Source organism: Croceivirga sp. ABH4_376 (assembly GCF_056160685.1).
The window spans coordinates 288,357-330,054 of sequence record NZ_JBSWXQ010000004.1 but is presented as its reverse complement, the minus strand read 5'-3'; the positions used below and the strand labels follow the sequence as shown (position 1 = coordinate 330,054).

53 protein-coding genes (1 of these 53 running past the window's edge) are annotated in these 41,698 nt (G+C 36.9%); 45 read left to right on the top strand and 8 right to left on the bottom strand.

Going from position 1 to position 41,698, the window contains the following annotated elements:
• Positions 1 to 134 precede the first annotated feature (134 nt).
• Genes ACXAGS_RS11750 through ACXAGS_RS11730 form a run of 5 tightly spaced genes read left to right on the top strand, consistent with a single transcriptional unit; the run spans position 135 to position 5,000 of the window.
• The gene (locus ACXAGS_RS11750; protein WP_474906933.1) at positions 135 to 1,430 is read left to right on the top strand and encodes a polysaccharide deacetylase family protein; all 1,296 of its coding nucleotides are present in this window, start codon (positions 135 to 137) and stop codon (positions 1,428 to 1,430) included.
• On the top strand, positions 1,423 to 2,112 hold the full coding sequence (locus tag ACXAGS_RS11745; protein WP_474906931.1) for a YjjG family noncanonical pyrimidine nucleotidase: 690 nt from the start codon (positions 1,423 to 1,425) through the stop codon (positions 2,110 to 2,112). The genes ACXAGS_RS11750 and ACXAGS_RS11745 overlap by 8 nt, the downstream gene beginning before the upstream one ends.
• 60 nt (positions 2,113 to 2,172) lie before the next feature.
• Positions 2,173 to 2,709: a hypothetical protein gene (locus tag ACXAGS_RS11740; RefSeq protein ID WP_474906929.1), complete on the top strand. Its 537-nt coding sequence runs from the start codon at positions 2,173 to 2,175 to the stop codon at positions 2,707 to 2,709.
• Positions 2,706 to 4,169: a DUF5723 family protein gene (locus ACXAGS_RS11735; RefSeq protein ID WP_474906928.1), complete on the top strand. Its 1,464-nt coding sequence runs from the start codon at positions 2,706 to 2,708 to the stop codon at positions 4,167 to 4,169. The genes ACXAGS_RS11740 and ACXAGS_RS11735 overlap by 4 nt, the downstream gene beginning before the upstream one ends.
• Before the next feature lie 18 nt (positions 4,170 to 4,187).
• The gene (locus ACXAGS_RS11730) at positions 4,188 to 5,000 is read left to right on the top strand and encodes a hypothetical protein (protein ID WP_474906927.1); all 813 of its coding nucleotides are present in this window, start codon (positions 4,188 to 4,190) and stop codon (positions 4,998 to 5,000) included.
• Here the strand turns inward: ACXAGS_RS11730 and ACXAGS_RS11725 are convergent.
• On the bottom strand, positions 4,997 to 6,277 hold the full coding sequence (locus ACXAGS_RS11725) for a replication-associated recombination protein A (RefSeq protein WP_474906925.1): 1,281 nt from the start codon (positions 6,275 to 6,277) through the stop codon (positions 4,997 to 4,999). The genes ACXAGS_RS11730 and ACXAGS_RS11725 overlap by 4 nt on opposite strands.
• A gap of 81 nt (positions 6,278 to 6,358) precedes the next feature.
• On the opposite strand from ACXAGS_RS11725, the gene ACXAGS_RS11720 reads away from it, so the two are divergent.
• Entirely contained in the window at positions 6,359 to 7,090 is a 732-nt protein-coding gene (locus ACXAGS_RS11720) for a rhomboid family intramembrane serine protease (RefSeq protein ID WP_474906923.1), read from the top strand.
• On the opposite strand, the gene rlmB is transcribed toward ACXAGS_RS11720, so the two are convergent.
• From rlmB to ACXAGS_RS11705, 3 genes are all read right to left on the bottom strand, one after another.
• Complete coding sequence (rlmB, locus tag ACXAGS_RS11715; RefSeq protein ID WP_474906922.1) at positions 7,087 to 7,824, bottom strand: 23S rRNA (guanosine(2251)-2'-O)-methyltransferase RlmB; 738 nt, start codon at positions 7,822 to 7,824, stop codon at positions 7,087 to 7,089. The genes ACXAGS_RS11720 and rlmB overlap by 4 nt on opposite strands.
• An 86-nt stretch (positions 7,825 to 7,910) precedes the next feature.
• A complete protein-coding gene (locus tag ACXAGS_RS11710; protein ID WP_474906921.1) occupies positions 7,911 to 9,254 on the bottom strand; it encodes a SusD/RagB family nutrient-binding outer membrane lipoprotein in 1,344 nt (447 codons plus the stop codon).
• Between the two features lies 1 nt (position 9,255).
• On the bottom strand, positions 9,256 to 12,483 hold the full coding sequence (locus ACXAGS_RS11705; RefSeq protein ID WP_474906920.1) for a SusC/RagA family TonB-linked outer membrane protein: 3,228 nt from the start codon (positions 12,481 to 12,483) through the stop codon (positions 9,256 to 9,258).
• A gap of 458 nt (positions 12,484 to 12,941) precedes the next feature.
• Here ACXAGS_RS11705 and rpsL point away from each other — a divergent pair, with 458 nt between their 5' ends.
• From rpsL to ACXAGS_RS11525, 36 genes are all read left to right on the top strand, one after another.
• Positions 12,942 to 13,316 carry a 30S ribosomal protein S12 gene (rpsL, locus tag ACXAGS_RS11700; protein WP_010519393.1) on the top strand — a complete coding sequence of 125 codons (375 nt, stop codon included), beginning with the start codon at positions 12,942 to 12,944 and terminating at the stop codon, positions 13,314 to 13,316.
• Positions 13,317 to 13,335: 19 nt separating this feature from the next.
• Entirely contained in the window at positions 13,336 to 13,812 is a 477-nt protein-coding gene (gene rpsG, locus ACXAGS_RS11695; protein WP_010519394.1) for a 30S ribosomal protein S7, read from the top strand.
• 7 nt (positions 13,813 to 13,819) lie between these two features.
• Positions 13,820 to 15,946, top strand: coding sequence for an elongation factor G (gene fusA, locus ACXAGS_RS11690; RefSeq protein WP_474906919.1), 2,127 nt, complete (start codon positions 13,820 to 13,822; stop codon positions 15,944 to 15,946).
• Between the two features lie 11 nt (positions 15,947 to 15,957).
• Positions 15,958 to 16,263, top strand: coding sequence for a 30S ribosomal protein S10 (gene rpsJ / locus ACXAGS_RS11685; protein ID WP_010519396.1), 306 nt, complete (start codon positions 15,958 to 15,960; stop codon positions 16,261 to 16,263).
• Between the two features lie 148 nt (positions 16,264 to 16,411).
• The gene (gene rplC, locus ACXAGS_RS11680; protein WP_010519397.1) at positions 16,412 to 17,029 is read left to right on the top strand and encodes a 50S ribosomal protein L3; all 618 of its coding nucleotides are present in this window, start codon (positions 16,412 to 16,414) and stop codon (positions 17,027 to 17,029) included.
• A gap of 4 nt (positions 17,030 to 17,033) precedes the next feature.
• Entirely contained in the window at positions 17,034 to 17,663 is a 630-nt protein-coding gene (rplD, locus tag ACXAGS_RS11675) for a 50S ribosomal protein L4 (protein ID WP_474906917.1), read from the top strand.
• 7 nt (positions 17,664 to 17,670) lie between these two features.
• Positions 17,671 to 17,961 carry a 50S ribosomal protein L23 gene (rplW, locus tag ACXAGS_RS11670; protein ID WP_010519399.1) on the top strand — a complete coding sequence of 97 codons (291 nt, stop codon included), beginning with the start codon at positions 17,671 to 17,673 and terminating at the stop codon, positions 17,959 to 17,961.
• Between the two features lie 9 nt (positions 17,962 to 17,970).
• Positions 17,971 to 18,795: a 50S ribosomal protein L2 gene (gene rplB, locus ACXAGS_RS11665; protein WP_474906916.1), complete on the top strand. Its 825-nt coding sequence runs from the start codon at positions 17,971 to 17,973 to the stop codon at positions 18,793 to 18,795.
• 10 nt (positions 18,796 to 18,805) lie between these two features.
• Positions 18,806 to 19,084, top strand: a complete 279-nt coding sequence (gene rpsS, locus ACXAGS_RS11660) for a 30S ribosomal protein S19 (protein ID WP_474906915.1) — start codon at positions 18,806 to 18,808, stop codon at positions 19,082 to 19,084.
• A 6-nt stretch (positions 19,085 to 19,090) separates the two neighbouring features.
• Positions 19,091 to 19,510 carry a 50S ribosomal protein L22 gene (gene rplV, locus ACXAGS_RS11655; RefSeq protein WP_010519402.1) on the top strand — a complete coding sequence of 140 codons (420 nt, stop codon included), beginning with the start codon at positions 19,091 to 19,093 and terminating at the stop codon, positions 19,508 to 19,510.
• A gap of 4 nt (positions 19,511 to 19,514) precedes the next feature.
• The gene (gene rpsC, locus ACXAGS_RS11650) at positions 19,515 to 20,228 is read left to right on the top strand and encodes a 30S ribosomal protein S3 (protein WP_080319516.1); all 714 of its coding nucleotides are present in this window, start codon (positions 19,515 to 19,517) and stop codon (positions 20,226 to 20,228) included.
• A gap of 20 nt (positions 20,229 to 20,248) precedes the next feature.
• Complete coding sequence (gene rplP, locus ACXAGS_RS11645) at positions 20,249 to 20,668, top strand: 50S ribosomal protein L16 (protein ID WP_010519220.1); 420 nt, start codon at positions 20,249 to 20,251, stop codon at positions 20,666 to 20,668.
• 12 nt (positions 20,669 to 20,680) lie between these two features.
• On the top strand, positions 20,681 to 20,872 hold the full coding sequence (gene rpmC / locus ACXAGS_RS11640; RefSeq protein ID WP_010519221.1) for a 50S ribosomal protein L29: 192 nt from the start codon (positions 20,681 to 20,683) through the stop codon (positions 20,870 to 20,872).
• A 13-nt stretch (positions 20,873 to 20,885) separates the two neighbouring features.
• Positions 20,886 to 21,149 (top strand): 30S ribosomal protein S17, encoded by a 264-nt coding sequence (rpsQ, locus tag ACXAGS_RS11635; RefSeq protein ID WP_010519222.1) that lies wholly within the window; start codon positions 20,886 to 20,888, stop codon positions 21,147 to 21,149.
• A 2-nt stretch (positions 21,150 to 21,151) separates the two neighbouring features.
• A complete protein-coding gene (gene rplN / locus ACXAGS_RS11630) occupies positions 21,152 to 21,520 on the top strand; it encodes a 50S ribosomal protein L14 (RefSeq protein WP_010519223.1) in 369 nt (122 codons plus the stop codon).
• 12 nt (positions 21,521 to 21,532) lie between these two features.
• Positions 21,533 to 21,838, top strand: coding sequence for a 50S ribosomal protein L24 (gene rplX, locus ACXAGS_RS11625; RefSeq protein WP_474906913.1), 306 nt, complete (start codon positions 21,533 to 21,535; stop codon positions 21,836 to 21,838).
• 2 nt (positions 21,839 to 21,840) lie between these two features.
• Positions 21,841 to 22,392 carry a 50S ribosomal protein L5 gene (rplE, locus tag ACXAGS_RS11620; RefSeq protein ID WP_010519225.1) on the top strand — a complete coding sequence of 184 codons (552 nt, stop codon included), beginning with the start codon at positions 21,841 to 21,843 and terminating at the stop codon, positions 22,390 to 22,392.
• Between the two features lies 1 nt (position 22,393).
• A complete protein-coding gene (gene rpsN, locus ACXAGS_RS11615) occupies positions 22,394 to 22,663 on the top strand; it encodes a 30S ribosomal protein S14 (protein ID WP_010519226.1) in 270 nt (89 codons plus the stop codon).
• Positions 22,664 to 22,682: 19 nt separating this feature from the next.
• Positions 22,683 to 23,081: a 30S ribosomal protein S8 gene (rpsH, locus tag ACXAGS_RS11610; RefSeq protein WP_474906912.1), complete on the top strand. Its 399-nt coding sequence runs from the start codon at positions 22,683 to 22,685 to the stop codon at positions 23,079 to 23,081.
• A gap of 21 nt (positions 23,082 to 23,102) precedes the next feature.
• On the top strand, positions 23,103 to 23,645 hold the full coding sequence (gene rplF / locus ACXAGS_RS11605; RefSeq protein WP_010519228.1) for a 50S ribosomal protein L6: 543 nt from the start codon (positions 23,103 to 23,105) through the stop codon (positions 23,643 to 23,645).
• 11 nt (positions 23,646 to 23,656) lie between these two features.
• Positions 23,657 to 24,010 (top strand): 50S ribosomal protein L18, encoded by a 354-nt coding sequence (rplR, locus tag ACXAGS_RS11600; RefSeq protein ID WP_474906911.1) that lies wholly within the window; start codon positions 23,657 to 23,659, stop codon positions 24,008 to 24,010.
• 5 nt (positions 24,011 to 24,015) lie between these two features.
• On the top strand, positions 24,016 to 24,540 hold the full coding sequence (gene rpsE, locus ACXAGS_RS11595) for a 30S ribosomal protein S5 (RefSeq protein WP_010519230.1): 525 nt from the start codon (positions 24,016 to 24,018) through the stop codon (positions 24,538 to 24,540).
• 3 nt (positions 24,541 to 24,543) lie between these two features.
• The gene (gene rpmD / locus ACXAGS_RS11590; RefSeq protein WP_010519231.1) at positions 24,544 to 24,723 is read left to right on the top strand and encodes a 50S ribosomal protein L30; all 180 of its coding nucleotides are present in this window, start codon (positions 24,544 to 24,546) and stop codon (positions 24,721 to 24,723) included.
• 13 nt (positions 24,724 to 24,736) lie between these two features.
• Positions 24,737 to 25,189: a 50S ribosomal protein L15 gene (rplO, locus tag ACXAGS_RS11585; RefSeq protein ID WP_474906908.1), complete on the top strand. Its 453-nt coding sequence runs from the start codon at positions 24,737 to 24,739 to the stop codon at positions 25,187 to 25,189.
• Positions 25,190 to 25,198: 9 nt separating this feature from the next.
• Complete coding sequence (secY, locus tag ACXAGS_RS11580; RefSeq protein WP_010519233.1) at positions 25,199 to 26,542, top strand: preprotein translocase subunit SecY; 1,344 nt, start codon at positions 25,199 to 25,201, stop codon at positions 26,540 to 26,542.
• Position 26,543: 1 nt separating this feature from the next.
• Positions 26,544 to 26,759: a translation initiation factor IF-1 gene (infA, locus tag ACXAGS_RS11575; RefSeq protein ID WP_010519234.1), complete on the top strand. Its 216-nt coding sequence runs from the start codon at positions 26,544 to 26,546 to the stop codon at positions 26,757 to 26,759.
• Positions 26,760 to 26,773: 14 nt separating this feature from the next.
• Positions 26,774 to 26,890, top strand: a complete 117-nt coding sequence (gene ykgO, locus ACXAGS_RS11570) for a type B 50S ribosomal protein L36 (protein WP_010519235.1) — start codon at positions 26,774 to 26,776, stop codon at positions 26,888 to 26,890.
• Positions 26,891 to 26,892: 2 nt separating this feature from the next.
• Entirely contained in the window at positions 26,893 to 27,267 is a 375-nt protein-coding gene (gene rpsM, locus ACXAGS_RS11565) for a 30S ribosomal protein S13 (RefSeq protein WP_010519236.1), read from the top strand.
• Positions 27,268 to 27,280: 13 nt separating this feature from the next.
• Positions 27,281 to 27,673, top strand: a complete 393-nt coding sequence (rpsK, locus tag ACXAGS_RS11560) for a 30S ribosomal protein S11 (RefSeq protein WP_474906905.1) — start codon at positions 27,281 to 27,283, stop codon at positions 27,671 to 27,673.
• A 109-nt stretch (positions 27,674 to 27,782) separates the two neighbouring features.
• Positions 27,783 to 28,388 carry a 30S ribosomal protein S4 gene (rpsD, locus tag ACXAGS_RS11555; RefSeq protein ID WP_474906904.1) on the top strand — a complete coding sequence of 202 codons (606 nt, stop codon included), beginning with the start codon at positions 27,783 to 27,785 and terminating at the stop codon, positions 28,386 to 28,388.
• 19 nt (positions 28,389 to 28,407) lie between these two features.
• Positions 28,408 to 29,400, top strand: a complete 993-nt coding sequence (locus tag ACXAGS_RS11550; protein ID WP_474906903.1) for a DNA-directed RNA polymerase subunit alpha — start codon at positions 28,408 to 28,410, stop codon at positions 29,398 to 29,400.
• 68 nt (positions 29,401 to 29,468) lie between these two features.
• A complete protein-coding gene (rplQ, locus tag ACXAGS_RS11545) occupies positions 29,469 to 29,972 on the top strand; it encodes a 50S ribosomal protein L17 (RefSeq protein ID WP_474906902.1) in 504 nt (167 codons plus the stop codon).
• Between the two features lie 88 nt (positions 29,973 to 30,060).
• Positions 30,061 to 31,173, top strand: a complete 1,113-nt coding sequence (carA, locus tag ACXAGS_RS11540; RefSeq protein ID WP_474906901.1) for a glutamine-hydrolyzing carbamoyl-phosphate synthase small subunit — start codon at positions 30,061 to 30,063, stop codon at positions 31,171 to 31,173.
• A 115-nt stretch (positions 31,174 to 31,288) separates the two neighbouring features.
• The gene (gene eno / locus ACXAGS_RS11535; RefSeq protein ID WP_474906900.1) at positions 31,289 to 32,581 is read left to right on the top strand and encodes a phosphopyruvate hydratase; all 1,293 of its coding nucleotides are present in this window, start codon (positions 31,289 to 31,291) and stop codon (positions 32,579 to 32,581) included.
• A 105-nt stretch (positions 32,582 to 32,686) separates the two neighbouring features.
• Complete coding sequence (locus ACXAGS_RS11530; protein ID WP_474906899.1) at positions 32,687 to 34,225, top strand: glycogen synthase; 1,539 nt, start codon at positions 32,687 to 32,689, stop codon at positions 34,223 to 34,225.
• Between the two features lie 117 nt (positions 34,226 to 34,342).
• Positions 34,343 to 35,626: a citrate synthase gene (locus tag ACXAGS_RS11525; protein ID WP_010519244.1), complete on the top strand. Its 1,284-nt coding sequence runs from the start codon at positions 34,343 to 34,345 to the stop codon at positions 35,624 to 35,626.
• Here ACXAGS_RS11525 and ACXAGS_RS11520 read toward each other — a convergent pair.
• Positions 35,604 to 36,056 (bottom strand): hypothetical protein, encoded by a 453-nt coding sequence (locus ACXAGS_RS11520; protein WP_474906897.1) that lies wholly within the window; start codon positions 36,054 to 36,056, stop codon positions 35,604 to 35,606. The genes ACXAGS_RS11525 and ACXAGS_RS11520 overlap by 23 nt on opposite strands.
• A 121-nt stretch (positions 36,057 to 36,177) precedes the next feature.
• Here ACXAGS_RS11520 and ACXAGS_RS11515 point away from each other — a divergent pair, with 121 nt between their 5' ends.
• From ACXAGS_RS11515 to ACXAGS_RS11505, 3 genes are all read left to right on the top strand, one after another.
• Positions 36,178 to 37,095: a dimethylarginine dimethylaminohydrolase family protein gene (locus ACXAGS_RS11515; protein WP_474906941.1), complete on the top strand. Its 918-nt coding sequence runs from the start codon at positions 36,178 to 36,180 to the stop codon at positions 37,093 to 37,095.
• Between the two features lie 9 nt (positions 37,096 to 37,104).
• Positions 37,105 to 38,061, top strand: a complete 957-nt coding sequence (ctlX, locus tag ACXAGS_RS11510; RefSeq protein ID WP_474906896.1) for a citrulline utilization hydrolase CtlX — start codon at positions 37,105 to 37,107, stop codon at positions 38,059 to 38,061.
• A gap of 69 nt (positions 38,062 to 38,130) precedes the next feature.
• Positions 38,131 to 38,649: a hypothetical protein gene (locus ACXAGS_RS11505; RefSeq protein ID WP_474906894.1), complete on the top strand. Its 519-nt coding sequence runs from the start codon at positions 38,131 to 38,133 to the stop codon at positions 38,647 to 38,649.
• A 2-nt stretch (positions 38,650 to 38,651) separates the two neighbouring features.
• Here ACXAGS_RS11505 and ACXAGS_RS11500 read toward each other — a convergent pair whose 3' ends face one another.
• From ACXAGS_RS11500 to ACXAGS_RS11490, 3 genes are all read right to left on the bottom strand, one after another.
• A complete protein-coding gene (locus tag ACXAGS_RS11500) occupies positions 38,652 to 40,160 on the bottom strand; it encodes a peptidase associated/transthyretin-like domain-containing protein (RefSeq protein ID WP_474906893.1) in 1,509 nt (502 codons plus the stop codon).
• Between the two features lie 84 nt (positions 40,161 to 40,244).
• Positions 40,245 to 41,672, bottom strand: a complete 1,428-nt coding sequence (locus tag ACXAGS_RS11495) for an SDR family oxidoreductase (protein ID WP_474906892.1) — start codon at positions 41,670 to 41,672, stop codon at positions 40,245 to 40,247.
• A protein-coding gene (locus tag ACXAGS_RS11490) for a hypothetical protein (RefSeq protein WP_474906891.1) crosses the window boundary here: on the bottom strand, positions 41,669 to 41,698 show its final stretch. 396 nt of this gene lie beyond the right edge of the window; 30 of the gene's 426 nt are visible here — the last part of the coding sequence; the start codon falls outside the window, past its right edge; its stop codon occupies positions 41,669 to 41,671. The genes ACXAGS_RS11495 and ACXAGS_RS11490 overlap by 4 nt, the downstream gene beginning before the upstream one ends.

Below are 41,698 nucleotides of genomic sequence, written 5' to 3'. Positions count from 1 at the left end.
CAACCATCAACCATCAACCATCAACCATCAACCATCAACCATCAACCATCAACCATCAACCATCAACCATCAACCATCAACCATCAACCATTAATGCTTCTATCTCTACAATCTTTAGTGTACCTTAGCAATCTATGCTATTGATATATACCCATAAGATTACCAACAGATTTACCTATACCATGAACCAGGTATTGGGTAGAATTTTGGGTTTAGAGCTCGGCTTTACTACTAAAGTAGAAGACTTTATTAAGCATAACGGCCCTAAAATAACATATACCAAGCAGCCTTTGCAAAACGAATTTTTTATTCGCGCTAACGACCTTTTGTTTGAGCAGGGAATTAACGATATAGATATACGGGTTAAGCAGTGGCAAGATGTGCCCTGTTTTTTTGAAACAGATGAAAGAAGCAGCATTCCTTTTGATATTTTTTCGGCCAGTTTTTATTTATTGAGTAGATACGAAGAGTACTTGCCACATGTTAGGGACAGTTTAGGTCGTTTTCCACCGGAAACAAGTTTGGCTTTTCAACATAAGTTTTTAGAAAAACCCGTGGTAGACTTGTGGGCGCTTCAGTTTTTAAACGTTTTGTTAGCGCGTTTTCCAGAACTGGAGGTAAAAAAAGGAAGTTATGTTTTTACCCCAATTATAAATGTTACAACATCTCACATATTTGCAATGCGTGGCTTGGGGCGTACGTTGGGTGGTTTGTTCAAAGACCTATCTGGCTTTAGGTTTGCCCGTGTTCTAAAACGAATTTCGGTTTGGATAAACCCTAAAAAAGACCCCTATGATAATTTTTCTAAGCTGTTAGAAATTCATAAGAAATATGCTTTTAAAAGTATGTTTTTCTTTCAGTTTGCAGCCTATTCAGAACATGATAAGAACATTTCTATCCATAGGACCGGTTTCCGCTATTTAATAAAGTCGGTTGCAGACTATAGTATAGTTTCTTTAAGTGCAAGTATGGCTGCCGGCGACAATTTAAACGCACTTAAAGAAGAGAAAAGGCGTTTGTCTCAATTAATAAATAGGCCTATTAAATATTCTAGAATGCGGTATAATAGGGTTATGGTACCGCAAACCTATAGGAATCTTGTAGCGGCAGAATTTACCGATGATTTTTCCATGGGGTATACCCATCACCTTGGTTTTAGGGCGGGCACCTGCTCCACTTTCTATTTTTACGACATTAATCTAGAAGTACAGCAGCCCATAAAGGTGCATCCGTTCGCGGTTTGTGATTATGCGTTAAAACGCTATAAAAAACAAAGTGCCGCATTGGAAGCCATGGATAATCTTTACCACCAGATTAAACTAGTTAGGGGTAATTTTAATTTAATTTTTTCCAACGAATTGTTTGGCGAAAAACAACAAATACACTGGATAAATTTATATAAAGCGGTTTTAAAAAGATACTATGTATAGAGAGGTGGTTACCGATGTTTTTTTTGACCTGGACCATACCCTTTGGGATTTTGAAAAGAACTCTGAACTAACGTTTAAAAAAATTTTTGAAGAACACGATATTCCCGTTTCGCTTCCCGAATTTTTAGCGGCTTATGTGCCAATTAATTTTTCTTTTTGGAAGCTGTTTAGGGAAGAGAAAATTTCTAAGGAAAATTTGCGCTACCAACGTCTAAAACAAACTTTTGATGCAATTGGTTTTAAAGCTACCGATGCGCAAATAAATACACTGTCAGAAGGCTATATTGCCCATTTGTCTAGTTTTAACCATACTTTTCCTGGGGCGCATGAAATTTTAGCATATCTAAAACCAAACTATAACCTTCACATAATCACAAATGGTTTTGCCAATGTTCAAGAAAAGAAGCTTAGAAATGCCAATATCTTGGACTATTTCTCCGTGGTGGTAAATTCTGAAATGGCAGGTGTTAAAAAACCAAATCCAAAGATTTTTAATCTAGCCTTGGAAATGGCAAAGGTGCCAGCAAATAAATCAATTATGATTGGGGATAGTTTAGAGGCAGACATCTTAGGGGCCAAGGCATTAGGCTTGCATACACTACATTTTAATGCGCACAACGAACCCAAGCACAATGTTTGTGATATCATTTATGATTTAGACGAAATAAAAAACTTTTTATAGAGTTATAGTAGGGTACACATGGGTAAACATTGTTACCTATAAAACCTAGGATTACACGCTATGAAAACCTTTTTAATCTTTTGCAGTTGTTTGTTATTGATGGTATCCTGCTCGGAAGAACAAGATTTTAATCAGGTAGACGACCTTTCTCTACAGACTTCTTTAGCATCCAGTTTGTTGTATTTTGAGTCTAATGAAGATACGATGAATGCCGCTGGGCCTGGTCTGTTTTTTTCAGAGATATTTACGTTTGAGGCCTTTAAAGAAAAGTTTATTGCAGATGAGGTTGTAGAAGGCACTATTACCTATCAAATAGAGAATACGACCAGTAAAAGTTTGGCTTTGCTTATAGAATTTTTAAATGAGGCAGATGTAGTCTTGTACCAAGAACCGTTTACTATTGAACCACAACCTACGGCAGCGTTAGAGCGTCAGGTTAATTTTGGCCCAAATGGTGAGTCTTTGGAAATTCTAAGAAATACTGCAAAAATTAGAATCAGTGCTTCTAATGAAGGCGATGGAACTAGCCAATCTGCCCTTACCAATCCAAAATTGGTATTTAAGTCTAGTGCTACCGTTGTATTGAATGTAGAATGAAAAAGATAAACGTACTCTTCTTTTTAATTGGGTTGGTATTTTGTACGGCCCAGAATAAAGCTGTTTTGTATGATTTTTATGAGGTACCGCAGGCGTTGCTCTTAAACCCTGGTGTAAAAGCCCCGTACAAATGGCATGTTGGTGTTCCCTTATTATCCGGATTTTCTATGCAGGCCGGTACTAGTGGTGTAACGGTTAACGACCTTTTTGCCAATGATGGTGTAGATTTTAATACTAAAATAAGAGAGCGCGCCATCTATAGCATGTCACAACGGGATGAATTTAGCCTTAGTGGGCAATTAGAGCTATTTACCGTTGGTTTTAGGGGAAAGAACAATCCAGACAATTATTATTCTTTTGGAATGTACGGCGAGGGTTTCTTCTCTCAATTTTGGCCGCAAGATTTGGCTATTTTGGCAGTTGAGGGAAATGCTACCAATATAGGTAGACGTTTTGATTTGAGCCATCTTACCAATCAAGGTGAAGTGGTAAACGTGCTACATTTTGGAATAAATAAGCGTTTAGATGAAGACTGGACCGTTGGGGCACGAGCAAAATTATACAGTAGCGTGCTAGAGTTTAAAACCAAGGGTAATTCGGGTTATTTTGAAACTACATTGGGCGAGCAAAATATTTTAAGAAATACGGTGGTGGCAGACCTTTCTTTAGAAACTTCCGGGCTACAGGAATTTATAGATATTGTAGATGAAGACAGCAATACCACACAGGAAGATTTAATCAATAAATTTATATCCCGTTCTTTATTTGGTGGTAATCTAGGAATGGGTTTTGATATTGGATTTACACATAACCTTAGTGCCAACACCTTAATCACAGGTAGTTTATTAGATGTTGGTTTTATTTACCATAGCAATGCGGTAAAAAACTATTCGCTAACGGGGAGCGCCAATAATGAAGGCTTGGAAATTATTTTACCAGAAGATTTGGCCAATTTCAACACAGATTTGTGGCAAGAATTGGTAGATGATATAGAACAGCAAGTAGATTATACTACAGATGAATCTTCTTGGGTCTCTCTTCGTCCTGTAAAACTATATGCGTCTATACGGCATAATTTTGGAAACACGTCTACTAAAACAGTAAGAAGGGATAATTGTGGTTGTGCTTTTAACGGAGCCAGTAGTACTGGTGGCTCACAAAATATTGATTATAAGAATGCCGTAGGGGCACAGCTATTTATGATCAACAGACCAAAAGGACCGCAAGCTGCATTAAGTGCTTTCTACCAAAAGCGCTTGGGAAATTTTTTGGCATTTAAGACTACCTATACGGTAGATAAATATTCCCTTTCTAATATTGGGTTGGGGCTAAATTTTCAAGCAGGTCCTATTAATTTTTACATTATGGGAGACAACCTGTTGGGTTATCGTAATGTAGCAGATAGCCACTATGCATCTTTACAATTTGGATTTAATATTCTATCTTGGAACGATAATTGATTTCAAGAGCATATGAATATGAAGAATATACTTATTGGCCTGTTTTTATTAACAGTTCCTGTGTCGCTTACCGCGCAATTTAATGATTACAAATACATAATTGTTCCTAAACAATTTGAATCTTTTAAAGAAGTTAATCAATATAACACTAGTACCTTAACCAAGTATTTGCTAAACAATTACGGATTTAATGTAGTCTATGACGATGCTTTGCCTGTAGATTTAAACGTGAACAGGTGCTTAGGGTTAACCACGGTGTTAAATGACCAATCTAACATGTTTACTACTAAGGTTTCTTTGCAATTTAAAGATTGTAACAATACCGTTGTTTTTGAAACATTAGAGGCAAAAAGTAAAATTAAGGAGTATAAAGACGGTTATAAAGAGGCGATAACAAAAGCTGCGCAACAATTAGCAGGTATAGGCCATAATTATACACCCAAGCAAGCGGAAACAGTTACACTTAATTTTAAGGACGATGTAAAAAAACTTCCAGAGACTACGCAACAACAAACAATGGATAATACCAAATTACCAGTTGTTGTTGAGAAGTCTCAAGTAGAGAAAACTGCAAATAGTACTACTAGTATTAGTACTACGGTACAAGAAGACGTTAATACAAACGTCTTGTATGCACAACCCTTGGACAATGGTTATCAATTAATTGATAGCACCCCACAAATAGTATATGTGCTAAAATCTACCAGTGCACCAGAAGTATTTATGGTTAGTAAGGACGGTAAAAATGGGGTTGTTTTTAAAGATAATGGACAGTGGTACGTAGAATTTGACGGGGATAAAGCTCCTAAAGCTATCAACATAAAATTCTAGAAGTCATATTTATCTTTCCATCGCTTTTTTAGAAAATCGCGCATGGCATTTTCCCTGGCATTATTGCCCGGCTTATAGAAGGTAGTCCCAGAAAGTTCTTCTGGTAAGAACTCTTGTGCTACAAAATTATGTTCATAATCATGGGCGTAAGCATAATTTTCTCCGTAACCTAAATCTTTCATTAGCTTGGTGGGCGCGTTGCGTATGTGTAACGGTACAGACAAATCTCCGGTTTGTTTTACCTTTTGCTGTGCTTTGCCTATGGCCATATAGCTTGCATTACTTTTTGGAGAACTTGCCAAATAGGTGGCACATTGCCCAAGTATTATCCGTGCCTCAGGGTAACCAATGGTAGTAACCGCTTGGAATGTGGCATTGGCCAAGACCAATGCGGTAGGGTTTGCATTACCTATATCTTCAGATGCTAAAATGAGCATTCTTCGGGCCAAAAATTTTACATCTTCACCGCCTTCAATCATTCTGGCCAGCCAATAAACAGCTGCGTTAGGATCACTACCCCTTACAGATTTTATAAAGGCCGAAATAATATCATAATGCTGTTCTCCAGTTTTATCATAAAGCACCGTATTTTTTTGAACTTTGCTTAAGACAAGGTCATTGGTAATCGTTATGTTATCCTTTGCCTCAGAATTTATAATTAGTTCAAAAATATTGAGCAATTTTCTACCGTCCCCACCAGACAATCGCAATAGGGCTTCGGTTTCCTCTAATTTGATGTTTTTTTTAGAAAGGATAACATCTTCTGTAATTGCCCTGTTTAATAATAATTCTAAATCTTCTTTTCCAAAAGGGTTAAGAATATATACCTGGCATCTGGATAACAAAGCAGGAATTACCTCAAAACTTGGGTTCTCCGTAGTAGCGCCTATTAAGGTTACCCAACCTTTTTCTACCGCTCCAAGTAAAGAATCTTGTTGAGATTTGCTAAACCTATGAATCTCATCTATAAACAATATGGGATTTTTAGTAGTAAATAACCCACCACTTTGCTTCGCTTTTTCAATAACTTCTCTTACCTCTTTTACACCACTACTAATGGCACTAAGGGTGTAAAAAGGCCTGTTGCTTTCTTCGGCAATAATATTGGCAAGGGTGGTTTTGCCCGTTCCGGGTGGGCCCCATAAAATTAATGATGGTATGGTACCGCTTTTTATTTGTTGGTAAAGTGCACCTTTTTCTGTGCCAACTAAATGTTGTTGACTTACGTATTCCGTTAAATTTTTAGGTCTAATTCGTTCTGCTAAGGGTTCGCTCATGTTGCAAAATTAGAATAATTTAGATGGATGACAATTTAGCAGTAAACCTTAAGTTGGACTTCTTATTGCGTTGTAAATACTATGAATGAGGAAAACTATTTTAAATTTAGTCTTGGGCAATTAATTCCGCCTTTGTTTGGCATGTTACTTATTTGGTTCGTGTTTTGGGTAGAGGTGAGTCAAGGAATCAATCTTAATAAATTTGGTGTATTACCTAGAACAATCAGTGGCTTAAAAGGCGTATTGTTTTCACCATTAATTCATGGTTCTCTAGAACACTTATATAACAATACCCTACCACTAGGTATTCTTTTAATGGCGCTGTTCTACTTTTATCGGCAGAAAGCATGGAAAATAGTGTTTTTGGGATGGCTGTTCAGTGGATTTTTAACTTGGATAATTGCTAGATCTAATTACCATATTGGGGCAAGCGGTTTAATTTATGTGTTTGCTAGTTTTATTTTTTTCAAGGGAATATTTCAAAAACACTACAGGTTAATTGCATTATCCTTGGCCGTTGTTTTTATTTACGGAAGTTTGTTGTGGTATATTTTTCCTATTGAAGAAGGTATTTCTTGGGAAGGACATTTATCTGGTTTTATAACGGGTTTAATCTTGGCAAAGTTTATAAAGGTACAAACCCCGGAAACCAAAAAATATGAATGGGAAAAGGAAGATTATCAAGAAGATGATGACCCTTTTCTAAAACATTTTGATGAAAGCGGAAATTTTATAGAAACACTCCCAGAAGAACCTATTGATGAGGTTTCCGTTAACTACGAATACAAACCTAATAAAGGCAAAATAGATTAAGCTAACCGTTGTCTAAGGGCTTCGTACAAGAAAACACCACAAGCAACAGAAACATTCAAAGATTCAATTTGCCCCATTAAGGGTAATTTGGCTTTGTGGTCTGCAAGTTTTAAAATAGAATCAGAAATACCTTTGTCTTCTGCGCCCATTATTATTGCGGTTGCACCGGTAAAATCTACATCATAAATAGAATTTTCTGTTTTTTCGGTGGCGGCTACTAGTTTAAATCCAGATGCTTGCAAATAATAGATAGCATCTTTTAAATGGTCTGCCTTAGCAATAGGAACGGTAAATGCAGCACCTGCACTCGTTTTTACAGTATCGCTTGTTATAGGTGCGGATCCGCTTTTGGGTACTACAATTGCATCTACGCCAACACATTCTGCTGTACGTATTATAGCCCCAAAATTTCTTACATCTGTTAGCTGATCCAATAACAGAATTAAAGGGGTTTCTTTTACTTCTAAAATTTGTTCTATTAAGGTATTGAAATCGTGAAAATCTACGGGTGCAATTTGGGCTATGGCACCTTGATGATTGTTTTGGGTAATTCTATTTAATTTTTCCCATGGTACATAAGAAGCGCTTATGTTTTTTTTACGGATTAGGGTTTCTAATTCTGAGAATAATTCTCCCTTTAACCCTTTTTGTAAAAAAACCTTATTAATACTTTGGTCGGCTTCTATAGCTTCCATTACCGCCCTAATACCGTAGATAATATTGTCTTTGCTCATGGTGTAAAGATAGTGGAAGATTCTTTGTAAAAGGAAATAAAAAAAACCGCCTTGCTAAAGGCGGTTTTGCTAAATATATTGTTTGGCTAGTTGTTTACGGCCGTAGGAACATATAACCCAATTACTTCTGGTGCATTTGCATTGGAAGATGATTCCGTTAATGGATATAAGAATCGCTGCGGAATTGTAGTTTGCGTACTATTTTTAATTGTTGTACCAATCAAGTTTTGTGTTCTATTTGTGTCATGAAAAGTTGGTACTCCAATTACAGAACAGAATTTTTCTTTTAAAATTTCAATATGTAAATCTTCTGTATCAGTAAAGTCACTTTCTGTATAAGGGTCATATTGGCTTCCTGGGTATTTTGTTACGTTATTTGCACGCACAAGATTCAAGGCATCAATGGCGGCCCCATTATCAGAATTGGCTAGTATCTCGGTTTCCGCTATTATCAATTGCATTTCTTCGAAAGAAACAACAGGAAAGGATGCAGTTTGTGCTGCAAAACCATCAGTTGTATTAATACTTTCACCGTCTGCGTAATAGTTATATCTAGCAGCTTCAGTTGTTTTTGAGTTTCCTTTGTAATTTGGGTGATTAACATCCAATAATTCTAACATGTATGAAAAGTTAGCAGGACTTTCTTCAGTAGCTGGAGCAGCTACTTTTAAATAATCACCTCGTTGTTCAACCTCAAATTGCCAAAATAGATTTTCTCCAAAATTCGCTGGAGAATGATTGATGGACCAATCATCGCTATTGGAAGCAAAGTTTGCATCTTTAGCAGCTTGATTTGCAAGACCGTACTCTTTTTGTGCAAGATAATATCTCGCTAATAACGCATTTCCAATTTGTCCCCAAGATGAATTTGTTGAGAATACATTGTTAGCAGCAGATATGCTGCCGGCTTTTGATATTCCTTCTTGAATTAGATTAATAGCTCCACTTAAAACTGTTGTCTGACTTTCATAAACAGGATCAGTAATCTCAGGGTTGTTAACCTCAGAGAAAGGGACGTCACCAAATAATAAGGCGGCTTCTGCAAAGTAATAACCTTCAAGAATTAAAGCTTGTCCTTCTGCGGCAGTATTGTTTGCTTCTATTGCTTTTTGTTTAGCTATTTGCGCTTGGGTAATACCACGTTGATAAAGGTCTTCCCAATGTTCATCAAAATTAGATTGTGTAACACTGTATCCGTTTAAGGTTCCATATTGTCTATCTACTCCCATAAACTGGTCAGTAAAAATTGTTGCGTATCTTGCCATGTCAGATTCAGCAACACTCACCACATTTAATATTGCATGGTTTAGAACTAAAGACAAACTTGTGTCATTAAAGTTATTGGGGTCTTCGTTCAAATCTTCTACAACGCTTTCACAAGAAGTTAGCGTTATAAGAATCCCTATTATGTATAAAAATTTTGTTTTCATCTTAAAGTCCAAGTTTTACATTTAAAATAATACTTCTTGTTGCAGGGTTTGTAAAATAATCCAAACCTCGTCCTTTTGAGGCTCCAGTTAAATTTACTTCAGGGTCTACTCCTTCAAAATCGGTAAATAATAGTAAGTTTCTTCCAGATATACCAACTTCTAGGTTTTTTAGGAATGTTTTATTTAGAATTGACTCAGGAAAAGAATAAGATAAGCTCACTTCTCTTAATTTAGTCCATGAGGCATCTTGAACAAATTGTTCGTCCAAATCCCCAAAACCACCTCCATTGGTTCTGTACCAACCTTCTTCTAAAGCTACTGGGCCACCACCAAAATCGCCAATTGAACCTCTAAAGGTAGTTCCAGCAGGTATCACACCACCAAAACCTCCAGAGTACCTAGGTAAATCTACTGGAGCAACAGATTCTACTGCTGTATTTGGGTGGATTCCAAAGTAATGTAGTACCCCATTAGTACCACCCCACATATCGTTCCCTTGACTAGTTTCGAATAAGAATGAAAATTTAAATCCTTTATGGTCTAATGACATTCCTAATCCTCCTCTCCAGTCTGGATTTGGATCGCCTATAACGCCTTGCTCCGCATCAATTAGAGGAAACCCATCTGCATCTAATTGAATTGTACCGTTGTCATCTCTTAGGTAACGACCACCGTAGATAGCTCCAAAAGGTTCTCCTTCTACAACTGCTGAAGATGTAGATGTAAATCCATTAAGAATATATCTAGATACGTTTGGTAGTTTTTCAACAATGTTCTTGTAGGTTGTCCAGTTACCAAATAAATCAAGCTTCCAATTTTCGTTTCTAAGGATGGAATAACTAAAATCTAACTCGACCCCTTTATTTGAAATTTCGGCAGCATTTTCGTAAGTAGATGCATAACCTGTTGATGCAGGTAATTCCAGTTCTAATATTGCATCTGTAGTTAGTCTGTCGTAATAGGTTAAACCTAAACTTAGTCGATCTTCAAAAAATCTAAAATCAGCTCCTACCTCATATTCTTTGATTTTTTCAATTGTTAGGTTAGGATTACCTCTTACCGCACCTCTCCTAACAGTTCCTCCGTAATTTGCTCCGTCTAAATAATCTCCCCAACCTTCTGCGCCAGCTGTGGAAGCAAAGAATACGTCTCTTGCTAAATACAATTGTGGTTCAATACCGATTTGTCCATAAGAAGCTCTAATTTTTGCAAATGACAAGAATTCAGAATCTATCAAATTTTCCGTCAAATCGTAACCCAAAGATACAGAAGGGAAAAAGTTTGTGTCATCAACAGTTGTAGCTCTTTCCATTCTACCTGTGGTTTCAAATAACAATCCTTTGTAACCTAAGTTAAAAGAGTAGTAGGCTCCATTTTTTCGGTTCAGACTATTAAATTCGCTGGCCAAGATGTTTTCGTTGGTAGCGTTGTCCATTAACTGTCTTACCGGGTCTGGGTTAAGGAAAATATTTGTTGATGAACTAAATCGGCTATAACGTGTGGATTCTAGCATGTAACCGAGAATGTAATTAATATTTACAGCTTCATTTAATCCAATTTTCCCGTTGAAGAATATGTTTAAGTTTTCAATTTTTTCTGTATAGTCGTCTCTAAAGTACGCACCTTGAGAAAAATCACCAGCAGATCGAACTGGGAAATATGTATTTCTTTTATCTAAATAAAAATCTAGTCCATACCTTACGGTTAACCCTAAACTTTCTGTAAAATTGTAGTTAAGTTCTGGAGCTAAAGTGAAGCGATTTACAGTGTTTGGATTGGAAATGTTATTAATTGTCCAACCTGGATTATTATAAATAGCTGAGGCTTCTCCAAGATGCCTTGCTCTATATGATCTATGGCTGTTAATCGTTCCTACTGGATCTGTTGATGATGCAAAATAGGTTCCGTCGTAATCTGTGTTATTGAAATCCGGAGATGTTCTTAAATATCCTAAGTATAGACCGTTCAAGTTCGAACCTGTTTGTACTCTATTAGAGGTAGAATGAGCATATGAAGTATTTACTCTAACTGAAAATTTATCGGTTAATTCTCTAAAATGATTAAGACGGATTGTATTACGCTCGTAATCTGATTGTCCGTTAATAATACCTTTTTGATCAACTCTAGCAAGTCCAAAATAGGTGTTTGAATTAGACTCCGCAAAACTTATGCCCGCAGAATAGTTTTGTGTAACACCAGTTCTAAATATTTGATCTCTATTAATAGCGTTAAAAACTTCTTGGCTATTTTTGGTGGTTACAGGATAATAAGTATTTCCTGTCTGATTACCTACAAAGTAAGCTCCAGATGTATCGAAGACATCACTTCCACCAGCTCTATCTGCTATTTTATCTCCCCAAGATAAACCAGACGCGTTTGAGCTCCATACCCCACCTGCTCCTTGGCCATAAATACCTTGTTTTTCATGTTCTCTATTTACCTCGTCGATACTAAGGCTACTTGAGATATCAATAGACATCTTTCCAAAGCTACTACCCTTTTTTGTTTTAATTACTACAACTCCATTTGCTGCGCCTGTACCCCAAACTGCTGCGGCTGCAGCGCCTTTTAATACTGTTACACTTTCAATATCGCTTGCAGGTATATCGTTTAATCTTGATTGTTGTACTACCCCTGCTGTGCTAGCTCCGAAAGCACTATTGGAAACTGGTACGCCGTCAACTATTATTAACGGTGAGCTATTTCCTAGAATGGTGTTCTGTCCTCTAATTTGAATGTAAGCACCAGCACCAGGGTCGCCAGAATTTTGAGTAATGTTTACACCTGAAGTTTTACCAGCTAGGCCTTGTACTAAATTTGGCTCGCCTGATCTGGAAATTTTGTCAGTTTTAATGATAGTAGAAGAGGATATGTCATCATCCTTCTTTTTTTCAAACCCCAAAGCTGTAACCACAACCTCTTCTAGTGCTTGAGCATCTTCTACCATTTGGACATCTATGGTGTTTCCTTCTCCAACGGCTTTTCGTACATTTTTCTGTCCAATGTAAGTAAACAATAATGTTTGGCCAGTACTGGCAGTAATGGAATAGTTTCCATCAAAATCAGATTGTGTTCCATTAGAAGTTCCTTCTACTAAAACATTAACTCCAGGTAGTGGAAGCCCATCAGCATCCGTAATCGTACCTGAAATCGTTTTGTCTTGTGCAAAAGAAAAATGCACAACTAACGCCATAAGAAGCGTTAAGATTCCACTTAATTTTGTTTTCATTTTAAAATTATTTGAATTAGCTGGGAGCTAAAGTCATAAATTCATGTTAATAATCCAAAATAAGATCATTAAATTTTAAGAATTAGTTTAAATATTGGGTGATTAAAAATAGAAAGGCATTGACTTGATAATTTACTAAAAATTAGCGTTTAAATTATTAATTTCTCAAAAAACCTATTAAATTCAATTGTTTTGCTGTGATGTTTATTTCTTAAATAAAATTTAAAATCCAGTTTTTTGTATTTAAATTTTTTGTTAAAAAGAATTCTTGGTTGTGATGCATAATTGTAGGTTGGTAATATAAAATTTGGATGTAATTTTTTACGAAATACGATGGTCTCCTTGAGCTTTAAATTATTTATTGGTAAAATATTTATAGCTGTATTTGAATAAATTAGAATTATTACTACATTTGCAGCCCTCAAAATGAGGGTTGTATAAAATAATATAAGTATTTAATGCCAACAATTTCACAATTAGTAAGAAAAGGAAGGAGCACAATTACCAAGAAGAGTAAATCGGCTGCTTTGGATTCTTGCCCACAAAGAAGGGGTGTTTGTACGCGTGTGTACACTACTACACCAAAGAAACCTAACTCTGCAATGCGTAAAGTTGCAAGGGTAAGGTTGACAAATGGTAAAGAGGTAAACGCATACATCCCGGGAGAAGGGCATAATCTTCAAGAGCACTCGATAGTATTGGTAAGAGGTGGAAGGGTAAAAGATTTGCCTGGTGTTAGGTATCACATTGTTCGTGGTGCCTTGGATACCGCTGGTGTAGCGGGTAGAACTCAGAGAAGGTCTAAATATGGTGCAAAGCGCCCTAAAAAGTAATCAACTTTAGAAAGAAGTAATGAGAAAAAGACAGGCAAAGAAAAGACCGTTGTTGCCGGATCCAAGGTTTAATGATCAATTGGTAACACGTTTTGTTAATATGATGATGTGGGACGGAAAGAAATCCGTTGCATTCAAGGTTTTCTACGATGCTATTGATATAGTTGAGGAGAAAAATACAGATGAAGAAAAAACTGCTTTAGAGTTGTGGAAAGATGCACTTTCTAATGTAATGCCACACGTTGAGGTTAGAAGTAGAAGAGTTGGTGGTGCTACATTTCAGATTCCAATGCAGATTCGTCCAGATAGAAAAATTTCTACCGCTATGAAATGGTTAATTAGTTATGCGAGAAAGCGTAATGAAAAATCCATGGCTCAGAAATTGGCAGCGGAAATTTTAGCTGCGGCTAAGGAAGAAGGTGCGGCAGTTAAGAAGCGCGTTGATACACATAAAATGGCAGAGGCCAATAAAGCATTCTCACACTTCAGATTTTAATTAACCCATGGCTAGAGATTTAAAACTTACAAGAAATATAGGTATTGCTGCGCATATTGATGCGGGTAAGACAACTACTACTGAGCGTATACTTTTCTATACAGGTGTTAGTCACAAAATTGGTGAGGTGCATGATGGTGCTGCGACTATGGACTGGATGGAGCAAGAGCAGGAGCGTGGTATTACCATAACTTCGGCTGCTACAACTTGTACTTGGCAGTTTCCTACAGAGCAAGGTCAGCCTACTGCAGATGCAAAAGGTTATCACTTTAATATAATTGATACTCCTGGTCACGTAGATTTTACCGTAGAGGTAAACCGTTCGTTACGTGTTTTGGATGGTTTGGTATTCTTGTTCAGTGCTGTTGATGGTGTAGAGCCGCAATCAGAAACAAACTGGAGATTGGCTGATAATTACAAGGTGCCAAGAATGGGCTTTGTAAATAAAATGGATAGACAGGGTTCTAACTTCTTAAACGTGTGTAAGCAGGTTAAGGATATGTTGAAATCTAATGCTGTTCCTATTGTTTTGCCAATTGGTGAGGAAGCTGATTTTAGAGGTATAGTGGACTTGGTTAAAAACCGTGCTATAGTATGGCATGATGATAACTTTGGTTCTACTTTTGATGTTATTGATATTCCGGAGGATATGAAGGAAGAGGTAAGCGAGTATAGAGCTATGCTTATCGAGGCTGTGGCGGAATATGATGAGACATTGATGGAGAAGTTCTTTGAAGATGAAAATTCTATAACCGAGGATGAAATACATGCGGCGCTACGTGCGGCTGTTATGGATATGAGTATTATCCCAATGGTTTGTGGTTCTGCTTTTAAGAACAAAGGTGTTCAGTTTTTATTGGATGCGGTATGTAGGTATTTGCCTTCTCCTCTAGATAAGGATGCAATTGTTGGTGAAAATCCAGATACAGGCGCGGAAGAGTCTAGAAAGCCAGACCCAAAAGAGCCTTTTGCTGCATTGGCATTTAAAATTGCTACAGATCCATTTGTTGGTCGTTTGGCATTTTTTAGGGCTTACTCTGGTACATTAGAGGCTGGTTCTTATGTTTTGAATAACCGTTCTGGTAACAAAGAGCGTATTTCTAGAATTTATCAGATGCATTCTAACAAGCAAAATGCTATTGAACGTATTTCTGCTGGTGATATTGGTGCTGCGGTAGGTTTTAAGGATATTAAGACTGGCGATACTTTATCTGACGAGAAACATCCTATCGTACTTGAAAGTATGGAGTTTCCCGATCCTGTAATTGGTATTGCGGTTGAGCCAAAAACAAAGGCGGACGTAGATAAGTTAGGTATGGCTTTAGCTAAATTGGCTGAAGAGGATCCAACTTTCCAAGTTAAGACTGATGAGGCTTCCGGGCAGACTATTATTTCTGGTATGGGTGAGCTTCACTTAGATATTATTGTTGATCGTCTTAAGCGTGAGTTTAAGGTAGAGGTTAGTCAGGGTCAACCACAGGTTGAGTATAAGGAAGCGCTTACGGCTTCTGCTGACCATAGAGAAACTTATAAGAAACAAACGGGTGGTCGTGGTAAATTTGCGGATATCGTATTTACTATGGAGCCTGCTGCTGAAGGTGAAACTGGCCTTACTTTTGTTAACGAAATTAAAGGTGGTAATATTCCAAAAGAATATGTTCCTTCTGTAGAAAAAGGTTTCAAGGAAGCAATGAAGAATGGTCCTTTGGCAGGATTTGAAATGGATAGTATGAAGATTGTTCTTAAGGATGGTTCTTTCCACCCTGTAGATTCAGATTCACTATCTTTTGAATTGGCTGCTAAATTGGGTTACAAGGTTGCTGCTAAAAAAGCAAAAGCTGTATTGATGGAGCCTATAATGAAGCTGGAAGTTTTAACTCCAGAGGAAAACATGGGTGATATTGTTGGTGACTTGAACAGAAGAAGAGGTCAGGTAAATAATATGTCTGATCGTTCTGGAAGTAAGGTAATCAAGGCAGATGTGCCGTTATCTGAAATGTTTGGTTATGTAACGTCTTTAAGAACTTTGTCTTCTGGTCGTGCAACATCAACAATGGAATTTTCTCACTATGCAGAAACTCCTGCAAACATAGCAGAGGAAGTAATTAAAGCAGCAAAAGGAGTAACAGCTTAATTTATCAGAAGATGAGTCAAAAGATTAGAATAAAATTAAAATCTTACGATCACAATTTGGTGGACAAGTCTGCTGAGAAAATTGTGAAAACCGTAAAAACGACAGGTGCTGTGGTAACGGGTCCAATACCTTTACCAACAAATAAAAAAATATTTACAGTACTTAGGTCACCACACGTAAATAAGAAGTCCAGAGAGCAATTTGAACTAAGTTCTTACAAAAGATTGCTTGATATTTATAGTTCTTCTTCAAAAACTATTGATGCTTTAATGAAATTAGAGCTTCCAAGTGGTGTAGAAGTCGAAATAAAAGTGTAACTTTGCACGCCCTTTGGAAAAAAAGGGTGTCACATGTCCTGAGCTGCGTGCAAGGGAAAAACGGGAAAAAAGAAAAAACTGGGTCACTAGAAATTTTCTTTTGACCCAATTTTTTTAACGAATAGAATAAGTAAAATAAATAATAATTATGTCTGGGTTAATTGGAAAGAAAATCGGCATGACCAGCATCTTTGACGAGAACGGGAAGAATATTCCGTGTACCGTTATACAGGCTGGACCTTGTGTCGTTACCCAAGTCAGAACCGAAGAGGTAGACGGGTATAGTGCCCTTCAACTCGGTTTCGATGACAAGGCAGAAAAGCGTGCTAGCAAAGCTGAGCAAGGCCATTTTAAGAAGGCCGGCGCATCGCCTAAAAAGAAAGTCGTTGAGTTCCGTGATTTTGAAGGAGAATTTAAATTAGGTGATACTGTTGGTGTTGACTTGTTTACGGAAGGTGAATTTGTTGATGTTGTAGGTACGTCTAAAGGTAAGGGATTCCAAGGTGTTGTTAAAAGACATGGCTTTGGAGGTGTTGGTCAGGCAACTCATGGTCAGCATAACCGATTAAGGGCTCCGGGTTCTATTGGTGCGGCTTCTACGCCTTCAAAGGTTGTGAAAGGTCTTAGAATGGCGGGTCGTATGGGTGGAGATCGTGTAACGGTTCAAAACTTAAGAGTGTTAAAAGTTGTTCCAGAAAAGAACCTTATCGTTGTTAAGGGTGCTATTCCTGGTCATAAGAATGCTTACGTAACCATAGAAAAGTAAGGTGATGAAGGTAGCAGTATTAGATAATAAAGGAAAAGACACAGGAAGAAAGGTTGAGCTTTCTGACGAGGTGTTTGCTATAGAGCCTAACGAGCATGCAATTTATTTGGATGTAAAGCAATATTTGGCTCATCAAAGGCAAGGTACGCATAAAGCCAAGGAAAGAGCAGAAATTGCTGGTAGTACGCGTAAGCTTAAGAAGCAAAAAGGAACTGGTACGGCACGTGCTGGTAGTATTAAGTCTCCTGTGTTTAGAGGTGGAGGTAGAATTTTTGGTCCTAGGCCAAGAAACTACGGCCAAAAATTGAACAAAGGTGTTAAGCGTTTGGCAAGAAGGTCTGCTTTAAGCTTAAAAACAAAAGAAAATGCATTATTCATTGTAGAGGATTTTCAAATGGAGGTTCCTAAAACAAAGGATTATGTTTCTTTCTTAACTTCTTTAGGGATTCAAGATAAAAAATCTCTTGTCGTGTTAAGCGGTGAGAATAAGAATTTATACTTGTCTTCTAGGAATTTAAAAGGTACGGAGGTAGTAACTGCTTCTGAACTTAATACGTATAAGATTTTGAATGCTAAGAATGTGGTTCTTTTAGAGGGTTCTTTAGAAGGAATACAAGAAAACTTAGGTAAATAGAAGCAAAATGAGTGTGTTGATAAAGCCAATCATAACAGAAAAGATGACCGCTGACAGTGAGTTGTTCAATCGTTATGGGTTCTACGTTAATCCGACAGCAAATAAATTGCAAATTAAGGAGGCTGTAGAAACTACTTACGGGGTTTCTGTTGAGAAAGTAAGAACCATGAATTACGGCCCAAGCCGTAGAACAAGGTATACCAAAACTGGTATACAGCATGGTAAGACAAACATGAGAAAGAAAGCAATCGTGGATGTCGCAGAAGGAGATATTATTGATTTCTATAGTAATCTATAAAGCAGGGTAATGTCAGTTAGAAAATTAAAACCCATCACTCCTGGGCAGCGTTTTAGAGTAGTTAATGGATTTGACGCAGTAACTACTGATAAGCCGGAAAAAAGCCTTTTGGCTCCGAAAAAAAGAACGGGAGGTAGAAACAGTCAAGGTAAAATGACAATGCGCCACAGAGGTGGTGGTCATAAAAGAAGGTATCGTATTATCGATTTTAAAAGAGATAGGCAAGGTGAAGCTGCTGAAGTTTTATCTATACAGTACGATCCAAACAGAACAGCATTCATCGCTTTGGTTCAATATGGCGATGGGGAAAAAAGATATATCATTGCGCAAAATGGTTTGCAAGTTGGGCAAAAGGTTATATCTGGTGAAAAGGCAACTCCAGAAATTGGAAATGCAATGTTGTTAAAAGACATTCCGTTAGGTACAATTATTTCTTGTATTGAATTGCGTCCAAGTCAAGGAGCTGTAATGGCAAGAAGTGCTGGTACTTTTGCACAGTTAATGGCAAAAGACGGAAAGTTTGTGACAATTAAACTTCCTTCTGGTGAAACTAGAATGATTTTGGCTAATTGTCTTGCTACTATTGGTGCCGTATCTAACTCTGATCATCAGTTGTTAGTTTCAGGTAAGGCTGGTAGAAGTAGATGGTTGGGTAGAAGACCTAGAACTAGACCAGTAGCAATGAACCCGGTTGATCACCCAATGGGTGGTGGTGAAGGAAGGGCCTCTGGAGGTCATCCAAGATCTAAGAACGGTATTCCTGCTAAAGGTTATAGAACACGTTCTTTAACCAAGGATAGTAACAGATATATTGTAGAACGTAGAAAGAAATAAAAGTAACTAAATGGCACGTTCATTAAAAAAAGGACCTTACGTTCAATTAAGTTTAGAGAAGAAAGTTCAGCAAAATGTTGATAGTGGTAAAAAAACTGTTATCAAAACATGGTCTAGAGCTTCAATGATAACTCCTGATTTTGTTGGCCAAACAATTGCGGTACATAACGGAAGACAATTTGTTCCTGTTTATGTAACTGAAAACATGGTGGGTCACAAATTAGGCGAATTTTCACCAACACGTTCTTTTAGAGGGCATGCTGGAGCTAAAAATAAAGGAAAAAAGTAATAGGCTATGGGAGTTCGTAAAAGAGAAATGGCTGAAAGAATAAAGGCAGAAAAGAAAAATTTAGCTTTTGCTAAGTTGAATAACTGTCCTACTTCGCCAAGAAAAATGAGATTAGTAGCTGATTTGGTACGTGGTAAGAAGGTTGAAATGGCATTGGCTATTTTAAGATTCAACCAGAAAGAGGCTTCTAGAAGATTAGAGAAACTTTTGCTTTCTGCTATTGCTAACTGGGAGGCTAAGAATGAAGACGCTAGCATCGAAGACGCTGATCTTATTGTAAAAGAAATACGTGTAGATGGTGGTACTATGTTAAAGCGTTTGCGTCCTGCACCACAAGGTAGAGCGCATAGAATTAGAAAGCGTTCTAACCACGTTACATTGGTTTTAGGATCTAGTAGTAAAGTAAACACAGAAACAACGGCATAAGAATATGGGACAGAAGACTAATCCGATAGGAAATCGTTTAGGAATTATCAGAGGATGGGAATCTAACTGGTACGGTGGAAACGATTACGGTGATAAGTTGGCAGAGGATGACAAAATTAGAAAGTATATCCATGCCCGTTTAGCTAAAGCTAGTGTTTCTAGGATCATCATTGAGCGTACGCTTAAGTTGATTACGGTAACAATTACTACTGCAAGGCCGGGTATCATTATTGGTAAAGGTGGTCAAGAAGTAGACAGGTTAAAAGAAGAATTGAAAAAGATTACGAACAAAGAGGTTCAAATCAATATTCACGAAATCAAGAGACCTGAATTAGATGCTAATCTAGTTGCGGCCAGTATTGCTAGACAAATAGAAAACAGAATTTCTTACCGTAGAGCTATTAAGATGGCTATTGCTGCGGCAATAAGAATGAATGCTGAAGGAATTAAAGTACAAATATCCGGTAGGTTAAATGGTGCTGAAATGGCACGTTCAGAAACCTATAAAGATGGTAGAATTCCTTTGTCAACTTTTAGAGCAGATGTTGATTATGCTTTAGAAGAAGCTCACACTACTTATGGTAGATTGGGTATTAAAGTTTGGATCATGAAGGGTGAAGTTTACGGTAAGAGAGAATTGTCTCCGCTTGTAGGTTTATCCAAAGGTGGTTCAAAAGGAGGAAAACAAGACGGTGGTAAAAGACGTCGTAGAAAATAACAGAGTAAAGAGCAGGTAAGATGTTACAGCCTAAAAGAACAAAATTTCGTAAAGCCCAGAAGGGAAGAATGAAGGGTATATCCCAAAGAGGTCACCAGCTATCTAATGGTATGTTTGGTATTAAGTCTTTGGACTCTCACTTTATTACTTCCCGTCAGATAGAAGCTGCACGTATTGCTGCAACTAGATATATGAAAAGACAGGGGCAATTGTGGATCAAGATTTTCCCAGACAAGCCTATCACAAAGAAACCTTTGGAAGTACGTATGGGTAAAGGTAAAGGTGCACCAGAGTATTGGGTAGCTGTTGTAAAACCGGGTAGAATCATGTTCGAAGTTGCGGGAGTGCCACATGACATTGCTAAAGAAGCTTTGCGTTTGGCTGCACAAAAGTTACCGGTAAAAACAAAATTCGTAGTTGCCAGAGATTACGCTGGATAAAATTAATCTGATATGAAACAAACAGAGATTAAAGAATTATCGGTAGAAGAGATTCAGCAAAAGTTAGCTGAGTTGAAGAAGGAGTATGCGGATTTAAAAATTTCGCATTCGGTAACTCCATTGGAAAACCCAATGCAGATCAGAAAAACAAGAAGAATTGTCGCAAGGTTGGCAACTGAGTTAACAAAAAGGGAACTACAATAACGGATTCGGCCTTATGGAAGATAAAACTAGAAATTTAAGAAAAGAAAGAATCGGGGTTGTTACCAGTAACAAAATGGAAAAGTCCATTGTTGTTTCTGAGGTAAAACGAGTAAAGCATCCGATGTATGGTAAATTCGTTTTGAAGACCAAGAAATATGTTGCCCATGACGAGAAGAATGATTGTAATGAGGGTGACACAGTAAGAATAATGGAAACAAGACCTTTAAGTAAGACTAAGTGCTGGAGGTTGGTAGAAATCCTAGAAAGAGCTAAGTAACCATGGTACAACAGGAATCAAGATTAAGAGTTGCGGATAATACAGGTGCTAAAGAGGTACTTACTATTCGTGTACTTGGAGGAACAAAAAGAAGGTACGCAAGTATAGGCGATAAAATTGTTGTTACTGTTAAGGAGGCTACTCCTAATGGAACAGTAAAAAAAGGTTCTGTATCAACTGCGGTAGTTGTTAGATCTAAGAAGGAAGTAAGAAGACCAGACGGCTCTTACATTAGATTTGATGATAATGCATGTGTGTTGTTAAATCCTGCTGGTGAAATGAGAGGTACAAGGGTTTTTGGACCTGTAGCCAGGGAGTTGCGTGATAAGCAGTATATGAAAATTGTATCATTGGCCCCTGAGGTACTTTAAAAGAGAACTAAGATGAAGCTAAAGATAAAAACAGGAGATAACGTAGTAGTAGTTGCTGGGGACCATAAAGGTGCTGAAGGCAAGGTGCAGAGCGTGGATTCTGAAAAGAACAAAGCTATAGTAGAGGGTGTTAATTTGGTTAAGAAACATGAAAAACCAAGTGCTCAAAACCCACAAGGAGGTATAGTAGAGAAAGAAGCTCCTATTCATATTTCTAATTTAGCATTGGTAGAGAACGGCTCTGCAGTAAGAGTTGGTTATACCGTTAAAGACGGAAAGAAAGTAAGAGTGTCTAAAAAAACAGGAGAAATTATCTAGTCATGAGTTATATTCCAAGACTAAAAACAGAATACAAGGAGCGTGTTATCAAGGCGTTGACCGATGAGTTTGGTTACGCTAACGTAATGCAGGTTCCTAAATTAGAGAAGATAGTTCTTAGTAGAGGTGTTGGTGCAGCTGTTGCCGATAAGAAATTAATTGATCACGCTGTTGATGAGTTAACTATGATTACGGGTCAAAAAGCAATTGCTACCATTTCTAAGAAAGACGTTGCAACTTTTAAGTTACGTAAAGGGATGCCTATTGGTGCTAAGGTTACGTTAAGAGGAGAGCGTATGTATGAGTTCTTAGATAGGTTAATTACAACTGCCTTGCCAAGGGTTAGAGATTTCCAAGGGGTTAAAGCAACCGGTTTTGATGGTCGCGGAAACTATAACTTGGGAATTACAGAACAGATTATTTTTCCAGAAATCAATATTGATAGGATTAATAGGATTAACGGTATGGATATTACTTTCGTAACAAGTGCCGAGACCGATAAGGAAGCAAAATCTTTGTTAGCAGAACTAGGAATCCCTTTTAAAAAGAATTAAGATGGCAAAAGAATCAATGAAAGCCCGTGAAAGAAAAAGGGCAAAAACAGTAGCCAAATATGCTGAAAAAAGAAAGGCGTTAAAAGAGGCTGGTGATTACGAAGGTTTGCAAAAGTTGCCGAAGAATGCTTCTCCTGTAAGAATGCACAATAGATGTAAACTTACTGGAAGGCCAAGAGGTTATATGAGAACTTTTGGTATTTCTAGGGTTATGTTTAGGGAAATGGCCAACAAAGGGTTAATTCCAGGTGTTAAAAAAGCAAGTTGGTAATTCTAAAAAAGAAGGAAAAATGTTAACAGATCCAATTTCAGATTATTTAACAAGGATTAGAAACGCTAGTAGAGCGGGTCATAGAGTAGTGAACGTTCCTGCTTCCAACTTGAAGAAAGAAATGACTAAAATCCTTTTTGATCAAGGATACATTTTGAGCTACAAGTTTGAGGATGATTCCGTACAAGGAAATATTAAGATAGCTTTGAAATATGACAAGTTCACAAAGGAGCCAGTTATAAAAAAGTTGGAAAGAGCCAGTAAGCCTGGTCTAAGAAAATATTCAGGAGCTGAACAATTACCTCGTGTATTGAATGGTTTAGGTATCGCAATCGTTTCTACCTCTCACGGTGTAATGACTAGCAAACAAGCTAAGCTTGAAAATGTTGGCGGTGAGGTTTTATGTTACGTATACTAAAAAGTAAAAAGAACTAAAGAGATGTCAAGAATAGGTAATAATCCAATTTCAATCCCAGAGGGCGTTACTGTAGACGTAAAAGATAGCGTAGTAACGGTTAAGGGAAAGTTGGGAGAGCTAACCCAGGAATTTAACGGGGTAGACGTAAAGGTAGAAGACGGTACTTTAACCGTTTCTAGACCTTCAGACGCAAAGGATCATAAAGCAAAGCATGGTCTGTATAGAGCTTTAATCAACAATATGATTAAAGGAGTGGCGCAAGGTTGGACAAAAGAATTAGAGCTTGTAGGTGTTGGTTACCGTGCTAGTAACCAAGGGCAAAAATTGGATTTAGCGCTTGGTTTTTCTCATAACATAGTTATGGATATTGCATCAGAGGTAAAGATTGAAACAGTTTCTGAAAAAGGAAAAAATCCTATCGTGAAATTGACATCTCATGATAAGCAATTGGTCGGAGCGGTTGCCGCTAAGATCAGGTCTTTTAGAAAACCTGAACCTTACAAAGGAAAAGGTATCAAGTTTGTAGGAGAACAAATTAGAAGAAAAGCAGGTAAATCAGCTTAATACAAGATATAATGGGATTATCAAAGACTGATAGAAAATTAAGGATAAGAAGAAGGATTAGAAAAGTATCTTTTGGTACTGAATCTCGTCCTAGATTATCTGTATTTCGTAGCAACAAAGAAATCTATGCTCAAGTAATAGATGATAACGCTGGTAAAACATTAGTAGCAGTATCTTCTAGAGATAAAGGTCTTGAGGCTACAGGAACTAAGACAGAAGTTGCTAATGCTGTAGGTAAGGCGGTTGCGGAAAAAGCTTTAAAAGCTGGTATCGAAACTGTAGCTTTTGACAGAGGCGGTAATTTGTATCACGGAAGAGTTAAAGCATTGGCAGAAGGTGCCAGAGAAGGTGGACTTAAATTCTAAATCATATGTACCAGAATTATAAAAACGTAGAACTAGTTAAGCCAGGAGGTTTAGAATTAAAAGATCGTCTTGTTGGCGTACAAAGGGTTACCAAGGTAACTAAAGGTGGACGTGCATTTGGTTTCTCTGCAATTGTTGTTGTAGGTGATGAAAATGGTGTTGTTGGCCATGGTTTAGGTAAGTCAAAGGAAGTTGCTACCGCTATAGCTAAAGCTGTAGAAGATGCAAAGAAAAACTTGGTAAGAATACCTTTAAATAAAAGTACTTTGCCTCACGAACAAAAAGGTAAGTTTGGTGGTGCAAGAGTATTTATTAAGCCTGCATCCCAAGGTACCGGAGTTATTGCTGGTGGTGCCGTTAGAGCGGTATTAGAAGCTGTAGGTATTCATGATGTACTTTCTAAATCTCAAGGATCTTCTAACCCTCACAACGTTGTAAAGGCTACTTTTGATGCATTATTGCAATTAAGAGATGCTGGTACTGTTGCTAAGCAAAGAGGTGTAAGTCTTGAAAAAGTTTTTAAAGGATAAGAAATGGCTAAGATTAAGGTAAAGCAATTAAAAAGCGCTATTAAAAGACCTCAGAATCAAAAGAGGACTTTAGAAGCATTAGGTTTAAGGAAAATCGGCCAGGTAGTAGAACATGAAGCTACTCCGAATATCCTTGGAATGATAAAAAAAGTAGAACATTTGGTTTCCACTGAGGAGGCCTAAATAACCAAGACTAATGGATTTAAGTAGTTTAAAACCAGCAGAAGGAGCTAAGAACCGTGATGGTAAGCGTTTAGGTAGAGGTCAGGCCTCTGGTAAAGGTGGTACCGCTGCACGTGGTCACAAAGGGGCCAAGTCAAGATCCGGTTATTCTAAGAAAATCGGTTTCGAGGGTGGTCAAATGCCATTGCAAAGACGTGTTCCTAAATTCGGTTTCAAAAATATTAACCGTAAAGAGTACCAAGCTATCAATTTGGACAAGCTTCAATTATTGGTAGATGAAAAAGGTATTAAAGATGTAATAAATTTAGATACCTTTGTGGCCCATAATTTGGCGGGTAAAAATGAATTGGTAAAAATCTTAGGTAACGGTGAATTAAAAGCTAAACTTAAAGTTTCTGCCCACAAATTCAGTGCTTCTGCTAAAGCAGCTATAGAAGCAGCAGGTGGTGAAGCTATAAGTTTATAAGATTTAGATATGAAGAAGTTTATTGAGACTATATCAAATATTTGGAAGATAGAAGAGTTAAGAAATCGTATTCTAATAACATTAGGTTTGTTGTTGGTTTATCGATTTGGAGCTCAAGTTGTACTTCCAGGTATTGATACTACTCAATTATCCCAGCTAACTTCCAATACGGAAAGCGGTATCTTGGGAATTTTAAATGCGTTTACAGGGGGGGCTTTTGCCAATGCCTCTGTTTTTGCATTGGGTATAATGCCATACATTTCTGCATCTATTGTGGTACAATTAATGAGTATTGCAATTCCTTATTTGCAAAAGTTAGATAAGGAAGGTGAGAGTGGAAGAAAAACTAAGAATCAAATTACTAGATGGCTTACTATCGCTATTTGTATTGTTCAGGCACCTACCTATTTATATGGTTTGGGGGCATTGGGTGTACCAGATAGTGCATTTGTATTAGGCAAAGGGTTAGATTTTATAGTTCCTTCCGTAATTATTTTGGTTACAGGATGTGTTTTTGCAATGTGGTTGGGAGAACGTATTACGGACAAAGGTATTGGTAACGGTATATCACTTCTTATCATGATTGGTATTATAGCTACTATGCCGCAAGCATTCTTACAAGAATTTGTATCTAGAACTACAAATAACACTGGTGGATTAATGTTCATATTAATTGAAGTTATAGTTTGGTTCTTGGTAATATTGGCAAGTGTGTTGTTGGTGATGGCTGTAAGGCAGATTCCGGTTCAGTATGCTAGAAGAACTGCTTCCGGTGGTTATGAGAAGAATGTGATGGGGTCTCGTCAGTACATACCACTAAAGTTAAATGCATCTGGTGTTATGCCAATTATCTTTGCACAGGCTATTATGTTTGCTCCTAGTTTAATAGGTAGAACGTTTAATAATACCGCTGCGGGGCAATGGATGGAAGTTCAATTTGCAGATATTTTTGGATGGGCTTATAATATCTTATTTGCGGCTTTAATTATCATCTTTACCTATTTCTATACTGCTATTACGGTTCCTACCAATAAAATGGCAGATGATTTAAAAAGGAGTGGTGGTTTTGTGCCAGGTATTCGTCCGGGTAAGGAAACTGCAGACTACTTAGACAAAATAATGTCTTTAATAACTTTTCCAGGTTCTATATTTTTAGCACTTTTGGCGGTTTTACCGGCAATCGTGGTAAAATTGATGGATGTTCAATCTGGATGGGCACTTTTTTATGGTGGTACTTCCCTTTTAATTATGGTGGGTGTTGCTATAGATACTGTTCAGCAGGTAAATTCATATTTGTTGAATAGACATTATGATGGGCTAATGAAAACTGGTAAAAACAGAAAAGTAGCATAAGATGGCAAAGCAACCCGCAATAGAACAAGATGGCACTATTATCGAGGCATTGTCTAATGCAATGTTTAGGGTAGAGTTAGAGAATGGTCATATCGTTACGGCGCATATTTCAGGTAAAATGCGTATGCATTATATAAAACTATTACCAGGAGATAAGGTAAAGTTAGAGATGAGCCCGTATGACTTGACCAAAGCAAGAATTACATACAGATATTAAGAAGAGATATTGATATGAAAGTAAGGGCATCAATAAAGAAAAGGAGTGCAGACTGCAAAATAGTACGTAGAAAAGGTAGACTGTACGTTATCAACAAAAAGAATCCTAGATTTAAACAAAGACAAGGGTAATTATGGCTAGAATAGCAGGTGTAGATATACCAAAACAAAAAAGAGGCGTTATTGCTTTGACCTATATTTACGGTATCGGCAGAAGTCGTGCTAAAGAAATTTTGGAACAAGCTAACGTTAGCGAAGATGTAAAGGTTTCTGATTGGAACGATGATGAAATCGGTAGAATCAGGGAAACAGTATCTAGTTATACTATTGAAGGAGAGCTACGTTCAGAAACTCAAATGAACATTAAGCGTCTTATGGATATCGGTTGTTACCGTGGTATTCGTCATAGAGCTGGTCTTCCTTTAAGAGGGCAAAGAACTAAGAACAATTCTAGGACTAGAAAAGGTAAACGTAAAACGGTTGCTAACAAGAAAAAGGCAACTAAATAATAGCTAAGGCATTATGGCAAAGGCAAATAGTAAAACAGCAAAAAAACGTAAGGTAATTGTTGATTCTACGGGAGAGGCGCACATTGTAGCTTCTTTTAACAACATTATCATTTCTTTGACTAATAAAAAGGGAGATGTAATCTCTTGGTCTTCTGCAGGTAAAATGGGCTTTAGAGGTTCTAAAAAGAACACTCCATACGCTGCTCAAGTAGCTGCTGAAGATTGTTCTAAAGTTGCTCATGAAGCAGGTCTTAGAAAAGTAAAAGTATACGTTAAGGGGCCGGGTAATGGTAGAGAGTCTGCTATTAGAACAATCCACAATGAAGGTATTGAAGTGACAGAAATAATTGATGTTACTCCATTGCCACACAATGGTTGTAGACCTCCAAAAAGAAGAAGAGTTTAATTATTTTATAGTCTGCCCATAAAGGCAGACTTTTACACATCGAGTGTGCAATAATGATTATCGAAGGATAAGCCTTAATTCATAATCGTACATTCAAATAAATTAGAAAATGGCAAGATATACAGGACCAAAAACTAAGATAGCCCGTAAGTTCGGTGAAGCTATCTTCGGCGATGACAAATCGTTTGAAAAGAAAAATTACCCTCCAGGACAACATGGTAATAACCGTAGAAGAGGGAAAAAGTCAGAATATGCTATCCAGTTAATGGAGAAGCAAAAGGCAAAATATACCTACGGTATTTTAGAGCGTCAGTTTAGAAATCTTTTCGCAGAAGCTAAGCGTAAAGACGGAGTAACCGGTGAGGTTCTTTTGCAATTATGCGAGTCTCGTTTAGATAACGTAGTATACAGAATGGGTATAGCGCCGTCTAGAAGAGCAGCAAGACAATTAGTAGGTCACAGACATATAACGGTTAATGGTGCGTTGGTAAATATTCCATCTTACTCTCTAAGAGCTGGTGATGTTGTTGGTGTAAGAGAAAAATCTAAGTCTGTACAAGCTATTACAGATTCTTTAGCGAATAGTAGCGCTGTTTACGAGTGGATAACTTGGAATAGTGAAAAGAAAGAAGGTACATTTGTTGCGGTACCAGAAAGGCTTCAAATTCCTGAAAATATTAAAGAGCAACTAATCGTCGAGTTATACTCAAAATAAAAACAACATTAATCCAATTATGGCATTACTTAATTTTCAGAAGCCCGATAAAGTTATAATGATAGACTCAACAGATTTTGAGGGGAAATTCGAATTTCGCCCCTTAGAACCTGGCTATGGTTTAACTGTTGGGAACGCATTAAGAAGGGTACTACTTTCCTCTTTGGAAGGTTTTGCCATCACATCGGTTAGAATTGACAGTGTAGAGCACGAGTTCTCTGTTATTCCTGGTGTTGTTGAGGATGTTACTGAGGTTATTCTTAATCTAAAGCAAGTACGTTTCAAAAGACAGATTGATGATGTTGAAAGCGAAACCGTTTCTATTTCCGTAAGCGGAAAAGAGCAACTAACTGCTGGTGATTTTCAAAAATTCATATCTGGATATCAAGTATTGAATCCTGATTTGGTTATATGTAATATGGATGCGAAAGTGTCTATTAACATGGAAATCATTATTGAGAAAGGTCGTGGTTACGTTCCTGCGGAAGAAAACAAAAAATCCAATGCACCAATAGGTACAATAGCTATGGATTCTGTTTTTACTCCTATCAAAAATGTTAAATATAGCATTGAGAATTATAGGGTAGAACAAAAGACAGATTACGAGAAGTTAGTTTTCGAAATCAGTTCAGATGGTTCTATCCATCCAAAGGATGCACTTACGGAAGCTGCAAAGGTTTTAATTCACCATTTCATGTTGTTCTCTGATGAACGTATTACATTAGAAGCAGATGAGATTGCGCAAACAGAGACTTATGATGAAGAGTCTTTACATATGCGTCAATTGCTTAAGACTAAATTGGTAGACATGGATTTATCTGTGAGAGCCTTAAATTGTCTTAAAGCTGCAGAAGTGGATACTTTGGGAGACTTGGTAGCGTTTAATAAAAACGATTTGATGAAATTCAGAAACTTTGGTAAAAAGTCTTTAACAGAGTTAGAAGAATTAGTAATCAATAAGGGCTTACAGTTCGGTATGGACTTAAGCAAATATAAATTAGATAAGGATTAATTAATCATATTTTGCTCTCCCTTATAAAATTTAATAGGGATCTGGTAGCAAGATGATAAACTAGAAAGATGAGACACGGTAAAAAGTTTAATCATTTAGGTAGAAAATCTGCCCACAGAAAGGCAATGTTGGCCAATATGGCTTGTTCTCTTATAGAGCACAAAAGAATAAACACTACAGTTGCTAAAGCTAAGGCTTTAAAGCAATTTGTAGAGCCTTTAATTACTAAAGCTAAAACAGAGAATAACCAAACTACGGAGAAAGGGACACACAACCGTAGAATTGTTTTTAGTAGCTTAAGAAGTAAAGAGGCAATAACCGAGCTATTTGGAACTGTTGCTGAAAAAGTTGGTGAAAGACCAGGAGGTTACACTAGAATTATAAAGTTAGGTAACAGACTTGGAGATAATGCTGACATGGCAATGATAGAGTTGGTAGATTTCAATGATGTTTATAATACAGATTCTGGTAAGAAGAAAACTACTAGAAGAAGTAGAAGAGGTGGTAAAAAGGCGGGAGCTGTTGCTCCAGCTCAAGAAACACAAGCTACAGCAGATGACTCTGAAGAATAAAATGTTTATTATTCATTTATAACTTAAAAAGGATACGTTTAGGCGTATCCTTTTTTTTATGTTTTTTTGTAAAATTTTAGGACGGAACATGAAATATCAAAAAAGGAAAAAGGCACTTTTATTATTAGAAGACGGCACCATTTTTTTCGGTAAGGCCGTAGGAGAAAAAGAAGGAACTTCGTTTGGGGAAGTATGTTTTAATACTGGTATGACCGGTTATCAAGAAATATTTACAGACCCATCTTACTATGGGCAACTAATGGTTACTACCAATGCGCACATTGGAAACTATGGTACCCATAAAGACGAAATTGAGTCAGATTCCATAAAAATTGCGGGTCTAATATGTAAGAATTTCAGCTATAATTACTCTAGGCCTAGTGCTGACAAAAGTTTACTGGACTTTTTAAACGATAACAATTTGTTGGCTATCTCAGACGTGGATACTAGGGCGTTAGTTAGTTACATAAGGGATAACGGCGCTATGAATGCTGTCATATCAACTCGCGTAGATGAAATAGATGCATTAAAGGAAGAGCTAAAGGCGGTGCCTTCTATGGAAGGGTTAGAATTGGCTTCAAAAGTATCTACAACAGCGCCTTATTTTGTGGGTAAAGAAGACGCACAATATAAGATTGCCGCTTTAGATATTGGCATTAAAAAGAATATACTTAGAAATTTAGAAAAAAGAGGAGCATTAATAAAAGTATTTCCTTACAATACATCTAAAGAAGAAATGGCTGCTTGGGAGCCAGACGGCTATTTTATTTCTAACGGGCCTGGTGATCCAGAGCCATTGAAAGATGCCGTACAAACAACTAAAGACATATTAAAAACCGACAAACCATTATTTGGAATTTGTTTAGGTCATCAAGTATTGGCTTTGGCTAACGGGGTTTCTACCTATAAAATGCATCATGGTCATAGAGGTATTAATCACCCAATCTTAAACTTAATCACTGGAAAAGGTGAAATTACTAGCCAAAACCATGGTTTTGCCGTAAATAGAGAAGAGACCGAAGCACATGCGGAATTGGAAGTTACCCATACGCATTTAAATGATGGAACCGTTGCTGGGTTAAAAATGAAAAACAAAGATGTATTTTCTGTACAATACCATCCAGAGGCTAGCCCTGGACCACATGATGCAGATTATTTGTTCGACCAGTTTTTTGATGCTATTAAGGCTAGTGCCAACTAAATCGTTTGAGTTTATTTTTAGGTTATTATTACAATAAATACCTAGCAAAATACAGATGTGAAAGCAACACCTTTTGTATCTTCGTTCTGCTAAATTCACTAATAAATATAAGAATATGAGTATTATAGTCAACATTCATGCAAGACAAATTTTAGATTCTCGTGGTAACCCTACCGTAGAAGTAGACGTGGTTACAGAGAACGGATTTTTAGGTAGGGCAGCAGTACCATCTGGGGCATCTACAGGCGAGCATGAAGCAGTTGAATTAAGAGACGGTGGTGATTCCTTTATGGGTAAAGGAGTGGGTAATGCCGTAAATAATGTAAATACGGTTATTGCTGAAGAATTAGTTGGTGTTTCCGTATTTGAACAAAACTTTATAGACCAAACCATGATTGCTTTAGATGGTACACCAAACAAATCTAAATTGGGTGCTAATGCAATTTTAGGTGTTTCTTTGGCGGTTGCAAAAGCAGCGGCAGAGGAGTTAGGTATGCCGTTATACCGTTATGTTGGTGGTGTTTCTGCCAATACTTTGCCAGTACCAATGATGAATATTATAAACGGTGGTTCGCATTCAGATGCACCTATCGCTTTTCAAGAGTTTATGGTTATGCCTGTAAAGGCCAAAGATTTTAGCCATGCTATGCAAATGGGTACGGAGATTTTTCATAACCTAAAAAAAGTATTACATGGTCGTAACTTAAGCACCGCAGTAGGTGATGAAGGTGGTTTTGCCCCGAATTTAGCTGGTGGAACCGAAGATGCATTGGATACTATTGCAAAAGCTGTAGATCAAGCAGGTTATAAATTGGGCGATGATGTAATGATTGCCTTAGATTGTGCCTCTGCTGAATTTTACGTAGATGGTAAATATGACTATACTAAGTTTGAAGGAGATAAGGGTGTGGTAAGAACTTCTGAAGAGCAAGCAACTTACTTAGCAGAATTGTGCGAAAAATATCCTATCATTTCTATTGAAGATGGTATGGATGAAAACGATTGGGACGGTTGGAAAATGCTAACGGAAAAAGTTGGTGATAAAGTACAATTGGTTGGAGACGATTTATTTGTAACAAACGTTGAGCGTCTATCTAGAGGTATAGAAAATGGTATTGCTAATTCAATCTTGATAAAAGTTAACCAAATTGGTACGCTTACTGAGACTATTGCTGCCGTAAATATGGCTAAAAATGCAGGTTACACTTCTGTAATGTCTCACCGTTCTGGAGAAACAGAAGATAATACTATTGCAGATTTAGCTGTTGCTTTAAACACAGGGCAAATTAAAACAGGTTCAGCTTCACGTAGTGATCGTATGGCAAAATATAATCAATTGTTACGTATAGAAGAGCAGTTGGGAGATATTGCTTACTATCCACAAGAAAAAGCCTTCAAGGTTAAATAGTAACAAAAACTTATCTTTTAAAAAGCCTTTCTTAAATAAGAAAGGCTTTTTTTTATTCTATAATATATCTTATCTTTTAACGACTTCATTTAACTAGTTAAACGTATGAACAACTTCTTATTTGCCGCAGCAGAAAATGATGCAATTCCAAAATGTAAAGCTGGAGGTATGGGAGATGTTGTTAGGGACGTTCCAAGACAAATTTCAGAAAAAGGAGATCGCGCCCACGTGGTAACACCCTCTTATGGTAGATTACATCAAAATGGTACGTTTAGGACTAATTTAAATTTTAAACTTAGGGGCATTACATATACGGCGGAAATTTACGAGGTGCCGCCAAAAAAAATATATGAAAACATACATCATTATGTGATACACCATCCAGAAATAGAAGCAGGGGGTATAGCACATATTTATCACGATGATCCCGAAGAACCATTTTTTACGGATGCAATTAAATATTTTATTTTTTGTACAGCGGTAGCAGAAGCCATAAAACAAGGGGTTTTTGGCGAAATTGATGTGGTACATCTACATGATTGGCACTCTAGTTTACTGCTATTTTTGCGTGAGTATGTAAAAGATTATGAGCTATTAAAGCCAATACGGTTTGTGTACAGTATTCATAATTTGGCTATTCAGGGTATACGCCCGTTTCAAGACAATTACGCTAGCTTGCTAAATTGGTTTCCAACTGTAGATTTGGATTATAAGAAATTACAGGATTACCGCTACACGGATTGCGTTAACCTTATGGCGGTTGGTATTCGCTTGGCAGATGCCGTACATACCGTTTCTCCTTCTTATAAAGACGATGTTATGAAGCCCAGCAAACCGCCAGAATTTATAGGTGGTGAAGGATTGGAGTTAGACTTACAACAAGCGGATAAGGAAGGGCGTTTATTTGGAATATTAAATGGATGCAATTATAAAAACATAAATAAAGAACAAAAGGGAAATATTTATAGAAACACCATTAAAGCTTTGTTTCAATGGTTGCAAGAAGAATCTAAAAAATACAAAGCCGACTTTTTAGCGCATACAGGTGAAAAGATAATGGAGTACATAAGTAATGGAAAACCTAGTTTTATAGCTTGTAGTGTTGCACGACTTACAGAACAAAAGTTTTATTTTTTTAAACGTTCGCCAGAAGCGTTTATTCAGATTCTGGAAAAACTAGAAGCCAAAGGAGGTATATTTATGCTGCTAGGTACAGGCGCTCCTGAATATGAAGAGCTATTTAGAAAAATAAGTTACGAGCATAAGAACTTTATTTTTACGAATGGGCAATCAGAAAGTTTGATTGATTCTATGTATCAAGAATGCGATTTGTATTTTATGCCCAGTTTATTCGAGCCGTGTGGTATTAGTCAAATGTTGGCCATGAGAAATGGAAATCCCTGCTTGGTACACCATACGGGCGGCTTAAGAGATACGGTAGACCATTTAGAATCTGGTTTTGCTTTTGATGGGGATTCATACGATGAGAAGATTGCTAACATGCTTAAGGTTTTTGATCAAGTACTTTCTATATATGATACAGATAAGCCAAAATGGAAGAAGATACAACAAACTGCCAAGCGAAAAAGATTTACCTGGAAAAAATCTGTAGATCAATACTATAAAGATCTTTACAAGTTATAGTTAATAACAATCATAAGATTATCGTTAATAATAGTTCAAAATTGAAGGTTTCAATTGTTAAAACCTTGGCTTTTTCGTAAATTAGACCGCTTAGATTTTTACAAATAAAAAATATAAATGTCGAAAACTGCAACAATAGAATTTGAAGGGAAAAAATACGAGTTTCCTGTTATTAAGGGAACCGAGGATGAATTGGCAATTGATATCAAAACTTTGCGTGCCAGCACAGGTATGGTAACCATTGACCCGGGTTTTAAAAATACGGGTTCTTGTGAAAGTGCCATTACTTTTTTAGACGGAGAAAAAGGTATTCTTAGGTATAGAGGTTATTCTATTGAAGACTTGGCAGAAAAAGCAGATTTTTTAGAAGTAGCTTATTTGTTGATATTTGGAGAACTTCCCAACAAAGAGCAGCTGGCTAAATTTGATGCAGATATTAAGGCGGAGTCTAACGTAGACGAAGAAATGAAAAAGATTTTGGATGGATTTCCAAAATCCGCACATCCAATGGGGGTTTTGTCTTCTTTAACAAGTGCTTTGATTGCTTTTAACCCGTCTTCTGTAGATGTAGATTCTGAAGGCGCAATGTATAATGCCATAGTACGTATTATGGCAAAATTTCCTGTTTTGGTTGCATGGACCATGCGTAAGAAAATGGGATTGCCTTTAGATTATGGTGATGATTCTTTGGGTTATGTAGAGAACATTCATAAAATGATGTTCAAAAGACCAAACAAGGAATACAAAAAAGATAGTACGGTAATAGAAGCCTTGGATAAACTTTTGATTTTGCATGCAGATCACGAGCAAAACTGTTCTACTTCTACCGTACGTATAGTAGGATCTTCCCATGCAGGCTTGTTCGCCTCTTTATCTGCTGGTATTTCAGCATTATGGGGTCCACTTCATGGTGGTGCTAACCAAGCGGTATTAGAAATGTTAGAAGCCATTCAGGAAGATGGTGGCGATACTAAAAAATACATGGCTAAGGCCAAAGACAAAGAAGATCCTTTTAGATTAATGGGCTTTGGGCATCGTGTCTATAAGAATTTTGACCCTAGAGCAAGAATTATTAAAAAGGCGGCAGATGAAGTATTGGGTAGTCTTGGTATAGATGATCCTATTTTAGAAGTTGCTAAGGGTCTGGAAAAAGAAGCTTTGGAAGACGATTACTTTGTAAAAAGAAAATTATATCCAAATGTTGACTTTTATTCTGGTATAATATATCGTGCTTTGGGTATTCCAGTAGATATGTTTACCGTAATGTTTGCTCTTGGTAGATTACCAGGTTGGATTGCCCAATGGAGGGAAATGCGCTTGCGTAAAGAACCGATAGGTAGACCAAGACAGGTTTACATTGGTGAAAACCACAGAGATTTTAAAAAGATAGCTGATCGTTAGTATTTGCTAATTCTGCCAAATAAGCCTTGGCAAAGTCAATACAGAACTGGTTAAAATAACATTTGTAAGGATATTTAATCGCATCCTTTTGTTGTAATTCAGCGGTATTGATTTCTATGATATACTTTAATAAATTAAGTTGCCCATCTTTTTCTAGTAGATTAAGTTGGGCAATTACTTTTTCTTTATAATTGTAACAGATTTCTCTAATTTTGTTGAAGTTTTGATTTTGGAAACTTGAAGAATTGGTGTTTTTCAAATAGTCCATCTCATTTAATTGAACAATAAGACTTGGGGAGGTCTTTTGTGGCTTTGTCGTTTTAACTTCAGGGTTGGATGAAAAATTTACATGCTTGGGTGGTAATACCCCAGAAAGGGATAGTGCGAAAAAAACGCTCACAAATACAACTTCAAGAATTATCTTTTTCATCCTGTCGTAATTTCTTACAAATTAATAAAACAAAAATACATATACCATGATTTTTGTTGTTTTGTTTGAGTTGAAATGTATTTATCTGTAGTTAAGTTGTATTTATTAATAGTTAAACTGTATTGTTTTGAATTTAAGGGTAAAAGATGAAATAGGTCGATTACAAGCCGTAATATTAGGAACGGCGAAAAGTAATGGGCCAATACCTACGTTAGAAGAGGCTTATGATCCAAAATCAATGGAGCATATAAAAGCGGGTACCTATCCAATTGAAAATGATATGGTTAATGAAATGGAAGCTTTTGCTGCAGTTCTAAAGAAACATGATGTCAAGGTTTTTAGGCCTACGATTATAGAAGATTGTAATCAAATATTTTCAAGGGACATCGCATTTGTTATTGAAGACAAAATATTTCATTCCAACATATTGCCCGATAGGGAAAATGAATTCGAAGCAATTCAACACGTGTTGGATTTAATAGATCCAGAGAAACTTATTAGGCCACCAGAGGAAGTTCATGTAGAAGGTGGAGATGTTATGCCGTGGCACGATTATATCTTTGTGGGAACATATACGGCAGATGATTATTCTTCTTATATAACCGCTAGGACCAATAAGGCGGCAGTGGAGTTTTTGCAAGGACAATTTCCAAATAAAAAAATTAAGTCTTTTGAGTTAAGAAAGTCCAACACAAATGCGAAAGAAAACGCATTGCATTTAGATTGTTGTTTTCAGCCGTTGGGCAAGGGCAAAGCTATTCTGCACAAAAATGGCTTTTTAGTAGAAGAAGAGTACCAGTGGTTGGTTAATTTTTTTGGTAAGGAAAACATTTTTGAAATTACCGCAGATGAAATGTATCAGATGTTTAGCAACGTGTTTTCCATTTCTCCAGATGTTGTGGTATCAGAAAAAAGTTTTACCAGACTAAATAATTGGTTAAGACAACAAGGTTTTACCGTAGAAGAAATTCCCTATTCCGAAATTGCAAAACAAGAAGGTTTGTTGCGTTGTAGCACCTTGCCTTTAATCCGTGAATAAATATTGATTATGCAGATTACCAATACAATTTTAATGGTGCGTCCGGTTGCGTTTAGAATGAACGAGGAAACCGCTGTGAATAATTATTTTCAAGAAGACCTATCCGTAAAAAACAACGAAATAAACAAGAACGCCCAGCAAGAGTTTGATGGCTTTGTTGAAAAGCTTAAGGCAAAAGGGGTAAACGTAATTGTTATAGAAGATCGGTTGGCCGAAGATACACCAGACTCTATTTTTCCAAATAATTGGATTAGTTTTCATAAGGATGGTACCGTAGGGGTATACCCAATGTTTGCGGAAAACAGAAGAAGGGAAAGACGGGAAGATGTTTTTGATGTACTAGAAGATAAAGGTTTCTTCATAGACAAGATAGTAGACTATACAAGCGCGGAAGAGGAAGGTGTGTTTTTAGAAGGTACAGGTAGTATTATTCTGGATAGAGTACATAAAAAAGCGTATTGCGCCTTGTCTGAAAGGGCGGATGAGGATTTATTTATTGAGTTTTGCGAAGATTTTGATGTCTTTCCGGTAATCTTTACTGCCAATCAAAGTGTAGATGGTAAAAGACTACCCATTTACCATACCAATGTTATGATGGCATTGGCAGAAACCTTTGCTGTAATTTGTTTGGATAGCATTGATGATAAGAAGGAAAGAAAGATAGTAAAGGATCATTTAAAACAGGACGGTAAAGAGGTAATACAAATTACCGAAGAGCAAATGCATAGTTTTGCGGGAAATATGTTACAGGTTCTTGGAGCAAATGATGAAAGAATTCTGGTGATGAGTTCCGCCGCCTATAATAGCCTTACTCAATCTCAAATTAATGCTATTGAAAAATATTGTAGTATTCTACATAGCTCTTTAGAAACAATTGAAACTTGTGGTGGAGGTTCTGCCCGTTGTATGATGGCCGAGGTGTTTTTACCTCTAAAAGAGAAGTTTTCACAACAAAGCATTGATTAATTGGTTTAATATTCGTACTTTTTTGTAAGAAAATACGTTTTATTTGTGAACTAACTAATTTTTACTATCATGAGTATGTGGGAAATTGACGAGATAATCATAAGCGGAATTGAACTCATCAAACATTCTGAATTAGAACCGATTTTTAAAAAACATATTCTATGGAACTTAGAAAATGTTCCAGAATTGTACGGCTTTGATGCAGGCATGTTCAATAGAACAGAACTGGATATTGAATTTAACTATGAAAGGATGAATATCTACAATGTAGGCTACTATGTAATTACAGAAGCCAAAAAACGTGGGTATAACGATTTAGTTTATGATTGGTCTGCCTTTCTACTTAACTTTAGAGAAGGTTACTTTTCAGAAATAGCTGCAACTGAAGAATTAAGAGAGGGTGTGCTTAAGCAAGTGAAACTAATATTTGACAGTTTGGATTTTAGTAATTACCAGCCCATTCACCGCAGTTTAACACTTTATGAAGACGGCAGGGACTGGTATAGTAAGGACCAAAAAGAATTGGTTAAGTGGTTTTGCTCTAAGAGTACAGTCGCAAAAACAAAAAATTTACAACCAAGTCTGTAGGTTTAGTTGTTCTCTTTTGCCTTAAAACTCTTTATGGCTGCATTGGGTTCCATGATGTTATATCCGGCCCAAAACTCAGCATTGTAAGCGGGCATGTATGTTGGTTTTAAGGCTTTATTTTCTTTAAATTTTTCTATAGTAGTTTCTTCAATAAGCTCATTTTTAAAGATTACCAACTCATATTTATCAATATTAGAAATTTGAAAATCAAGATTCATACGCAATTCGTTTTGTTTGCGTCTACCCTTAACATGTTTGTTTTTTTCTATCACGTCTAAGGGCCTGTCTATTCTAACCCATTTACCAAAGGTTAAATCTGCAAATTGTAGCGAATAGCGACCGTTGGCTATTTTGCCAAAACGCATGGTACCCTTATAGGTTACATCTCTATAGTAGATACCCAGTAGTCTAAAATTTCTTAGGTTTTTTACGTTTTCAAAGTCGATTCGCATTACAGCAAAATCATCAATGTTTATATACAGTTTTCCTTTAAAATCGGCTTTTCCCTTGGGTTCAAAGTTTATAACATAAACGCCATTACCGTCTATTTCGGAATAGCCTTTTAGACTAAAATCATAGCGTTTGTATTTATCTATAATATTTAGCTTACTATCTTCTTTGTAATACAGTTCTTCATAAATATCATGTAACATCCAGCGTTGCCCGAGTACCGCGCCGTTTGTAGTGTCCTTCGCTTTTTCTATTTCGCTGGCCAATTCTTTTGCCTCTTCTTCTTCCATATCTGTCAAAATAGAATCTACTTGTATTTTTTGACTAAATAAACCCGATTTTACTTTTAAATAGGAGCTAGGTTTTACATGTTTTTTAAAGATGGTTTCCATATAATCTCCTATGCCTTCAATAGAGTTTAATTGGTCTTTGTTGTACATTTCTGCAACTTTTATCAGTCCAATTTTATTTTGTTCCTTAGAAGAATATGAATCGCCTAACGCTTCTGTGTAATGATAGGTGTTTCTAGGTACTGCCCTTCCTATACTGTCGATTAATTCTTTGTCTAACTCTTCAATACTGGATTTTTCAAAACCAAAATCTAGTTTGTGAATGTTGGCAAATTCAGAGTTCCTTAAAAAATAACGTTGTTTTATGGGCGAGAAGTTGCGGTTGCTGGGAATATTTTCAATCATCTTTTCAATGATTTGATCAACCGATAATTCCTTATCAAACAAAAACACGCCATCTAAGTTTATGGCTTTTGGTGTTAAATAAAGTATGAAATCTAGTGGAGTAACAAATGGGAAGCCTGTTTTTTCATACCCCATGCTAGAAATATATATGCTGTCTAGTCGCTTTGCATTAGCTTCCAAAGTAAAAGAAAAAAGACCTTCGTCATTGGTGATTACACCAGTATGTTCTCCAAAGGCCACAGTGGCATACGGAATAGCTTTTTTGGTTTTACCATCTACTAACCTAGCGGTATAAGTTTGGGCCAAGAGTTGATTTAAAAAACTGAAAAATACAAGAGTGGCTAGGAATAGACTTTTATGGTTCATACTTAGGTTTTGTGTGTATTAATAAGACAACTGAAAAACCAAAATGGTTGCCTCTTAACACGAATAAGTTCCTAAGTTGTTACATTATTGCGCCTTAACCAAGTTATTTATCATTCCTTTAAATATAAAAATATGAAATGGCAATACACTATACCAGTATAACCTACCCTTTAAACCTTTTGGTCTAAAGGTTGCTGTTTGGTGTAAGGTGTTGTTGGCGTCTATTTTAAATTCTAACCATGCTTCGCCTGGTAAACGCATCTCTGCAAAGAGTAAAAGTCTTTTTTTATCGCGGTCTGCCAAAAGCACACGCCAGAAATCCAACGCATCACCAGGAAATATTTTATCTGGATGCGTACGTCCACGGCGCAAACCAGGCCCACCATTCATTTTGTCAAGATATCCTCTTATTTTCCAAAGCCAATTACCATAATACCAACCCGTTTCTCCGCCAATTTTCCAAATATTGTTCAGCGTTTGTTCAACATCGGTAATGGCAAGTGTTTTTTTATCCGTTAGGACACCGTATTTGGGCACCTGAATGTATTTTTCCAGATTTTTCCGTATTTGTCCGCTTGCCAAACTATCCTTCCAGCTGCTGACTACTAAGTTTTGTTCTATTTTTTTGAACGCAAAATCAATAGCTTGCTCATACGTTAATGGCGCTATGCCTAATAATTGCTGCAATTTGTTGTCTCTTGCAACTACCTCCATCTTCATGCTATCTACCAAGTTTACAGCAAGCTTGTAAGAGGTAGAGGTTACAAAGTATAACCAGTAAGAAGATAGTTTTGGTGTCATTACCGGTACGGTATAAATCCAGTTTTTAAAGCCTCTTACCTTGGCGTATTTGTGCAACATTTCTTTATAGGTCAACACGTCTGGTCCGCCAATATCAAAAGATTGGTTGTATGTTTCTGTATGTCCTAGAACTTGGGTTAAAAAGGCAATTACGTCCCTAATGGCAATGGGTTGGGTTTTTGTGAGTACCCATTTTGGGGTTATCATCACCGGGAGTTTTTCGCACAAATCCCTTATAATTTCAAAAGAGGAACTTCCGGAGCCCACTATAATTCCAGCCCGAAGTACCGTTAGATTAAAAGAACCTTTGTACAAAATTTCTTCTACATTTTTACGAGAAGATAGGTGTTTGCTCAACTCTTTTTCATTAACAATACCACTTAGGTAAATTACCTGTTTAACATTGGTGGCTTGCATTAATCTATTAAAGTTCTCTGCGGCTAATGCTTCTTTTTCATCAAAATCAGATATGGAAGAAGTCATGCTATGTATTAAGTAATACGCGGCATCTATATCTTCGGGGATAGGGTTGTTCTCTGGTAGTTTTAAAAAGTCAACCTCAATAACCTCTAATTGTTCTAGAATTTCTTCCTCTACGGATAGTCTGTTTTTATCGCGCACGGCGCAGACTAATTCGTGCCCAGAATCCAATAGATTGGGTATAAGGCGCATGCCAATGTAGCCATTAGCTCCCGTTAGTAGAATTTTCATAAATCTTCTATTGAAGTTGGTGCGGT

Coding starts and splice junctions, on each gene's coding strand:
- ACXAGS_RS11750 (WP_474906933.1), top strand. CDS start 135: ATGCTATTGATATATACCCATAAGATTACCAACAGATTTACCTATACC.
- ACXAGS_RS11745 (WP_474906931.1), top strand. CDS start 1,423: ATGTATAGAGAGGTGGTTACCGATGTTTTTTTTGACCTGGACCATACC.
- ACXAGS_RS11740 (WP_474906929.1), top strand. CDS start 2,173: ATGAAAACCTTTTTAATCTTTTGCAGTTGTTTGTTATTGATGGTATCC.
- ACXAGS_RS11735 (WP_474906928.1), top strand. CDS start 2,706: ATGAAAAAGATAAACGTACTCTTCTTTTTAATTGGGTTGGTATTTTGT.
- ACXAGS_RS11730 (WP_474906927.1), top strand. CDS start 4,188: ATGAAGAATATACTTATTGGCCTGTTTTTATTAACAGTTCCTGTGTCG.
- ACXAGS_RS11725 (WP_474906925.1), bottom strand. CDS start 6,277: ATGAGCGAACCCTTAGCAGAACGAATTAGACCTAAAAATTTAACGGAA.
- ACXAGS_RS11720 (WP_474906923.1), top strand. CDS start 6,359: ATGAATGAGGAAAACTATTTTAAATTTAGTCTTGGGCAATTAATTCCG.
- rlmB (WP_474906922.1), bottom strand. CDS start 7,824: ATGAGCAAAGACAATATTATCTACGGTATTAGGGCGGTAATGGAAGCT.
- ACXAGS_RS11710 (WP_474906921.1), bottom strand. CDS start 9,254: ATGAAAACAAAATTTTTATACATAATAGGGATTCTTATAACGCTAACT.
- ACXAGS_RS11705 (WP_474906920.1), bottom strand. CDS start 12,483: ATGAAAACAAAATTAAGTGGAATCTTAACGCTTCTTATGGCGTTAGTT.
- rpsL (WP_010519393.1), top strand. CDS start 12,942: ATGCCAACAATTTCACAATTAGTAAGAAAAGGAAGGAGCACAATTACC.
- rpsG (WP_010519394.1), top strand. CDS start 13,336: ATGAGAAAAAGACAGGCAAAGAAAAGACCGTTGTTGCCGGATCCAAGG.
- fusA (WP_474906919.1), top strand. CDS start 13,820: ATGGCTAGAGATTTAAAACTTACAAGAAATATAGGTATTGCTGCGCAT.
- rpsJ (WP_010519396.1), top strand. CDS start 15,958: ATGAGTCAAAAGATTAGAATAAAATTAAAATCTTACGATCACAATTTG.
- rplC (WP_010519397.1), top strand. CDS start 16,412: ATGTCTGGGTTAATTGGAAAGAAAATCGGCATGACCAGCATCTTTGAC.
- rplD (WP_474906917.1), top strand. CDS start 17,034: ATGAAGGTAGCAGTATTAGATAATAAAGGAAAAGACACAGGAAGAAAG.
- rplW (WP_010519399.1), top strand. CDS start 17,671: ATGAGTGTGTTGATAAAGCCAATCATAACAGAAAAGATGACCGCTGAC.
- rplB (WP_474906916.1), top strand. CDS start 17,971: ATGTCAGTTAGAAAATTAAAACCCATCACTCCTGGGCAGCGTTTTAGA.
- rpsS (WP_474906915.1), top strand. CDS start 18,806: ATGGCACGTTCATTAAAAAAAGGACCTTACGTTCAATTAAGTTTAGAG.
- rplV (WP_010519402.1), top strand. CDS start 19,091: ATGGGAGTTCGTAAAAGAGAAATGGCTGAAAGAATAAAGGCAGAAAAG.
- rpsC (WP_080319516.1), top strand. CDS start 19,515: ATGGGACAGAAGACTAATCCGATAGGAAATCGTTTAGGAATTATCAGA.
- rplP (WP_010519220.1), top strand. CDS start 20,249: ATGTTACAGCCTAAAAGAACAAAATTTCGTAAAGCCCAGAAGGGAAGA.
- rpmC (WP_010519221.1), top strand. CDS start 20,681: ATGAAACAAACAGAGATTAAAGAATTATCGGTAGAAGAGATTCAGCAA.
- rpsQ (WP_010519222.1), top strand. CDS start 20,886: ATGGAAGATAAAACTAGAAATTTAAGAAAAGAAAGAATCGGGGTTGTT.
- rplN (WP_010519223.1), top strand. CDS start 21,152: ATGGTACAACAGGAATCAAGATTAAGAGTTGCGGATAATACAGGTGCT.
- rplX (WP_474906913.1), top strand. CDS start 21,533: ATGAAGCTAAAGATAAAAACAGGAGATAACGTAGTAGTAGTTGCTGGG.
- rplE (WP_010519225.1), top strand. CDS start 21,841: ATGAGTTATATTCCAAGACTAAAAACAGAATACAAGGAGCGTGTTATC.
- rpsN (WP_010519226.1), top strand. CDS start 22,394: ATGGCAAAAGAATCAATGAAAGCCCGTGAAAGAAAAAGGGCAAAAACA.
- rpsH (WP_474906912.1), top strand. CDS start 22,683: ATGTTAACAGATCCAATTTCAGATTATTTAACAAGGATTAGAAACGCT.
- rplF (WP_010519228.1), top strand. CDS start 23,103: ATGTCAAGAATAGGTAATAATCCAATTTCAATCCCAGAGGGCGTTACT.
- rplR (WP_474906911.1), top strand. CDS start 23,657: ATGGGATTATCAAAGACTGATAGAAAATTAAGGATAAGAAGAAGGATT.
- rpsE (WP_010519230.1), top strand. CDS start 24,016: ATGTACCAGAATTATAAAAACGTAGAACTAGTTAAGCCAGGAGGTTTA.
- rpmD (WP_010519231.1), top strand. CDS start 24,544: ATGGCTAAGATTAAGGTAAAGCAATTAAAAAGCGCTATTAAAAGACCT.
- rplO (WP_474906908.1), top strand. CDS start 24,737: ATGGATTTAAGTAGTTTAAAACCAGCAGAAGGAGCTAAGAACCGTGAT.
- secY (WP_010519233.1), top strand. CDS start 25,199: ATGAAGAAGTTTATTGAGACTATATCAAATATTTGGAAGATAGAAGAG.
- infA (WP_010519234.1), top strand. CDS start 26,544: ATGGCAAAGCAACCCGCAATAGAACAAGATGGCACTATTATCGAGGCA.
- ykgO (WP_010519235.1), top strand. CDS start 26,774: ATGAAAGTAAGGGCATCAATAAAGAAAAGGAGTGCAGACTGCAAAATA.
- rpsM (WP_010519236.1), top strand. CDS start 26,893: ATGGCTAGAATAGCAGGTGTAGATATACCAAAACAAAAAAGAGGCGTT.
- rpsK (WP_474906905.1), top strand. CDS start 27,281: ATGGCAAAGGCAAATAGTAAAACAGCAAAAAAACGTAAGGTAATTGTT.
- rpsD (WP_474906904.1), top strand. CDS start 27,783: ATGGCAAGATATACAGGACCAAAAACTAAGATAGCCCGTAAGTTCGGT.
- ACXAGS_RS11550 (WP_474906903.1), top strand. CDS start 28,408: ATGGCATTACTTAATTTTCAGAAGCCCGATAAAGTTATAATGATAGAC.
- rplQ (WP_474906902.1), top strand. CDS start 29,469: ATGAGACACGGTAAAAAGTTTAATCATTTAGGTAGAAAATCTGCCCAC.
- carA (WP_474906901.1), top strand. CDS start 30,061: ATGAAATATCAAAAAAGGAAAAAGGCACTTTTATTATTAGAAGACGGC.
- eno (WP_474906900.1), top strand. CDS start 31,289: ATGAGTATTATAGTCAACATTCATGCAAGACAAATTTTAGATTCTCGT.
- ACXAGS_RS11530 (WP_474906899.1), top strand. CDS start 32,687: ATGAACAACTTCTTATTTGCCGCAGCAGAAAATGATGCAATTCCAAAA.
- ACXAGS_RS11525 (WP_010519244.1), top strand. CDS start 34,343: ATGTCGAAAACTGCAACAATAGAATTTGAAGGGAAAAAATACGAGTTT.
- ACXAGS_RS11520 (WP_474906897.1), bottom strand. CDS start 36,056: ATGAAAAAGATAATTCTTGAAGTTGTATTTGTGAGCGTTTTTTTCGCA.
- ctlX (WP_474906896.1), top strand. CDS start 37,105: ATGCAGATTACCAATACAATTTTAATGGTGCGTCCGGTTGCGTTTAGA.
- ACXAGS_RS11505 (WP_474906894.1), top strand. CDS start 38,131: ATGAGTATGTGGGAAATTGACGAGATAATCATAAGCGGAATTGAACTC.
- ACXAGS_RS11500 (WP_474906893.1), bottom strand. CDS start 40,160: ATGAACCATAAAAGTCTATTCCTAGCCACTCTTGTATTTTTCAGTTTT.
- ACXAGS_RS11495 (WP_474906892.1), bottom strand. CDS start 41,672: ATGAAAATTCTACTAACGGGAGCTAATGGCTACATTGGCATGCGCCTT.